The sequence below is a fragment of the Thiosocius teredinicola genome (assembly GCF_002009425.1).
In the GTDB taxonomy this organism is placed as follows: domain Bacteria; phylum Pseudomonadota; class Gammaproteobacteria; order Chromatiales; family Chromatiaceae; genus Thiosocius; species Thiosocius teredinicola.
This window is the reverse complement of sequence record NZ_CP019936.1, coordinates 1,172,332-1,228,837: the sequence shown is the minus strand read 5'-3', so window position 1 is coordinate 1,228,837 and position 56,506 is coordinate 1,172,332. Positions and strand designations below refer to the sequence as shown.

The 56,506-nt window shown below is 60.8% G+C and carries 57 protein-coding genes, 3 tRNA genes and 1 pseudogene; 20 read left to right on the top strand and 41 right to left on the bottom strand.

Features of this window, described 5'->3' with window-relative positions; all coding sequences use genetic code 11:
• Positions 1-85: 85 nt before the first annotated feature.
• The 3 genes from B1781_RS23400 to B1781_RS06005 all read right to left on the bottom strand — a co-directional run bounded on the left by B1781_RS23400 (position 86) and on the right by B1781_RS06005 (position 3,618).
• Positions 86-208 (bottom strand): hypothetical protein, encoded by a 123-nt coding sequence (locus tag B1781_RS23400; RefSeq protein ID WP_334223894.1) that lies wholly within the window; start codon positions 206-208, stop codon positions 86-88.
• Between the two features lie 561 nt (positions 209-769).
• Positions 770-2,599 (bottom strand): protein kinase domain-containing protein, encoded by a 1,830-nt coding sequence (locus B1781_RS06010; protein ID WP_164513273.1) that lies wholly within the window; start codon positions 2,597-2,599, stop codon positions 770-772.
• A 293-nt stretch (positions 2,600-2,892) separates the two neighbouring features.
• Complete coding sequence (locus B1781_RS06005) at positions 2,893-3,618, bottom strand: SDR family NAD(P)-dependent oxidoreductase (protein WP_334223893.1); 726 nt, start codon at positions 3,616-3,618, stop codon at positions 2,893-2,895.
• 221 nt (positions 3,619-3,839) lie between these two features.
• Between B1781_RS06005 and B1781_RS06000 the strand changes: the two genes are divergently transcribed.
• Entirely contained in the window at positions 3,840-4,076 is a 237-nt protein-coding gene (locus tag B1781_RS06000) for an acetyltransferase (protein WP_078118785.1), read from the top strand.
• Between the two features lie 83 nt (positions 4,077-4,159).
• Here B1781_RS06000 and B1781_RS05995 read toward each other — a convergent pair whose 3' ends face one another.
• From B1781_RS05995 to B1781_RS05975, 5 genes are all read right to left on the bottom strand, one after another.
• Positions 4,160-4,525 (bottom strand): EF-hand domain-containing protein, encoded by a 366-nt coding sequence (locus tag B1781_RS05995; protein WP_164513272.1) that lies wholly within the window; start codon positions 4,523-4,525, stop codon positions 4,160-4,162.
• A 159-nt stretch (positions 4,526-4,684) separates the two neighbouring features.
• Positions 4,685-6,010 (bottom strand): sensor histidine kinase, encoded by a 1,326-nt coding sequence (locus tag B1781_RS05990; protein WP_078118783.1) that lies wholly within the window; start codon positions 6,008-6,010, stop codon positions 4,685-4,687.
• On the bottom strand, positions 6,010-6,675 hold the full coding sequence (locus B1781_RS05985) for a response regulator transcription factor (RefSeq protein ID WP_078118782.1): 666 nt from the start codon (positions 6,673-6,675) through the stop codon (positions 6,010-6,012). The genes B1781_RS05990 and B1781_RS05985 overlap by 1 nt, the downstream gene beginning before the upstream one ends.
• A 1-nt stretch (position 6,676) precedes the next feature.
• Positions 6,677-7,009 carry a PepSY domain-containing protein gene (locus B1781_RS05980; protein ID WP_164513271.1) on the bottom strand — a complete coding sequence of 111 codons (333 nt, stop codon included), beginning with the start codon at positions 7,007-7,009 and terminating at the stop codon, positions 6,677-6,679.
• Positions 7,002-7,535, bottom strand: coding sequence for a cytochrome b/b6 domain-containing protein (locus tag B1781_RS05975; protein ID WP_078118780.1), 534 nt, complete (start codon positions 7,533-7,535; stop codon positions 7,002-7,004). Before B1781_RS05975 ends, B1781_RS05980 begins: the two co-directional genes overlap by 8 nt.
• 185 nt (positions 7,536-7,720) lie before the next feature.
• On the opposite strand from B1781_RS05975, the gene B1781_RS05970 reads away from it, so the two are divergent.
• Together B1781_RS05970 and B1781_RS05965 are read left to right on the top strand one after the other, a co-directional pair.
• Positions 7,721-8,596, top strand: a complete 876-nt coding sequence (locus tag B1781_RS05970) for an ABC transporter ATP-binding protein (protein ID WP_078121945.1) — start codon at positions 7,721-7,723, stop codon at positions 8,594-8,596.
• Positions 8,593-9,606: an ABC transporter permease gene (locus tag B1781_RS05965; protein ID WP_078118779.1), complete on the top strand. Its 1,014-nt coding sequence runs from the start codon at positions 8,593-8,595 to the stop codon at positions 9,604-9,606. Before B1781_RS05970 ends, B1781_RS05965 begins: the two co-directional genes overlap by 4 nt.
• Positions 9,607-9,620: 14 nt before the next feature.
• Here B1781_RS05965 and lepB read toward each other — a convergent pair whose 3' ends face one another.
• Genes lepB through parC form a run of 3 tightly spaced genes read right to left on the bottom strand, consistent with a single transcriptional unit; the run spans position 9,621 to position 13,251 of the window.
• Positions 9,621-10,424 (bottom strand): signal peptidase I, encoded by an 804-nt coding sequence (gene lepB, locus B1781_RS05960; protein ID WP_078118778.1) that lies wholly within the window; start codon positions 10,422-10,424, stop codon positions 9,621-9,623.
• A 36-nt stretch (positions 10,425-10,460) separates the two neighbouring features.
• Positions 10,461-10,949: a hypothetical protein gene (locus B1781_RS05955; RefSeq protein ID WP_078118777.1), complete on the bottom strand. Its 489-nt coding sequence runs from the start codon at positions 10,947-10,949 to the stop codon at positions 10,461-10,463.
• Positions 10,950-10,995: 46 nt separating this feature from the next.
• Positions 10,996-13,251 (bottom strand): DNA topoisomerase IV subunit A, encoded by a 2,256-nt coding sequence (gene parC / locus B1781_RS05950; protein ID WP_078118776.1) that lies wholly within the window; start codon positions 13,249-13,251, stop codon positions 10,996-10,998.
• Between the two features lie 403 nt (positions 13,252-13,654).
• Here parC and B1781_RS05945 point away from each other — a divergent pair.
• From B1781_RS05945 to B1781_RS05935, 3 genes and pseudogenes are all read left to right on the top strand, one after another.
• Positions 13,655-14,733, top strand: a pseudogene (locus tag B1781_RS05945) (IS5 family transposase).
• Between the two features lie 570 nt (positions 14,734-15,303).
• Positions 15,304-16,062, top strand: a complete 759-nt coding sequence (locus B1781_RS05940) for a PEP-CTERM sorting domain-containing protein (protein WP_164513270.1) — start codon at positions 15,304-15,306, stop codon at positions 16,060-16,062.
• Between the two features lie 472 nt (positions 16,063-16,534).
• Entirely contained in the window at positions 16,535-17,458 is a 924-nt protein-coding gene (locus B1781_RS05935) for an NAD-dependent protein deacetylase (protein WP_078118774.1), read from the top strand.
• Between the two features lie 18 nt (positions 17,459-17,476).
• Here the strand turns inward: B1781_RS05935 and B1781_RS05930 are convergent, their stop codons facing one another.
• The 4 genes from B1781_RS05930 to B1781_RS05915 form a co-directional block, all read right to left on the bottom strand.
• A complete protein-coding gene (locus B1781_RS05930; protein ID WP_078118773.1) occupies positions 17,477-17,809 on the bottom strand; it encodes a P-II family nitrogen regulator in 333 nt (110 codons plus the stop codon).
• A gap of 12 nt (positions 17,810-17,821) precedes the next feature.
• Positions 17,822-18,376, bottom strand: coding sequence for a hypothetical protein (locus B1781_RS05925; protein ID WP_078118772.1), 555 nt, complete (start codon positions 18,374-18,376; stop codon positions 17,822-17,824).
• Positions 18,377-18,478: 102 nt separating this feature from the next.
• Positions 18,479-19,228, bottom strand: coding sequence for a sulfite exporter TauE/SafE family protein (locus B1781_RS05920; RefSeq protein ID WP_334223892.1), 750 nt, complete (start codon positions 19,226-19,228; stop codon positions 18,479-18,481).
• 29 nt (positions 19,229-19,257) lie between these two features.
• Positions 19,258-19,899 (bottom strand): MBL fold metallo-hydrolase, encoded by a 642-nt coding sequence (locus B1781_RS05915; protein ID WP_078121944.1) that lies wholly within the window; start codon positions 19,897-19,899, stop codon positions 19,258-19,260.
• Between the two features lie 74 nt (positions 19,900-19,973).
• Here B1781_RS05915 and aac(6') point away from each other — a divergent pair, with 74 nt between their 5' ends.
• Positions 19,974-20,435: an aminoglycoside 6'-N-acetyltransferase gene (aac(6'), locus tag B1781_RS05910; RefSeq protein ID WP_078118770.1), complete on the top strand. Its 462-nt coding sequence runs from the start codon at positions 19,974-19,976 to the stop codon at positions 20,433-20,435.
• Positions 20,436-20,469: 34 nt separating this feature from the next.
• Here aac(6') and B1781_RS05905 read toward each other — a convergent pair whose 3' ends face one another.
• Both B1781_RS05905 and B1781_RS05900 read right to left on the bottom strand, forming a co-directional pair.
• Entirely contained in the window at positions 20,470-21,723 is a 1,254-nt protein-coding gene (locus B1781_RS05905) for an HDOD domain-containing protein (RefSeq protein WP_078118769.1), read from the bottom strand.
• Between the two features lie 73 nt (positions 21,724-21,796).
• A complete protein-coding gene (locus B1781_RS05900; protein ID WP_164513269.1) occupies positions 21,797-22,498 on the bottom strand; it encodes a hypothetical protein in 702 nt (233 codons plus the stop codon).
• 92 nt (positions 22,499-22,590) lie between these two features.
• Here B1781_RS05900 and B1781_RS05895 point away from each other — a divergent pair, with 92 nt between their 5' ends.
• Together B1781_RS05895 and B1781_RS05890 are read left to right on the top strand one after the other, a co-directional pair.
• Complete coding sequence (locus B1781_RS05895) at positions 22,591-23,457, top strand: amidohydrolase family protein (protein ID WP_164513268.1); 867 nt, start codon at positions 22,591-22,593, stop codon at positions 23,455-23,457.
• A 116-nt stretch (positions 23,458-23,573) separates the two neighbouring features.
• Positions 23,574-24,308, top strand: coding sequence for a ubiquinone/menaquinone biosynthesis methyltransferase (locus B1781_RS05890; RefSeq protein WP_125931941.1), 735 nt, complete (start codon positions 23,574-23,576; stop codon positions 24,306-24,308).
• 5 nt (positions 24,309-24,313) lie between these two features.
• Here the strand turns inward: B1781_RS05890 and selD are convergent, their stop codons facing one another.
• The 8 genes from selD to B1781_RS05850 form a co-directional block, all read right to left on the bottom strand.
• On the bottom strand, positions 24,314-26,575 hold the full coding sequence (selD, locus tag B1781_RS05885) for a selenide, water dikinase SelD (protein ID WP_078118765.1): 2,262 nt from the start codon (positions 26,573-26,575) through the stop codon (positions 24,314-24,316).
• A gap of 115 nt (positions 26,576-26,690) precedes the next feature.
• On the bottom strand, positions 26,691-29,135 hold the full coding sequence (locus B1781_RS05880; RefSeq protein ID WP_078118764.1) for a bifunctional diguanylate cyclase/phosphodiesterase: 2,445 nt from the start codon (positions 29,133-29,135) through the stop codon (positions 26,691-26,693).
• Between the two features lie 12 nt (positions 29,136-29,147).
• Positions 29,148-30,368: a hypothetical protein gene (locus B1781_RS05875; protein ID WP_334223891.1), complete on the bottom strand. Its 1,221-nt coding sequence runs from the start codon at positions 30,366-30,368 to the stop codon at positions 29,148-29,150.
• Positions 30,337-30,777 carry a hypothetical protein gene (locus B1781_RS05870; RefSeq protein WP_125931940.1) on the bottom strand — a complete coding sequence of 147 codons (441 nt, stop codon included), beginning with the start codon at positions 30,775-30,777 and terminating at the stop codon, positions 30,337-30,339. The genes B1781_RS05875 and B1781_RS05870 overlap by 32 nt, the downstream gene beginning before the upstream one ends.
• A 201-nt stretch (positions 30,778-30,978) precedes the next feature.
• Entirely contained in the window at positions 30,979-31,461 is a 483-nt protein-coding gene (locus tag B1781_RS05865) for a DUF302 domain-containing protein (RefSeq protein WP_078118763.1), read from the bottom strand.
• Positions 31,458-32,516: a c-type cytochrome gene (locus tag B1781_RS05860; RefSeq protein WP_078118762.1), complete on the bottom strand. Its 1,059-nt coding sequence runs from the start codon at positions 32,514-32,516 to the stop codon at positions 31,458-31,460. The genes B1781_RS05865 and B1781_RS05860 overlap by 4 nt, the downstream gene beginning before the upstream one ends.
• Before the next feature lie 114 nt (positions 32,517-32,630).
• Positions 32,631-34,517, bottom strand: a complete 1,887-nt coding sequence (gene parE / locus B1781_RS05855) for a DNA topoisomerase IV subunit B (protein ID WP_078118761.1) — start codon at positions 34,515-34,517, stop codon at positions 32,631-32,633.
• Between the two features lie 27 nt (positions 34,518-34,544).
• Complete coding sequence (locus tag B1781_RS05850; protein WP_164513267.1) at positions 34,545-35,153, bottom strand: CNP1-like family protein; 609 nt, start codon at positions 35,151-35,153, stop codon at positions 34,545-34,547.
• A gap of 97 nt (positions 35,154-35,250) precedes the next feature.
• Between B1781_RS05850 and B1781_RS05845 the strand changes: the two genes are divergently transcribed.
• The 3 genes from B1781_RS05845 to folE2 all read left to right on the top strand — a co-directional run bounded on the left by B1781_RS05845 (position 35,251) and on the right by folE2 (position 37,410).
• Entirely contained in the window at positions 35,251-35,490 is a 240-nt protein-coding gene (locus B1781_RS05845; protein ID WP_078118759.1) for an exodeoxyribonuclease VII small subunit, read from the top strand.
• Positions 35,480-36,382, top strand: coding sequence for a (2E,6E)-farnesyl diphosphate synthase (gene ispA / locus B1781_RS05840; RefSeq protein ID WP_078118758.1), 903 nt, complete (start codon positions 35,480-35,482; stop codon positions 36,380-36,382). The genes B1781_RS05845 and ispA overlap by 11 nt, the downstream gene beginning before the upstream one ends.
• A 194-nt stretch (positions 36,383-36,576) precedes the next feature.
• Positions 36,577-37,410 carry a GTP cyclohydrolase FolE2 gene (gene folE2 / locus B1781_RS05835; protein WP_078118757.1) on the top strand — a complete coding sequence of 278 codons (834 nt, stop codon included), beginning with the start codon at positions 36,577-36,579 and terminating at the stop codon, positions 37,408-37,410.
• A gap of 8 nt (positions 37,411-37,418) precedes the next feature.
• On the opposite strand, the gene B1781_RS05830 is transcribed toward folE2, so the two are convergent.
• Genes B1781_RS05830 through ribBA form a run of 6 tightly spaced genes read right to left on the bottom strand, consistent with a single transcriptional unit; the run spans position 37,419 to position 41,562 of the window.
• Positions 37,419-38,069 (bottom strand): retropepsin-like aspartic protease family protein, encoded by a 651-nt coding sequence (locus B1781_RS05830; protein ID WP_078118756.1) that lies wholly within the window; start codon positions 38,067-38,069, stop codon positions 37,419-37,421.
• Positions 38,066-38,560, bottom strand: a complete 495-nt coding sequence (locus tag B1781_RS05825; protein ID WP_078118755.1) for a phosphatidylglycerophosphatase A family protein — start codon at positions 38,558-38,560, stop codon at positions 38,066-38,068. The genes B1781_RS05830 and B1781_RS05825 overlap by 4 nt, the downstream gene beginning before the upstream one ends.
• Positions 38,535-39,494, bottom strand: coding sequence for a thiamine-phosphate kinase (gene thiL, locus B1781_RS05820; protein ID WP_078118754.1), 960 nt, complete (start codon positions 39,492-39,494; stop codon positions 38,535-38,537). Before thiL ends, B1781_RS05825 begins: the two co-directional genes overlap by 26 nt.
• Positions 39,495-39,503: 9 nt before the next feature.
• The gene (gene nusB, locus B1781_RS05815) at positions 39,504-39,932 is read right to left on the bottom strand and encodes a transcription antitermination factor NusB (RefSeq protein ID WP_078118753.1); all 429 of its coding nucleotides are present in this window, start codon (positions 39,930-39,932) and stop codon (positions 39,504-39,506) included.
• Between the two features lie 13 nt (positions 39,933-39,945).
• Positions 39,946-40,413: a 6,7-dimethyl-8-ribityllumazine synthase gene (gene ribH / locus B1781_RS05810; protein WP_078118752.1), complete on the bottom strand. Its 468-nt coding sequence runs from the start codon at positions 40,411-40,413 to the stop codon at positions 39,946-39,948.
• Positions 40,414-40,446: 33 nt separating this feature from the next.
• The gene (gene ribBA / locus B1781_RS05805) at positions 40,447-41,562 is read right to left on the bottom strand and encodes a bifunctional 3,4-dihydroxy-2-butanone-4-phosphate synthase/GTP cyclohydrolase II (protein ID WP_078118751.1); all 1,116 of its coding nucleotides are present in this window, start codon (positions 41,560-41,562) and stop codon (positions 40,447-40,449) included.
• Positions 41,563-41,615: 53 nt separating this feature from the next.
• Here ribBA and B1781_RS05800 point away from each other — a divergent pair, with 53 nt between their 5' ends.
• Entirely contained in the window at positions 41,616-42,230 is a 615-nt protein-coding gene (locus B1781_RS05800) for a class II aldolase/adducin family protein (protein ID WP_078118750.1), read from the top strand.
• 166 nt (positions 42,231-42,396) lie between these two features.
• Entirely contained in the window at positions 42,397-43,350 is a 954-nt protein-coding gene (locus B1781_RS05795) for a patatin-like phospholipase family protein (protein ID WP_078118749.1), read from the top strand.
• A 20-nt stretch (positions 43,351-43,370) separates the two neighbouring features.
• Here the strand turns inward: B1781_RS05795 and B1781_RS05790 are convergent, their stop codons facing one another.
• From B1781_RS05790 to B1781_RS05760, 7 genes are all read right to left on the bottom strand, one after another.
• Positions 43,371-44,033 (bottom strand): riboflavin synthase, encoded by a 663-nt coding sequence (locus B1781_RS05790; protein ID WP_078118748.1) that lies wholly within the window; start codon positions 44,031-44,033, stop codon positions 43,371-43,373.
• Positions 44,034-44,103: 70 nt separating this feature from the next.
• Positions 44,104-45,243 carry a bifunctional diaminohydroxyphosphoribosylaminopyrimidine deaminase/5-amino-6-(5-phosphoribosylamino)uracil reductase RibD gene (ribD, locus tag B1781_RS05785; protein ID WP_078118747.1) on the bottom strand — a complete coding sequence of 380 codons (1,140 nt, stop codon included), beginning with the start codon at positions 45,241-45,243 and terminating at the stop codon, positions 44,104-44,106.
• Positions 45,240-45,743, bottom strand: a complete 504-nt coding sequence (gene nrdR / locus B1781_RS05780; RefSeq protein ID WP_078118746.1) for a transcriptional regulator NrdR — start codon at positions 45,741-45,743, stop codon at positions 45,240-45,242. The genes ribD and nrdR overlap by 4 nt, the downstream gene beginning before the upstream one ends.
• 53 nt (positions 45,744-45,796) lie before the next feature.
• Positions 45,797-47,050: a serine hydroxymethyltransferase gene (glyA, locus tag B1781_RS05775; RefSeq protein WP_078118745.1), complete on the bottom strand. Its 1,254-nt coding sequence runs from the start codon at positions 47,048-47,050 to the stop codon at positions 45,797-45,799.
• A gap of 199 nt (positions 47,051-47,249) precedes the next feature.
• A tRNA-His gene (locus B1781_RS05770) sits at positions 47,250-47,325 on the bottom strand.
• A gap of 78 nt (positions 47,326-47,403) precedes the next feature.
• Positions 47,404-47,480: transfer RNA gene (locus B1781_RS05765), tRNA-Arg, on the bottom strand.
• A 332-nt stretch (positions 47,481-47,812) separates the two neighbouring features.
• Positions 47,813-47,889: transfer RNA gene (locus B1781_RS05760), tRNA-Pro, on the bottom strand.
• A 131-nt stretch (positions 47,890-48,020) separates the two neighbouring features.
• On the opposite strand from B1781_RS05760, the gene folD reads away from it, so the two are divergent.
• Together folD and B1781_RS05750 are read left to right on the top strand one after the other, a co-directional pair.
• The gene (folD, locus tag B1781_RS05755; protein WP_078121941.1) at positions 48,021-48,884 is read left to right on the top strand and encodes a bifunctional methylenetetrahydrofolate dehydrogenase/methenyltetrahydrofolate cyclohydrolase FolD; all 864 of its coding nucleotides are present in this window, start codon (positions 48,021-48,023) and stop codon (positions 48,882-48,884) included.
• Positions 48,885-49,009: 125 nt separating this feature from the next.
• On the top strand, positions 49,010-49,660 hold the full coding sequence (locus tag B1781_RS05750) for a class I SAM-dependent methyltransferase (RefSeq protein WP_078118744.1): 651 nt from the start codon (positions 49,010-49,012) through the stop codon (positions 49,658-49,660).
• Between the two features lie 9 nt (positions 49,661-49,669).
• Here the strand turns inward: B1781_RS05750 and B1781_RS05745 are convergent, their stop codons facing one another.
• The gene (locus tag B1781_RS05745) at positions 49,670-50,440 is read right to left on the bottom strand and encodes a GGDEF domain-containing protein (RefSeq protein ID WP_078118743.1); all 771 of its coding nucleotides are present in this window, start codon (positions 50,438-50,440) and stop codon (positions 49,670-49,672) included.
• A 123-nt stretch (positions 50,441-50,563) separates the two neighbouring features.
• Between B1781_RS05745 and ettA the strand changes: the two genes are divergently transcribed.
• Complete coding sequence (gene ettA, locus B1781_RS05740; protein ID WP_078118742.1) at positions 50,564-52,231, top strand: energy-dependent translational throttle protein EttA; 1,668 nt, start codon at positions 50,564-50,566, stop codon at positions 52,229-52,231.
• Positions 52,232-52,335: 104 nt separating this feature from the next.
• Here the strand turns inward: ettA and B1781_RS05735 are convergent, their stop codons facing one another.
• Complete coding sequence (locus B1781_RS05735) at positions 52,336-52,659, bottom strand: sulfur globule family protein (RefSeq protein WP_078118741.1); 324 nt, start codon at positions 52,657-52,659, stop codon at positions 52,336-52,338.
• 164 nt (positions 52,660-52,823) lie between these two features.
• Here B1781_RS05735 and B1781_RS05730 point away from each other — a divergent pair, with 164 nt between their 5' ends.
• Positions 52,824-53,681: an ATP-binding protein gene (locus tag B1781_RS05730; protein WP_078118740.1), complete on the top strand. Its 858-nt coding sequence runs from the start codon at positions 52,824-52,826 to the stop codon at positions 53,679-53,681.
• Positions 53,674-54,150, top strand: coding sequence for a GNAT family N-acetyltransferase (locus B1781_RS05725; protein ID WP_078118739.1), 477 nt, complete (start codon positions 53,674-53,676; stop codon positions 54,148-54,150). Before B1781_RS05730 ends, B1781_RS05725 begins: the two co-directional genes overlap by 8 nt.
• A 237-nt stretch (positions 54,151-54,387) precedes the next feature.
• On the opposite strand, the gene B1781_RS05720 is transcribed toward B1781_RS05725, so the two are convergent.
• On the bottom strand, positions 54,388-54,861 hold the full coding sequence (locus B1781_RS05720; RefSeq protein WP_078118738.1) for a hypothetical protein: 474 nt from the start codon (positions 54,859-54,861) through the stop codon (positions 54,388-54,390).
• Between the two features lie 582 nt (positions 54,862-55,443).
• Here B1781_RS05720 and B1781_RS05715 point away from each other — a divergent pair.
• Positions 55,444-56,472, top strand: coding sequence for an aminoglycoside phosphotransferase family protein (locus B1781_RS05715; RefSeq protein ID WP_164513266.1), 1,029 nt, complete (start codon positions 55,444-55,446; stop codon positions 56,470-56,472).
• The last annotated feature ends 34 nt before the right edge of the window (positions 56,473-56,506 follow it).

Here is a 56,506-nt window from a genome sequence, read left to right as displayed (position 1 = left end):
ACAAAAGCTGGCCGACTCGATCGAGTCGGCCAGCGAACGTGATATCCGATATTCGCTGACGAACGAATGCCGGATCAGCCAGCAACTAGGATGTGACGTCGTCAGGGCACGGCTGCCCAGCCTCCGCCAACATCTCTCGCACAACCGAGATCTCGTCGGGAAACTCCCGTTCGATCTCGGCCATTTCGTCACAATTGATTTCACACATGATGCTCTACCTCGTTTGAAATGACGTATGGAAAGAATTCGATTCGGCGCATTGCGGGGTCGGTCGGGGAGAGTTGCGTCGATGTGGCGAGGTCATAATTGCAAAGCGATGTAGCCTGCAACGCCTGGTGGCGGCGTTCCCGTCAACGCCTAAGGAAAGATCGCCACTCATAGAAGAAAAAATCTGTCTTCCCAAACAAGCTACTGCTCCTCGCAACCGGCGACATGCACGTGTTGCGCGCCAGGCTCTGTTGAACCGCGCATGCCTTTGCCGTTTACCGACATCGACCGAATCTGGAAAGAACCCGTACGACGTCGTTCTTGCTGTCGACCTGTATTTAGGCACAAGACAGCATCTGCAAAACGAGAAGCGAAGCCGGGTTTGCGGCAAGCTGCCTACTTGTCGCTACACGGAGGTGGGGAGTTGTGACTGAATGAACACGCAGACTGTGGAATGGCGCAATCAGAAGATGCTCAACAGGCCGATGAATACCGGCTTCAGCCGATTGCTTATGACCGGTCGGTGCCAATCGCAATACCGTTTCGGTCAGCGTGGCACCTGCTAGTCGAATACCGACTTGATGCCTTTGAGCATGCGATCGGGAATGTCTTTGCTGGCATCCGTCCGCTGCCGGAGCGCCAGCAGTCTCGCGTTATTCGGCTGTACCCTCAATCCTGCACGTACAAAGCGTTTGGCTTTTGTATAGTTGTACTTACCGAGTTGCCACTCGGCCAGGTTCGCGTAGCGGTCGGCGATCTTGCGAATGCCTTGCAGGGCCGTCGGGTGTTGAGGATCGAGTGCCAGTACCCGCCGATAGTAGGTATAGGCATTGTCGTCTTTCGGCACCGTCAGGTTGTTCGCTGCCATTGCCTTCTCGGCCTTTGACAGATTTTTCTCGATCTCTGCATTGCGCGATTCATTGAGTTCGCGCTGCAGGGTAAGCAGACGCGGATGGTCCGGCTGCACGCCAAGGCCTTTCTGCAGATAGTCGTCGGCCTTTTGATAGTGACGTCTTTCGAACTGTCGCGCCGCCATGTCGGCGTAGCGATCGGCGATGGCCGCTAACCCGTCCTCTGCCTGCGCATGCTGCGGGTCCGCCGCCAACACCTGCCGGAAATAGAAATGGGCGTTGTCGTCAGGCGGTACCGTGAGCCTGTCTTCGGCCATCGCGACGTGAGCAAGCTGCAGGTTCCGCTCGATGTCGGGATGCAGCTCTACAGGGGCGGCGACTGAAGGCGCCGGGACGGGATCGAGTGCAGGTGCGGATACAGACGCAGGCACAGGTTCGGATGTAGGTGCTGGTGCAGGTACAAGTTCAGATTCAGGTGTCGGCTGACTTTGCGGAATCGGATAGAACGCCCATATCAGACCGGTCAACACAACCAGCGACACCCCCGTCAGCCATAGGCGGCTGAACACAGACCGCGACCGCCGAGCTGCGTTCACCGCAGCGCCGGAGCTTTCATCAGGGGCCGCGCCCGCGGTTAGCGATGCTACGTCCAGCGACGAAAGTTGAACGGTCTTGGTCGGTTCGCTCTCGCTAACTTCGGTGCGGTGCTTTTCATCGGTCTTCGGCGACGCCGTTGACACGGTCGGCGAAGCAGCCGGATCGATATCCATTTCCTCGATAAAGGCGACGAGTTCGCGCGCCGATGCGAACCGATCGTTCGGATCTTTTGCGATCATTCGGTCGAGCAGACGCTGATACCCTTCCAGCGCGGTCGGCAATGCCGGGATCGGCGCAGTGATATGCGCCATAACGGCCTCAATGTAAGAGTCGCGCCGATAGGGTTTCTTACCGGTCAACATCTCATGCAGGACGACACCGAGGCTGTAGATGTCCGTCCTTCCATCGAGTTCCTTACACTGCGCCTGTTCCGGACTCAGGTAGTCCGGGCTTCCCATGGCGGTACCGTCCATGGTCAGGTTGCTGTCCTGATCGAGATGCTTGGCGATGCCGAAATCGGTGAGTATCGGATTACCGTCGCTGTCGAACAGGATGTTCGCCGGCTTGATGTCGCGGTGAACAACACCCTGGCTGTGGATGAACTCCAGGCACTGCGCGATCTTCGTGGTCAGCGCCATCGCCTCTGCTGCGCTCATGCCGGCCCTAATCCGGCCTTCGAGATCGCCACCCTCCAGGTACTCCATGGCGATGTAGTGCCAGGATTCGACGCGACCGATGTCGTGTATCGTAATAACGTTGGGATGCCGCAACGAAGCGATGATGCGGCCTTCGTTGATGAACCGCTCAGACTGGTCGGCTCTCTCGAACTTCTTGAGAACCTTCAACGCCACCTTGCGATTCAGCGATTCCTGAATCGCCAGGAATACCGTGGCCATGCCGCCTTCGGCGATCAGTCTTGTTATGCGAAAACCGGGAATATCCATTGTCGTCATCAGCGATCAATTACGGCGACGCATTGCATCGAAACAGTTGCGCGATAGCGAACGGCTGAGCCGCCCACCTGCTGCGCCGCCCCGGGGCTCACGGCACTCACTGCTATTTGTTCTAGGTACTTACCTTGTCGGCACTTCAGGAAAAAGGTTCATTGGCGCGAGATGCACGACCTCGCCCCCTCCGATTCGATAACGGCAATAGTGAGGAGAACTGAATGCTTACGTCGCCACCCTGCCGCGCACAAATGTAGTTCCGGCTTGGCACGAATCCGGCCCTCGTTCCGCTACAGCCGCCGATAGATCGCCTCGGGGACAAACTTCAGCAACCAGGCTATCAGGCGCCAACGCCGGCTCACGTAGACCACGGCTCTGCGCGCCTCGATAGCATCGGCAATCTGCGACGCAGCGCGATCGGCAGGCGTGACCCAGAACTGGTTCTCACCCTTGGCCATCGCTGTGTCGACGAAACCGGGCCTGACGTCGGTGACGGCAATCGCGTCCCCGAAGCGCGACACGCGCTGTCTCAGCCCCTCCAGGTAGTTCGACATGAAGGCTTTTGAGGCGCTGTAGGCCGGCGCGGATTTGCTGCCGCGCAGTGCCGCAATCGACGAAATGCCGACCAAGTGTCCCCTGCCGCTGTTCTCGAAATGGCGGATCGCGACGTTGGCCACGGCGGCGAATCCCGTCACGTTTGTTTGAATGCACAGCGCTTCGGTCGACCAGGACAGCGCCGGGTTGATATCGCCCACCCCGCTGGCAATCACCACCAGGTCGAGGCCTCCCATCTCTTCGATCAACGCCTCGCACACCTGCATCGCGCAGCCTGCGTCGTTGATATCCAACTCGCGGGCCAGGGTTTGACCGCCAAGCGCCTGCTGCAGGGTACGCAGACGGCCCAAGCGGCGTGCTGCGACGCAGCAGCGGTATCCGCGTGCGTGCAGCAACCTGGCCAGTTCCCAGCCGATCCCCGAACTGGCGCCGACGATGAGGGCATTGCGGTTTATCTCCACGCTAATCCACCTGGGGTTGTTTGATGTGACGGTGACGGCGGCACCGATCGCGGACACATTGCCGCGTCGCGGCCACCGTTGACATAAGAGACAGGCGAAGACGCAAAAACATGTCAGCAAATCCGCGTAGGCTGTCCTCCGTTCGATTGCATTGCCGCCACCGTGAACCATACTTTGAGCACACCGTGTGTCTCTCCTTACACGCAAACAGGAGGTGCAACATGTTTCTGAAAGAACGCAAAACCGGTGAATTGGTTGAAGTTTTGGACACCACGATGCTGTTCGATCCGTTTCAGCATGCGATCGTCGGCCGCTACAACGCGGGTGAAGAGATGCCCGACCCGCAGGCCTTCGACAAGGTCGACCTGGTGTTCTGTTCGAACGAGAGCCTGCCCCGTTGCTGGGTAGACCCTGCGTACCGACAAGACGAGATACTGCGAACCGGCACCCACGGTTGAACGACATCAGGCGGGAGCTGACCGCTTCCGCCTGACGCTTTTACGTGGCATGCACTCGGCAGACTACCTGCCACGTCGGGTGGTTACTGGGCCCAACGGCCTCCGCCACCCATCGGACGACGCTGCTGCTGACGTTGCAGCTGCCACTCCGACATTTCCCTGCGGTTCAACGCGCCATCACCGTCGCGGTCGATCTGCTCGAAACGCGGGGCGTTCGGTGCGTTGCGCATCGGATATCCCTGTTGCGCACGGGTCTCACGGCGCTGCGCCCGAACACGCTCGTGTTCCTGGGCCGTTACCTGGCCGTCGCCGTTCAAGTCATAGGCCTCGAACGGCAGTGGGCCCCGACGCGCATAGTCGTCGCTATCGTACGTACCCTCTGCTGCGACGGCTGCTCCGGCAGCCAGTGTCAGCCCAAGGGCGGTGACCAGAAGTTTTTTGCTTAACATGGCGGCATTCCTCATTCAGTGGCCGGCGGCTTTCGAACATCCCTGGTCGACACGGCCCGTCATGGATTCCCTTCCCTTCCTTGACTATCAAGATATGCCGGCAAGCTGAATCGACACTGAAAACGCGTAATCCATTGCGCGCCGGGGCTCAGTCGCCCTTCACCGCGAACCGGTCGGTAACGGCAGGGTAACGCTCACCTCCAAGCCGCCCAGCGCCGACTTGGCGAACGTCATCTCTCCGCCATAGTCGCTGACGAGATCCTTCACAATCGCCAGCCCGAGACCGTGCCCGGCCTCCTGTTCATCGAGTCGGCCACCACGGCGCATCAACTTGTCGTACTGATCGCTCGTCACCCCCGGTCCGTCGTCAGCGACACGCACCTGCAGATCAGCACCGCGCGTCAATTGAACCTCGACGCGCTGCTTGGCCCACTTGCAGGCGTTGTCCATCAGGTTGCCGAGCAGTTCCAGCATGTCTTCGTGATCGAACGGCAGGCGGCCTGCAGGCAGTTCGCCATGCACGATGTCGAGATCACGCTCGCGGTACATCTGCTGCAACGCCTCGATCAGTTCCGGAAGCTGTTCACGCGGGTTGAAAAACTGCCCGACACCCTCGCCGGCAAACCGCGCGCGCTTGAGCTCACGGTCGATCAAGGTCTGTACACGCGTCAATTGGGTGTTGAGCCGCCCACGCTCGGCGGCATCCACCGGCAATGCATCGATAGTGCGGGTCAGCACGCTCAGCGGACCTTTGAGTGCATGGGCAAGGTTTCCCAGGGCCTGACGCGACCGCTGCAGCCTCAGTTCAACCTGGGCGAGCAGCCGGTTCAGCTCACTGGTCAACGGTCGCACCTCGACCGGCCCCATGGCCTCGAGCCGTTGGCGCGCCCCGTCGGATATCTCATGCATCTGTGCACGCACCGCATCGAGGCTGCGAAAACCGCGACGCAAGGCGATGCGCTGCACACCGATGATCAACAAAAGTACGCCTGCCAGCGCCACCAGCGTGACAAGCTGAAAACGCCCGATCTCGGCTTTCATCGCGGTCAGGTCTTCGGCGACCGCAATCGAGAATCGCAGGCCGTTTTTTTCGTACCCGGCCACGCGCATCTGAAGCAACTGATCTGCCGGCCCTTGCCGGTGGACGACCACGACGTCGCCCGTCGAGACCTGCGGAATATCCAAAGACTCGTCCCACAATGAACGCGATCGGGACAAGCTGCCATCGGGCCAGGTGACCACGTAGTAGTGGCCGGACAAAGGTTGGCGATAGATGGGCGTGATCCGCCCCTCACGAAGCTTGACGACGCCCATCGGGTTCGGCCCAACGGCCGCCAGCAGGGCCTCGGCATCGTGTTCCAGGCGGGTCAGTATGTAGGCTTCGCTGATCGACCGAACAACGGTCACCGAACCCCAGAACAAACCGGCAAATACCAACACCAACGCCGCGACCAGCGCCAGCATCAGGCGGCGTTCGAGTGACATCAGCCGCGACTCCGCAGCACGTAGCCCTGTCCCCGCCGCGTTTCGATCACGTCGTGCCCAAGCTTGTCGCGCAGTCGACTGACATAGACCTCGATCACGTTACTGTCGCGGTCGGCATCGCCTTCGTAGACATGGTCGGTCAGTCGGCTCTTCGACAACAGGCGGTCCGGATGCATCATCAGATAGCGCAGCAGGCGAAACTCGGTGGCTGTGAGTACGACCTCGAGGCCGTCGGCACGTCGTACGCGCTGCCGTTCTTCATCCAGTACGAGCCCCGCCACTTCCAGCCCCGGTGCGGCCCTGCCCGTACTACGACGCAGCAGCGCATCCAATCGCGCCAGCAGCTCTTCGACGTGGAACGGTTTGCCCAGATAGTCATCGGCACCGGCACGCAATCCGGTTACCCGTTCGTTCCACGAGTCGCGCGCCGTCAGGATCAGTACCGGAGTGGCGATACCGTCTTTGCGCCACGCCGCCAACACGTCCAGGCCCGGTTTGCCCGGCAGGCCGAGGTCGAGCACGACCGCATCGAAGAGTTGCTCGCGCCCCAGGTACTCGGCGTCGACACCGTTGTCGGCGATATCGACGGCGAACCCTGCTTTGCGCAGGTCACCGGCAACACCTTCGGCCAGCTCGCGGTCATCCTCGACCAGCAGAATGTGCACCTCAGTCGTCCCTTTCCTGTTTCAGCAGTTCCCCACTGCGTGCGTCGTAGTGACGCTCGCTGACCCGGCCATCGTCGTCGAGCACCTCGAGCTCATAGACGAGCATGCTGTCCTCGCGTTCCAGCTCGGCCTCGAGTATGCGCAGTCCACGCAGGTCGTCGCGGGCCAACAGTGTCGACAGTGGCAGCACCTTGCCGTCGTCACGCAGCTGGCGGATGTCTTCGTGGTCGTCCGAAGCCGACGCGGGCAGTCCACCGGCGAACAGCGCTATGGCGATCGCCAACACGATGCCGACGAACAACCATGCGGTTTTGAAGTAAGCGTTCTCAGACATCGACATTCTCCCGCACCTTGTTGCCACTGATCATCGCCTTCACCAGGTTCTCACCATGCAGGCGGCTCGAGACCACGACACCCGTAACATGCACCAGAACCAACAACAGGCTCAGATTGGCCATGCCTTCGTGAACATCTTCCCACACTTCGTGGTCACCACCTTGCATCATCCAGCCGGTTACACCGGTGGCCAGCAGGCTTGCGATCAGCAACAACACCATCAAACCGCCCGCCGGGTTATGTCCAAGGTAGTGTTTTGCCCTTCCTGCGCGCAGCGAACGAAGATAGTCGACCAGGCGCGACGGCCCGGCAACGAAATCCGTGAAGCGCGCATGTTTGGAACCGATCAAACCCCACACGATGCGCAGTCCGACGAGCGCCAGTATGTAATAGCCGACGCGCTCGTGCAGCAGGTTCCATTCTTCGGCGCTTGCCCAGGCGACGGCATAGGCCAGCACCAGCGACCAGTGGAAGACGCGAATAAACGGATCCCATACCCGGATCTTTTGCGAAGTTGTCTGCATAATCTCGTTGCCTCACTACCCATGCCGAATCAAAAGGAGGTCGCGCAGCTGCGCTCCTCTACCACGGTTGTCAGGCTAGCCCCGCGAGCTGAAACAAAACTGAACGACCGCGGGTCTTTCTGCCGGGCTCTGGGGTTAACATGTTCGTCCCGGGCTGAAATCCCAGCGATGGAGTTAGACGCGTGTTGTTGGAAGTAGAGAATCTGGTCAAGGACTACCCGGGCGTACGCGCGGTCGACGGCGTGAGCTTCTGCGTCGACGAGGGTCGCTGTTTCGGCCTGCTGGGCCCGAACGGTGCCGGCAAGACAACGACGCTGGAGATCCTCGAAGGTATCACCGACGCCGATGCAGGCACCATCCGCTATCGCGGCGCACCGCGCGACAGCAACTACCGCGAGGTCGTCGGCATCCAGTTTCAGAACACCGCGTTGCAGGACTTTCAGACCGTTCGCGAGGCGTTGCAGCTGTTTGACAGTTTCTATACACGTCACCGACCGCTGGATGAATTGGTCAAGCTGTGCAACCTCGGCGAGTTGCTCGATCGCGATACCCGCAAATTGTCCGGCGGCCAGCGCCAGCGCCTGCTGCTGGCGATCGCCCTGGTCAACGATCCCGAGCTGGTGTTTCTCGATGAGCCGACGACGGGCCTCGACCCGCAGTCGCGGCGCAACTTCTGGTACCTGGTCGAAGGCATCAAGGCCGAAGGCAAAACCGTTTTGATGACAACGCACTACATGGAAGAAGCCAGCGTGCTGTGCGACGAGATCGCCGTGATCGACCGCGGCAAGATCATCGAACAAGGCGTACCGGACCGGCTCCTCGCGAAACATTTTCCAAGAGCCCTCGTGCGTGTGCCGCTGCATGCCCTGCCGAGCCCGCAGGCGATGCCGGAGGGCTTCGAGACGCGCGGTGAGTTCGCCGTTGCGCCGACCAACGATATCGATGCCACCATCCAGCGGCTCGGCAACCAATCGATTCCGCTCGACGAGCTGCATGTGAGCACGCCGACGCTGGACGATCTGTTTCTCAAACTCACCGGCCATGGATTGCGCGAATCATGAATCTGCATCGGGTACTCGCCGTCGTCGTCGCCCGCAACCGCGAGTTCTATCGCGACACCGCCGGCCTGGGCTGGAATGTGTTCATGCCGGTTGTCATGGTGCTCGGCTTCGCCTTCATCTTCAGCAACCCCAACGAGGCGTTTTACAAGGTCGGTGTGCTCGGTATGTCGTCGAACGCCGAGGCCGCCTTCCTGCAGACGAAACATATCGATTTCATCGCACAGGACGATGAAGACGCCGCCGTGGACAAGGTGCGTTATCACCGCATCGATCTGTTGATCGACCTGCGTGACAACCCCCGTTATTGGGTCAACGATGAATCGCCGCGCGGCAGCATTGCCGAGCGCCTGTTTCTGCAGAGCCACAGTCAGCCGATGCCGGGTATCGAACGGCAAACCGTCAGCGGGCGTGCCGTGCGCTACGTCGACTGGGTGCTGCCGGGCGTGTTGGGTATCAACGTGATGTTCAGCAGCCTGTGGGGGGTCGGCTGGGTCATCGTGCGCTACCGCAAGAACGGCGTACTGCGTCGCCTGCGTGCCACACCGCTGACCGCGAGCGAGTTCCTGTTGGCGCAGATCATCTCGCGCCTGTTGGTCGTCATGGCGGTAACCGTCATCGTGTTTCTCGGGACCGACCTGCTGCTCGACTTTCCCATGCGCGGCTCTTACCTTGCTTTGGCATTGGTTTTCCTGTCTGGGTCGATCGCCTTGATCAGCATGGGACTGACGGTATCGGCGCGCGTGCGCAGCGAAGAGTTGGCCGACGGCGTGTTGAACCTGATGTCGTGGCCGATGATCATCCTGTCCGGCGTGTGGTTCTCGCTCGAAGGCACCAACATCTGGGCGCAGCGCTTCGCCGAGTTCCTGCCGCTGACACACGTCGTGGAGGCGGCGCGGCGGATCATGCTCGATGGCGCAGGCGTCGCGGATGTGGCGTTCGAGATCGGCCTGCTGTTGACCATCGGCGTGGTACTGCTCAGCGTGTCGTCCCGCGCATTCCGCTGGCAATAGACTCGCCGCAATCGTCAGCGCGGCGATTGACCGATTCGGCTCCAGTCGCGCGCGTACCAGATATAACTGACCTCGCCGATGATGTTTTGCACCGGCACCGTACCCCAGAACCGGCTGTCCTTGCTGTTGTCGCGTGCGTCGCCGAGCATGAAGGCATGATGTGCGGGCACATGTGTTTCGGACATAGCCAGTGAGAAATCGAGCTGACGGTATTGCGGCTGCACGGCGAGCCGGTCGGCGACAACGCCGTCAAGCAATACCTGGCCGTCGCTTATCGATACCTGATCGCCGCCGAGCGCCGCAATACGCTTCACATACTGTATCGATCCGTTCTCCGGTGAGCGGAACACAACGATGTCACCAACCTGCGGATCGGCGTAGTCGGTATCGACGGCGATCAGGTCGCCGGTCTGCAATGTAGGGTGCATCGAGCCGGCCGGGATGCGAAATGACTCAAAGCCGAACCACTCGCCGCGTGCTGCCGCCATCACCGCGAGCACTGCGTACATCGGCACGAAGAACAATGGATACCAATACCAGCGGTTGTATCGTCTGCGCACAAACGGCTTGCGTTGCGCAGCGCTTCTGACCGCGCTGACAACGGCGTAAACCATGAGCACGCCGACAGCGCCCCAAAGCACCAAGAATCCTTGAAAGCTCGCCTGCAGCCTTGCCAGTCCGAAAACCAGCTGGATACCGACGAGCAGCGAGAAGATCAGCAGACCCTTGCGCGCCTCGCCTACGTAGACATGCCCCAGACCGGGCATCAACAAGGACAGCAGGGCGGCGATGAAAGGATTGCGTGCGCGGTCAGCCATATTCCCTCACGGCAAACGAGGCTTGATCAATCGCGATCAGCCACCGCTGCCGCGTACCTTGTCCATGGCATCCTTGGCGCCTTTCTGCAGCGTGTCGATCGCTTTGCGACCCAATCGCTTCTGCTCCGTGTTGACCATGTTCAGCAGCTCACGATCGCTGAACGCCTTGCCGTTCAACGTCATCTTGAAAGGCAGATTGGCGTAGGCAGACAACGGATCGGCCAGGGTAACCGCGGTATCGTCCAACGCCTCGTAGGCGTAGTGGCAGGCCGACGTCTTCGACGCGGCATTGCCGTCGCTGTCGACGACGTCGAAGGTCAAGCCGGTGACGGCATAGCGCGGACGATAAAAGCTGTTCTCACCGCCGGTCCACTCGATCGATTGAGCTTCCGGGTGCAGGGCCGTGGTCAGGTTCTTACACAGGGTGATACGCGGATCTTCGCGATCCGAACAACCGGCCAGCAACGCCATGCCACTCAATGCAACGGCGCTGCCGAGCATGCGAACTGCCTGCTTAAGCTTCATGCCTGGACTCCTGTATAAGTATTGCTCGCACTGCGAACGACGATAATCATTCGTCTGGTTCGATGCTGTCGACCTTCTGGAAACCGCGCGGCAGCTTGTTGCCGCGGCGGCCACGCTCGCCTTCGTAGGCATTCAGATCGGCACCGCGCAGGTTCAGGTAGCGCTTGCCGGAGTTGAGCTTGACCTTGCCGCCCTCGGGTACCGCGAGAATGTCGACCACATATTCGCTCCGGTCGGCCACCGACTTGGGCGGCACGCCGATGATCTTGTTGCCTTTGCCGCGCGACAGCTCCGGCAGGTCGTTTGCCGGGATCACCAACATGCGCCCTTCGGTCGTGACTGCAACCAGCCGATCGGTCGCCGCATCGTTGACGATTGACGGCTTTAACACCTTGGCGCCGGCCGGCAGGGTCAACACCGCCTTGCCCGCCTTCTTGTTCGCCAGCAGGTCTTTCGCCTGCACACGGAAACCGTAGCCCGCATCCGAGGCCAACAACCACCATTGCTCGGGATCACCGCCCAGCACCGCGACGAACGAATGCCCGGCCGGCGGATTGAACCGACCCGTGAGCGGTTCGCCCTGGCCGCGCGCCGACGGCAAGGTGTGCGCAGCCAACGAATAGCTGCGGCCCGCAGAATCGACGAAGATCACCTGCTGATTACTGCGTAGCCGTACTGCCTGACAGAAACCATCGCCGGCCTTGTAGCTGAGTTCGGCCGGGTTGATGTCGTGACCCTTGGCGGCCCGCACCCAGCCCTTTTGCGACAACACGACCGTTACCGGCTCGCTCGGGGCGAGTTCGGCTTCGTCCATCGCTTCGGCCGCATCGCGCTCGACGATCGGTGAACGTCGCTCATCGCCGTACTTTTCGGCATCGGCCGCGAGTTCCTTCTTGACCAGCGTTTTCATGCGCTGCTTCGAGCCGAGCGTCTTTTCCAGGTCGTCGCGCTCTTCGATCAACGCCTGCTGCTCGTCACGGATCTTCATCTCTTCCAGGCGCGCCAACTGGCGCAACTTGGTGTCGAGGATGTAGTCGGCCTGACGCTCGCTCAGCTCGAAGCGCGCCATCAACACCTGCTTGGGTTCGTCTTCGGTGCGGATGATGCGGATCACTTCGTCGAGATTCAGGAAGGCAATCAGCAGACCGTCCAACAGGTGCAGACGATCAAGCACCCTATCGAGCTTGTATTGCAGTCGCCGGCGGACCGTCTCGAACCGGAACTCCAGCCACTCGACCAACATGTCGCGCAGATCTTTGACGGCCGGCTTGCCGTCCAGACCGATCATATTCAGATTGATACGATAGGTGCGCTCCAGATCGGTCGTCGCGAACAGGTGCAACATCACACGCTCGATGTCGACACGGTTGGAACGCGGCAACAGCACCAGGCGTGTCGGATTCTCGTGATCCGATTCATCGCGGACGTCTTCGATCCACGGCAGCTTCTTCGCGTTCATCAGCGCAGCGACCTGCTCCTGCACGCGCGTTCCCGAAACCTGGAACGGCAAGGCGGTGATGACGATGGCGCCCTGGTCTTTCTGCCAACGCGCACGCATGCGTACCGAGCCGTTGCCGCTTTCATACACCTTCTTGAGATCGGCCCGCGGCGTAATGATCTCTGCCTCGGTCGGAAAATCCGGACCCTGGATGTGTTCGCAGATGTCGGCCAGCGTGGCCTTCGGTTCCTCGATCAATCGAATGCAGGCAGTGGCGACCTCGCGCAGGTTGTGCGGCGGGATATCGGTCGCCATGCCAACCGCGATACCGGTGCCGCCATTGAGCAACACGTTCGGCAGACGCGCCGGCAACATGGCCGGTTCTTTCAAGGAATCGTCGAAATTGGGCACCCAGTCGACCGTGCCCTGACCGAGTTCCGACAACAGTACCTGCGCATAAGGCGCCAATCTTGCCTCGGTATAACGCATGGCCGCGAACGACTTCGGGTCGTCCTGCGAACCCCAGTTGCCTTGCCCGTCGACCAGGGGATAGCGGTAACTGAAGTCCTGCGCCATCAGCACCATGGCCTCGTAACAGGCCGAATCACCGTGCGGGTGGAACTTACCCAGCACATCACCCACCGTACGCGCCGACTTCTTGTGTTTCGACACGGCCGAGAGACCTAGCTCCGACATCGCATACACGATGCGGCGTTGCACGGGTTTGAGTCCGTCGCCGATGAACGGCAGGGCACGATCGAGAATGACGTACATCGAATAGTCGAGGTAGGCCTTCTCGGTGAATTGACGAAGCGGTAGCTGTTCGATGCCGTCGGCGTTGTACTGCGGGGGTTCCTGATCCATCACTCTGTAGACTGATTATCTGTTGGCTGGCGTAGGCGAAGCGGCGATTCTACACCGATGCTGCGGTCAGGCTGTAAGTGCTTGATCGCAGTAATTCAAACCGTCCTACCGGTGCTCCGGCGCACGCCTGTGCAGCGTCTGCCGCCAGTTCGGGTTCGGCGCGCCGTCGCCGAGCCGTAGATTGCGCCTGACCTCGCCGCAACTGCGAGTACTGCAACGATGGAAATCGATTAAAACGTTGAAAAAAAGTTATTTGACAGCAGCACTAATGTCCACGGTAGCTGCTTCTGCCAAACGCTGATCTTTACCTAGTTCGGTCAAACCTTTGCCGAGCCCAGAACTAGCAGGCTGTTGAAACTCCCTGCCTGACGGCGAAGAGAGCGGCCATTCAGTAAGTACGACAATTGACACGACGCGCGGCCCCGATATTCAGCAAGATTCCCTGTTCAGCACGGTCAGCCCGGAATCGCGAGTGCCGAAGGATCATCCGTTGCGCCCGATTCGGGCGATGACCGATGCGGCGCTGCGGGAACTGGATCAGGACTTCAACGCACTGTACGCCGATTCAGGTCGGGACTCGATTCCGCCCGAGAGGCTGCTGCGGGCACAGTTACTGGTGGCGTTTTACACGATCCACAGCGAGCGGCAGTCGATGGGGCAGATCGACTACAACCGGCTGTTCCGCTGGTTCGTTGGCTTCTCGATGGACGACGCGGTCTGGAACCAATCGACCTTCACCAAAAACCGCGACCGACTGCTCGATGGCAAGGTCGCGCGCCGCTTCTTCGCCCTGGTTCTGGGTCAAGCAGATCAGGCTGGTCTGCTGTCGAAGGAGCACTTCAGCGTCGACGGCACGCTGATCGAGGCGCTGGCCTCGCTGAAGAGCTATCGCTCGAAAGACGAAGACGGCCCGCCGAGTGGCAGTGGTCGCATTTCCACGGCAAAAAACGCCGCCGTGACACGCATAAATCGAAGACCGACAAGAATGCCCTGCTGTTCAAGAAGACCAAGGGTTCAGAATCGAAGCTGGCCTATCTGGGGTATCTGCTGATGGAGAACCGCCACGGCCCGGTGGTTGATGCCCAAGTGACCCAAGCCACCGGCACCGCCGAACGTGAGGCCGCTGTCGATATGGTTCAAGCGCTTGGTGGCACGCACCGCGTGACACTGGGCGCGGACAAAAACTACGACACCCGCGGCTGGATCGACGAGTTGCGTTGCGTCAACGTGACGCCGCATGTCGCACAGAACACCAGCAACTGTCCGACGGCGATCGATGGGCGCACCACCCGCCACCCCGGCTACGCCGCCAGCCAGTGCTTCCGCAAACGCATCGAGGAATGCTTTGGCTGGGCCAAGACCGTCGGTGGCCTGCGCAAGAGCCGGTTCGTCGGCCGCGAGAAGCTGGACTTCCAATTTGTCCTGACGATGGCGACGTACAACCTGGTTCGGATGCGCTATCTCGGGGTGGTGTCGTGCTGATGATCCGGGTGTCAAGGGAGCAGTCCGTCTGTTGGTCGGTTTTTTCAGCGCATCGAGTACCGGAGGTCAACTCCGTCCTCGAAAACAGCCACCGATTTCACTCGGCCAGCGATGCAACAGCGAAATCGGGGTCAATTTCAACGGCCTGCTAACTGCTCTTTAGATATGAAATAGTGGTTCCATGATGACACCCCTCCCTTCGCGCGCATCTCAATCTGTAGCGCGTTTACATTTGAAGGTTTATTGGACCACCCGGGAACTGTCAACGCTTTTTACATTACACGTATGACCGTATCGACAAGTTTTTTTCAACGCTCGTCGGCGTCAGAAGGCGTGACCTATCCAAGAAGACTCTATCTACCCCCATACAACTTCCTTACCTACGCGTATTTCGTCGTCAGATACCGTACGGACTATTGGAATCCGAATTGCATTGCAAAGCGTATTGTCATGGGTAAGCGGACGAATAAAGCCAACTTATGATGTACGCTCAACACCATTTCACGCGTGTCAACTTCCAACTGCAAAGGGACGGTAGCGATGAACGCTAGATTTCTTCGGAGACTCGTTGTGGCAATCGTAGGCCTACTCTCATCTGTTTCGTTGCGAGCCGCGACGATCACCAATGGCGACTTCGAGAACGGGACTTTGGAAGGCTGGAATTGGTCTGGCTACACCGACGTCGTGGGGTCACCCGGGCAGCATCAAGCGTACATCGTCAACGGCGTACCCGGTGGGAGCTATCTCGCTTCCGACGGTGGGAGTGGTACCGTCCCGGGGGATCCAGCTCCTGTCTGGGGCGTCTCATACCCCGAACCGCCAGACCTGCTCTTCCCAGACGGCATCTACGCTGCTTGGTACGAAGCCGGTCTATTTTGGCGGCCTATCTCGGTCCGCGCCGGCGACGTCCTAACGTTCGAGTACACCGTCGGAGGGGAATGGGGCTGTCCGGACGGCATCTCGAACGACTACGCTTTTGTCAGCTTGAATGCCGAGCTCTTTTTCCCCTTGTGCGGCGCCGGCGCACCGCTCACCGGCCCCGCGTTGGATCTGCCACTGTACGAATCGAGCTTCGCCGACCCGATGTATGAGTTCGGTCCGCAGTACTGGCGATTCTCTTACCAGTTCCCAACGAGTGGCGACTTCCTGCTCACGTTCTCTATCGTTGACGCTCTGGACTTCGACCCAACGGTCAACTCAGGTTTGCTGCTCGACAACATCCAAATTACACATGTGCCCGAACCGGCCCCCCTTGTGTTACTTGCTCTTGGTGTGGCCGGGCTGGCGAGGCTGCGTTCGGAGTGTCGAAGGCAACGGGGCCAGCCCTAAGCACCACGAGCGCAACGCCTCGCTTACGCCGTAGGAAGAAGTGCTTTACTCAAGGACTGGTAGAGCTTCCACACAGTTCGCATGCACATCAATCAGGGAAAGGCGCTGTGCCGTCACCCGGTTCCTTGCGCAGCCAATTCTGTAGAAGCGCTCGGCAACTCCAGCGTTTGCAGGCAGGAACACCTGTCCAACAACTTTACATCCCCCAGCATGTCGGTTCGACGCTTCGACAATGCAACCTATATGTGTTGTTTGCGCCTCCTTCGAGGTCATCCCTTATCTGGGGGAGGCCGTAGACTTTACATTTTCGTCGCTGCGACGTTACCCCATGTTGAGTAGCGGTTCGGTTTAGAGTCCAGGGTCAAATGTAGCTGTCCCTGCAGCGAGCTACTTGCCATATTGGGCGATCCAACGCACCCAGGCAGGCATCTGCGCAAAGGGCGGTACGCGATCATCGTTTTCGGTAGAAGACATGGCTGTTCTGAACGTCGCTACCGACGGAGTGTCCGGTCTACCTTATCATCGTCGACAATACCTGCTGGCGACCGACGGACGATCCTTGGACAAGACTGCTGCCATCGACGAGTTGAGAGCGTTCCTCGAACGTCATCCCCGCCTCTTCGCACTCACCGGCGCCGGGGTGAGCACCGGCTCGGGCATACCCGAGTACCGCGACGAGCGCGGCGAATGGAAACGACCGGCGCCGGTGCAATACCAGGACTTCGTCAAGCGCGAACACACACGACAGCGCTACTGGGCACGCAGCCTGGTGGGTTGGCGCTGGTTCACTCGCGCCGAGCCCAACAGCTGCCACTACACGCTGGCCGATTGGGAGCACTCGGGCAGGATCGAACAACTGGTCACGCAGAATGTCGATCGCCTGCACCAGCGCGCCGGATCACAGGCCGTCATTGACCTGCATGGTCGCCTCGACCGGATTACCTGTCTCGACTGCGGCACGCGGATTGAGCGCGACGGCTTTCAACAGCAACTGATCGACGATAACCCCGAGTTTGCCGAGCGTACCGCCGACATCGCGCCGGACGGCGACGCCTACCTGGAGAATGTCGACTTCAGTCGATTTCGCGTTCCGCCCTGTCCCGCCTGTGGCGGCATGTTGAAACCGGACGTGGTGTTCTTCGGAGAAACGATCCCGAAGGCCAGGGTCGATGCGGCCGTCGCCGCCCTGCATCGAGCAGATGCCTTGCTGGTGATCGGATCGTCGTTGATGGTGTATTCGGGGTTTCGCTTCTGCCGTATCGCAGCCGAGAACGACATCCCGATCGCGGCGATCAATCCGGGCAGGACGCGCGCCGACGACCTCATCAGCGTGAAAGTCGAACGCCGATTCGAAGACGCCCTGCCCTACCTCCAGGATGCGCCGACCGGCACCTGACGCACTGCTGAGTTCAGGTCAGTCGCTGACCGCTTCGCCGGTTCGGATGCGCACATAGTTGTCGAACGGCACTGCCCACATGATGCCGTCGCCGATCCGCCCGGTTTGCGTCGCGCGCGCGATGGCCTCTTTCGTCCTGTCCAAATCGCTGTCGCCGACCAGCACCGTCAACTGCACCTTGGGCAGCAAGTCACACGCATATTCCGATCCGCGATAGACCTCGCCATGGCCTCGCTGCTGGCCGAAGCCTTTGACCTCCTGCACGGTCACCCCCCTCGCACCGACTTCTTGTAGCTCTTGTATGGCGTCGTCGACACGGAACGGCTGAATGATGGCCATCAGCATGTACATTGCTCATTTCTCCTATTGTGTACCGTTGCGGCTTCCGAGGAGCTTCACCTGTTCATTCTTTATCGCCTGGTAACTCTGCTCGGCATATTGATGGAGGTCTTTCGGAAATTCGATCGGTGACAGAAACTCACTGAAATCGCCGGCATCCCACTTGCTGACGATGGCGCGATAACTCGACATATGCGACATGAATGTCAGCAGGCAACGCGGCATCTCCGATTCGCGGATCAGGTGCGCGTTGTTGACGATGACCGTCTCGATCTTTTCATTGATCGGCATCAGCACCGCTTTGACCCAGACACGCCATTCGTCGAGCTCGGCATCGGTCGGCTGTTTGGCGTCCTTGAACACCTGCACACCACCGAGCCGTTGGCGCAAGGTGACCAACGACGCCCGACTCGATTGCGTCAGGATATATAAAGGCCCGTAGAAGTCGTTGAGTTGTCGATTGAGCAGGTTCAGGCGCTCTTTGCGCCGCTCAGAGAGCAGGTTCTGGCTGTAGTTGTACAGATAACCGGTGATCGCCAACAGAATCGTTACAACTACGGCTATGACTTTGATATCCACCGGGTGCGCCCCAATCGCTGACTCGTTGCGACACACTTTCGCACAGCGCTGCGAAGTTCGCACTGCACGGCACGCTGCAGCCGGCAATCGCTTGACGACCGCCTACCAGAAATCCGGCAACATCCGGTAGATCAACGAACCGCCACTGACGAGCAGCAAGAGGGCGACAACGATCGTCATCTGGCGCTGGCTGAGACCGACATGGATGTGATGACCTACATACAAACCGGCGGCCATCAACGGTAGACCGGCGAGCAGAAACCAGCCCAGTTGCGGCTGCAGCAGCAACCCGGCGATCAACAGGCCGACGATACGGATGCTGCCATCGAGCAGGAATATGGCCGACATGGTCGCCCGCAGTTCGCCTTTGTCGGCAAGCCGGTGGCTCAGGTAGATCACGTACGGCGGACCGCCGGTCGAAAACACTGCGCCGATACCGCCGCCTACCAGGCCAGCCGGGATGGACCACCAGGGCGACACGATCTTGTGCGCCTGCAGGCCAAGCAGATTGCGCAGACCGAACGCCACAACGAAGATGCCGAGGGCAAGTTGCAGTGCCTGCCCATCCATACCCACCAGCAACAGCAGGCCGATCGCGATACCTGCAACCGTGGTCGGAATCAGCCAGCCGACCTCACGCCAGCGCACCCGTCTGTCGCGCAGCCCGGCGCCGGTCAGAAACACCGCCGCTATCACATCCATCACGGCCATGAACGGCACGACGAACGTCAGCGGAAACACATGCACCAGCAGCGGCACCGCGATCAGTGCCGAACCAAAACCCGATACCCCTCGCACCAGGTAGGCAGCGAACACCGCTGCAGCGGCAGCCAGCATCTCCAGCCCACTCATCGACGCGCTCTATATCCGCTTGCAGGCTGTCAGCCGTAGCCGCCTTGAACAAAGGGGTTGTGGCGGCGCTCGTCGCCAATCGTGGTCGTCGGCCCGTGACCGGGCAACAGCGTGACGTCGTCACCCAGCGGCCAGATACGCTCGCGAATGGATGCCAGCAAGGTCGGATGATCGCCCCTTGGGAAATCGGTGCGACCGATCGATCCTTTGAAGATCACGTCGCCAACGATCGCGATCCTGGTCGGTCGATGGTGAAAGATCACGTGCCCGGGGGTGTGGCCGGGGCAATGGTGCACATCGAGCGTCTGGTCACCGAAGGCAATCTGGTCACCTTGCTTCAACCAGCGGTCGGGCACGAAACTCTCGCCCGGTGGAAACCCGAACTGGCTGCACCACTGCGGCAGGGTTTCGAGCAGAAAGAGATCGTCTTCCTGCGGACCTTCTATCGGCACCTGAAGTTCGCGCGCCAGTACCTTCACCGCGCCCACATGGTCGAAGTGCCCGTGGGTCACGAAGATCTTCTCGACCGTGAAACCGCTCTCTTCAATCGCGGCCTTGATGCGCTCCGGGTCGCCCCCGGGGTCTACCAGGGCGGCCTTGCCGCTCGACTCACAACACAACAGGGAGCAATTCTGCTCGAACGACGTGACCGGGATGATGCGAACTTCCATCGCGCAAGCGTAACGCGTGTCTGTCATGATGTCATGCATCTGCACACTCCAACGCAAGCGCGTTTCGCCACGCCATGAACCATGTAGAAATCACCGTCAGACGTTGCTATTCACACGATGAACCGGGCTGGTTATCGCTGCGCAAAATGCTCTGGCCAAGCTGCCCGGAAGCCACCCATCTGGACGAGATGCGGGCATGGTGTGCCAACCCGGAACGCTTCGCGGCGTTTGTCGCCGAATCGCCGTCGGGCGACACCTTCGGCTTTGCCGAGGCGTCGATTCGCTACGACTTCGTCAACGGCACCGAGACCTTGCCCGTCGGTTTTCTCGAGGGGATCTACGTCAGCGAAGATGCCAGACAAGCAGGGGTGGCAAGGCGCCTGGTGGCGCGTGTCGAAGACTGGGTGAAATCGCTGGGGTGTACCGAGATGGCCTCGGATGCGCTGTTGGACAACGCCGTCAGCCAGGCCGCGCACCGCGCATTGGGTTTCGAGGAAACCGAGCGCGTCGTGTTCTTTCGCAAACCGCTGGATTGAAGGATCGCGCGCCCCTTGGTTGCGCGACGCCGTCTCAACTGCTCAGCACGCTCTGCATCTCATCGATGTGTTCGCGCGCAGCGCGCAACAACTCGTGACTCTTCTCGACCGACGCCTCGTCACCGAGCACGCGATGGATCGCCGAGATCTCCTGCATCGGCGGCAATTCGTCCACCTTGTCGTACCGCAGGCGTTCATGAAACTGCGCAACGATCAACAGATCGCTGAGGTCTGCCTCGCGATGGTGGCGTCGCGACCAGTTCTCGGCATCGCGCGCGGCCGACACGGCAGACGGTGAGAATCGCCAATCACGCAGGATCATTGCACCGAGTTCGCCGCGCAGACGCTTGATCGTCTGCTGCACGAGGTGCGGATCGTTCATCAGCTGCGGATACTGTTGCGCGTAGTTCAGGATCGCGATGATGCCGACGTCGTGCACCAGCCCCGCCAGCAACGCCTCTTCCGGTTGCACCAGACCGCTCTCGCGGGCGATGACGAAACACAGCGCGGCGATCTCGGCGCTGTGTTTCCATAGGGCCTGCATCTGCCGGCGGCTCGATTCGTCGCGGCTCTTGAAAACGTCTTTGAGCGCGAACGTCAGTACCAGTTGCTTGGTCGTATCCATACCCAGGCGCACGACCGCCGCCGAACAGGTCTTGGCATTGCCCGATCCCGCATACATGGCGCTGTTCGCGGCCTTTACCAATTTCGCAGCCATCGCCGGGTCGGTCTCGACCAGGCGGGCGATCTTGCGCGCGTCGCTCTCTTCAGCGTCGATCGCCTTGCGTACCGCCAACGCCAGGTCGGGCAGTGTCGGCAGCACGCGGTTGTTGGCACGCAGGTCCTGGTAGAGTCGAAAACCCAGCTTGCTGTCGATCTCATCGCGTTGTTGCTTGCCGGCGTCGTCGGCCGTCGCGGCTTCCCCATCCTCTTGCGACGGATGGTCGAAACCGGCGGCGGCGAGTACCAGGTCGGGGATGCGCACCGCTTGTACCCGACTCAGCGCAGTCACACCGAACATCCGCGGTCTCAGGTTGGCGACGGGTTGGATGCGCGTTTCCGGCGTCACCTCGATCTGGCGCACCACACCGTCGGCAGAGTCGAGCGATATATCACCGTGCGTGAGAAAGTAGGTAAAGCCGTCGTCTGTGCCGCGGGTGATCAATGTCGCGCCTTCCTGTGCCTCGACCGGCTGGGCGGCCTCGACCACCAGATCGAACTGCCAATCGGGCAGCGTGGCCAGCAGCGGGATGCGGCGCAGAAATTCAGTGGCTGTGGTTGCGTTCATGCCAGCATAGCGGCACGCGCAAATAGGAGTTTAATTTGTAAGCGCTCGGGCCAGTAGCGGCGTGATCGCCGCGTTAGTCCGCAAAGAAGCGCAGCCGGGTTCGCAATTGGCCTTCGAACAAGGCCTCGACATCTACCCGCCCCGGACGTTGCACGACGCTGAAGCCCGGCTGGGCTTCCGGTGTGAAATCCGCCAGCGCCAGCGACACCGGATAATCGACCCGCATCGACAGATGCAGTGGGTAGTAGCCATCGAGAAAGCGTCGCATGAACGGACCGTTGCGCAGCTCGAACACCCCGTCTCCAACGATGTGCAGGGCCTGGGTCTCGGCGCGCACGCACACCTGTGAATCACCTTTCACACCGCGCAACTGCACGGTATTGCCCTCGACATAGGCCGCATCGATATTGCGCGAGCTGATGACGTCGAGTGCCCGCAGTCGCTTGGGGTTGAACATGATCTCCGCCATCGGTACCCGATCCAGGTTGTCATGGCACTGCTCCAACACCACCCAACCATCCCGCAGCGACTGTTCGCTGATCGCCACCCGGTTGACGTGGTGATGCACACCATTCGCCGGCTTACCACGCAGGAAAGCCAGCTCGCCTTCGTTGACCTGGGCAATGCGGGCCCGCATACGCTCCTGTTCGTCCACCCAATCCGGCCAATCGTCGGCATCCTGCCCGGCCGCGATCGCGCCGCCGGCCGCGACCGACAATGCGAGCAGCACAGCACCAAGCCGGTTGGGTATCCCATGTTGCTGTGGCAATCTCATGGCCTAACCTTAGCCAATATTCCGATCCACGAGGAAGTCACGATATGTCGAACCGTCGAAGACGCCGCTGGATACTTGGCGCGCTGTTATGTTTGTCTCCCGTTGCACTATTGGCGGCCCCACCGCTGGCTGATATACACCTGCACTGGAAGTGGAATCAGAAAGAAGTCACTTCTCCGCAAGCGGCGATCGGCATTCTGCGACAGGAGAACGTCGGGCTGGCAGTGGTTACCGGCACACCGCCTGAACTCGCGCTCGAACTGCATGAACTCGCCCCGGAAACGGTGGTGCCGATCTACGGCCTGTACCGTATCCCGGGCGAATGGTCGACTTGGCACCACGACGACGGACTGTTGCGCCGCGTGCGCAAAGCGCTGGCGTCGGGCGAGTATCGCGGCATCGGCGAGGTGCACATGATCGGTGGCTTTATCAGCCACTGGAAGAACCCGGTGATTGCCGGTCTGTTCGAACTCGCCGCCGAGTTCGATGTGCCGGTGCTGATTCACACCGAATTCTCACGCGCCAACTACACGCTGGCGATGTGCCAGGCGTTCCCGAACACACGCTTTCTGTGGGCGCATGCCGGTTCCATGCTGAGCCCGGCAGAAGTCGAACGTGTCCTCGACGGTTGTCCGAACGTGCAGGCCGAGCTTTCGGCCCGTGACCCCTGGAGACATCGCGGCAATCCGATCGTCGATGAACAAGGCGAGTTGAAAGCGGAATGGCGTGCCTTGATTGTGCAACACGCCGATCGATTCATGGTAGGTTCCGATCCGGTCTGGCCGGTCGAACAACTCAACCCCTGGGATGAACCGGACACGGGTTGGCAGGAACTGCACAGATTCCTGTCGTTTCATCGCAACTGGCTCGACACATTACCCGCCGATAAGGCGAAGGCGATCCGTTGGGACAATGCTCAGCGATTCTTTCGACAAACCACGGCGCTGGGTCGCCGGTAGTGAACGGGCAGGTCTCGCAGGATCACGCGACAAGCCACGGATAGATCGGCACAGGTGACCCGTTTCGGGTACTGCCCGGCCGCAGGGGAACAAGGCGCACACAGGAGGTGCAGAGCATGACCGACAACTCCAAGAACGCCGCGTCGTTCGATGCCGCCGACGATATCTTCGGCCGCATGGCGGAATCCTACGATCTGCTATGCGACCTGTTCAGCCTGTACGCCCATCGTTACTGGAAATCATCACTCGCCAAGGTGATCGCCGCCACGCCCGGCGAAAATCTTCTCGACGTGGCAGCGGGTACGGGCGACATCGGACTTCGCGTCGCCAAACTGCTCGACGCTTCCGCCCGCACAAGGCCCAACAAGCACATCGTGCTCGGTGATCTGTGTAGCAAGATGCTCGCAGTGGCCGAGCGCAAAGCCCTGCGCAACGGCGTTGAGTGCGAGTATCGCGAGCTCAATGCCCACGACCTCGACGGAGTCGCCGACGAATCGGTCGACATCCTGTCGATCTCTTTCGCAATGAAGATCTGCAACCGCGACGATGTCCTCGCCGCCGCCCATCGCGTTCTCAAACCCGGCGGCCGATTCTTCTGTCTTGAAGCCGCCCGCATACCCAACCGCCTGGTACACAGCGCCTACCTGGCGTACATGCGCCTGTGCGTGCCGCTCATTGCCCTCTGGGTCACGAAGGGAGATCGCAGCGCCTACGACTACCTGCTACGAGGGGTGCACGACTTCCCCGATCAGACGCAGTTTGCACGCGAGATCGAAAACGCCGGTTTTCGCGACGTAACGTTCGACAATCTCACCTTCGGCATCGTCGCATTGCACAGCGCAAGCAAGTAGCCTGGTCAATCGATCTCTATCGTCTGGCATCCAGCAACCATCGGCTTGACCTCGCCAATGACGCAGGCCGACGCATAGCCCAGCTCGTGTAACGCGGCAACGCAGTCGTCGGCCTTGTCTGCCGGTACACCCGCGAGCAGACCGCCGGCGGTTTGCGGATCGAACAGCAAAGGGTATTTCGGATTGCGCGAGGCTTGCTCGACATCCGCGACCGCCCTGCGCAGCCGGATATTCTGCGGCTGCAGCGAAGAAAAGATCCCGGCCGCAACCGTTTCTGCCGCGCCGCCCAACACCGGCAGGCGATCGATATGCAGTCGCGCTGCTACGTTGGACGCAGTCAGCATCTCGACCAGGTGACCGGCAACGCCGAAGCCGGTCACGTCGGTGCAGGCCGTGACGGCGTAGCGCCGCAGACATTGTGCTGCCGCCTGGTTTGACAGCAGCATGTTGTCGATCGCCGCCTGAATCCAGCGCCCCTTGGCGCGCCCTCGCATATCGGCCGCCAACAGGGTGCCGGTACCAACTGGTTTGGTCAGTATCAGGGCGTTTCCCGGCTGCAGCCCGCCCTTGCGCAATACCGCGTCGGGATCGACCAGGCCGTTGACCGCCAAGCCGAATGCCAGCTCGCTGCCCTCGCCCGAATGGCCGCCGGCCAGCACCGCCCCGGTATGTGCCAGCATCTCGAGCGTACCGGCGAGCAGGTTGGCCAAGGTATCTTCCACCACCGCCTCCGCCGCATAGGGCACGGTCGCGATCGCCAATACCGAGTGCGGCTCGGCCCCCATCGCGAACACATCCCCCAAGGCATGGTTGGTCGCGATCTGGCCGAACACGAAGGCGTCGTCGATGAATGCGCGAAAATAGTCGACGCTCTGCACCAACGCCTTGCCCTCGGGCACGCGGAACACGACTGCATCGTCCGGGGCATCCAGGCCGATCTCGACCGCAGCGGTCGGCTGTGGTGGAAGCTGTTCGATCACCCGCGCCAGGGTGTCGCTGCCGACCTTGGCCCCACAACCGCCGCAACGCATCGCTGCGGCCGATAACGTTTCGATGGCCTGCTGATCGGCGACGCCGCCCAACTTCACAGAGACATCCAATGCAGGCATGGCCGGCAGTTCGGTGAACCGCTGCATGAAGCGACGGTCGATACCATCCTTGAGCGTCCACAACCACTTGCCTTCGAGTGACCAGCGACCGCGCGACGCGACGGCGTAGCGGTCTCCGGTACTGATCAGGCCGAGGAAGTCGCGTTGCGGGTGATACACCTTCAGCGGATCGCCTGCGATGTAGCGTCGCAGGTTCTCCGTCAGCACCGGGCCCTGGCGTACCGCGAACACGCCTGATTTAGGCCGCGGATCGATCATCGCCGCGATATCGCCGGCGGCAAAGACTTCGGGATGGCTGAGCGACTGCAGATGCGAATTCAGTCGGATGAATCCGTGTTCATCGGTTGCCAAGCCGGCCTCACCGGGCCAGGCGGCCGCCGCCGCGTCGGTGACCCACATCACGGCATCGGCCGGATACTCGGTGCCGCTGTCGTCCGCCAGACAAGTGTCGCTGACCCGGCTGACACGCCGTCCCGTGTACACACCGACGCCGCGCTGCTCGAGCACTCGCCGGAAGCGTCGCCGCACCCCGGCGCTGTGGGTATCGAGCACCTCGTCGGCCGCAGTGATCAACATGAACTGCAGCCGGCCCGGGTCGTCGCCTTGACGTTCGAGCATGCGCGTCAATCGATATTGTGTCGCCAGCGCCAGTTCGACGCCGCCGGCACCGCCACCAACGATGGCGATACGAAACGGCCCATCGCTCGTTGCCACCCTCTCCTGCAATCGCGTCCAGGCCGCAAGCCAGCGGTCGATCGGCTTGACCGGCAGGGTGTGGTCTTGCGCACTTTCGACACCGATCGTCTGCGGCCGCGAACCGATATTGATCGACAGCACGTCGTAGCGAATGCCCGGCCGATCACCGGCAAACACCAGCTTGCGTTCGAGGTCGAGGCGATCGACCGTCGCATGAATCAAGCGTGCACCGGCGAACCTGGCCAACGGTGCGAGATCGATGTGGCAATCGTCGTAGTCGTAGTGTCCGGCGATATAGCCGGGCAGCATGCCCGAGTAGGGGGTATGGATATCGCGCGTAATCAAGGTAAGACGAATGCCCGGCATCGGTTGCATGCCGAAGCGCCTCAAGACCGCGACGTGCGCATGACCTCCGCCAACCAACACAAGGTCGTGAACGATGGGTGTTGCGGGAGACTGCATGGCGTTTACTGTGATCGTGGCATTAAACGTGATGGTCGGACATCAGGCAGGCAGTCGCTGTACGGCAACGGTGCCGCGACATGTGCACCAGCGCGCGCACGCCGGTAAGCAAATTTCACAGCACGACAGCCATCTCAGGCGACGGCCGGCCTATGTGGTAACCCTGGGCGAAATCGACACCGAATGCCTCGAGCAGGATCAAGGTATCGAGATCTTCGACAAACTCGGCCACCGTCACCTTGCCCAGCCCCTTCGCCACATCGGTCAACGCCTTGACGAACAGCTGGTCTTCTTCACTGCTCTTGAGGTTCTGAATGAAGGCGCCATCGATCTTGACGATGTCGACCGGCAGCTGCTTCAGATAGGCAAACGAGGAGAAACCGCTGCCGAAATCATCGAGCGCGAAACGGCAGCCCAATGCCTTGATCTCGCGCATGAACGAAATCGCATCCTGCACATTGGCCACCGCTGCGGTTTCGGTGATTTCGACGATCAGGTTGGATGGATCGATGCGGCTTTCCTGAAGCTGTCGCTGGAACCAGACCAGCAGCGAAGGATCATCGAGCACGCGGCCCGACAGGTTGACCGCCAGCGACAGCTTGGTGTTCTCGGTGATGCGGTCGATGGCTTTGCGAATAACCCAACGGTCGATCTCGTGGATCTGGCCGGACTGCTCGGCGACCGGAATGAAGTTGTCGGGGAAGACCAGATCGCCCTTGGTGTCGCGCATGCGCACCAGCGTTTCATAGCGCGTGACCCGATGTTCACGAATATCGTAGATCGGCTGGTAATGCAGTTCGAATGCATCCTCGATCAAAGCTTGGTTGATGCGTTCACGCCACTTCGCCCGCGACGCCAGCAGTTCCTTGGCGAGCTCATCGGGCGAGTACATATGCCAGCGACCGCCGCCGGCCTCCTTGGCCTGATACATCGCCATGTCGGCGTTGGCCAGCAGATCGTTCAGGTTCTTGCCGTGATCGGGAAACAAGGTGATACCGATACTGCAGCTCACTTTGTGCATCCGGCCGCTGGACGAAAAATCGAGCAGCTTCATCTCATGCTGCAACTTGTTCGCCATGTAGATCGCTTCTTCGGCGCCGCTTTCCGGCAGCACCAGGGCGAATTCATCACCGCCGAGGCGGGCCAGGATGTCGGAGTGGCGTACCGTATCGCGCAGGGCGCTCGACACCAGCAACAACAAGGCATCACCGGCTTGGTGGCCACTCAGGTCGTTGACGAACTTGAACTGGTCGAGGTCGAGAAACAGCAAGGCGCCGGTGCGCTGATAGCGCACGCCGAGCGCCAGGATACGATCGAAGATCTCCTGGAACCGCCGGCGGTTGAACAGGTTGGTCAGCGGATCGTGATCCGCCAGCCACACGAGGTTCTGCTCGGCCTCGGTACGCGCCTCGAGCGCGGTTTCCAGATCGTCGGCAAGATGCTGTACCGAGTCCACCACCACATCGATCTCGTCGGCGACGATGTTGCCGCTGCGCACCGGCAAGGCATCGCGCAACGCTTCGAACTTGCTTCGTCCGAGTGCAGGCAATGCGGTAACCAGCTGGCGGATGCGGTTCATCGGCTTCCACAGGAACAGCATCAGGATCGCACCGGTCGCGATCAGACCAAACACACCGGCAATCACGATGATGCGATTGGCCTGATCGAGTTGCGCCAGGTCGTTGCTGATCGGACTGACCACCAGAAACGCCGTGCCCTCGCCGGCCGCCCGGTCATGGCCGAGCAGACAGGCAAACCACTGGTTGCGGAGCTGGACAAACACCGTCTCGTCGGTCAGTTCGTCGAAGGTATAACGTTGCTGGAGCAACTGCAGCACATCGTAGGTGATGGCCGGGTGCGACAGTGCCGGCACCGCGACCTGCCAGCGTGCAAGATAACGCTGCCGATTCTGCCCGGCAGAGTCGGCCTGCCTTGGCTGCTGTACCAGCACGGCGACCTCGGAACCCGACAGTCGCTGAAAGTGCAGGATGCCGTCGGCGATCGAACGGCTCAACACCAACACACCGCCGCGCAATGCGCCTTCGAGTTGCGGTACGGCAAGTGTCAGCACGCAATTTTGTGTGCAGTCGATACGCCCGGCCGGTGCGTCTGTTTCGGCGGCCTGCCGGGCGAGCCGCGCATGCCCTTCGCGATCATAGTTGCTCGCCCAGGCATAACGCAGCCGCGTGCTGCTATCGAAGAAAGACAGCGAAGTGATGCCCCACTCCAGACCCAACAAAGCGCTATGGCGGTCGAGAACGGCACGCAAGCGTTCGTCTTCGCTGGCCGCCTGCGAATGATCGCCGAGCAGTGGAATAAAGCTGGCGAAGCTGGTCAGCAAATCATAGTCACGCTGTAGCAAACCGGAGATGGTTCGCTGCTGCTGATGCAGCAGGTCACGCTTCTGCTGAAAGAACTGTTCGTTCGACTGACGGTAGGCGACGTAGATGATCAGCGAATTGACGACGATGAGCACCACGCTGACAACGATGCCCACTTTCCACTTCAGGCTGACAAAACGTGGCGTCTTCTGCGGACGCTCCTCGCGTTGTTCGTCCATCAGCGATCCCGTTCAAAAGCGATACGAGGCGAGGAACGAAAACATCTCCCAATCGCGGTCTCTGGCCAGCGGGTCGGGATTCTCTCTGGTCGATAATGTCCAGGTACCGTCACTCCATTGATACTCGGCACGCAGCATGAAGCTGGGTGTGACATCCCAGCGCAATCCAACCATCCAATCCTTTTGAAAGAAGTTGGACGGCGGCAACAAGCCTCCGGAAAGTGCTGACTGTTCGCGGCCACGGTGATCGTCCTTTGCACTGTATCCTTCACTGTAGCGGACCACCCACTCCAGATCATCACGTATCAGATAGCTCCCTTGCAGATAGTACCCCTGGACGGTACTGTCTTTGAGATCCAGCGGTGGACCGAAATTATCGAAATCCACCGGCTCTTCCATGTATTCGGCCGTCAGGCTCCAGCGCTCGGCGTTGTATTGAGCGGAAACCACCCAATACAGGAAATCCAGATCACCCGACCCGATCGGATCGAATCGGTCGCGATCGAACTCCATCTTGCTCTTGGCGGCACTCACGCCAAACCGCCAGCTGCCGCTGGCCGACTCGAACATCGCACTGGCCAGGTACGATGCGCCGCGCGGTTCCAGTTCTCCCCCGAAGTCGGTGCCCAGATAGGAGATCTCGACGTTCTTGTCGACCGACCCCTGGCCCACACCGACGTTTACGTGCAACTGCCCGAGGTCGGTATGCCACTTGCCGTACAGGTGCACACTGTCCGACGACAGGAACAAGTTACGCACCGCGTCGAAATAGACCTGCTGCGGTAGAAAGATGCTCGGCCGCGTAAACGCCACATCGCGGGTCTCATTGTACAGGCCGAGGGTGTTCTTGACCCGACCGACCAACACGCCGTACGAGTGGTCTTCGGTATTCTCGAAATTCCAGTCGATCAACGCGTAGTCAACCGTTGGCGAACCATCATACATGTCACCGGCACGACGCGACAGCAATTGGCCGGACAGCAGCAGCGATGGCGTGACCTTGTACGATGCATTGATCCCTATCTCGGTGAATTCGAAACTGCCGTCCTCGCTGTCGCCGAAGAAACTGTTGTCGCTGGTATCGACGTAGCCTTGCGTAATGAAACCGTGTACCTGGATGTCGTCCTTGGCCGTACTGCCTTCCGCCCACGCCGCGGGCACGCCGGCCAACACCGAGGCGATGGTGAGCCCGAGCACAGCCCTAGCGAACAGAAAGTTTGTGTACCGTTTCATCGATCATCTCGCTCGACAGGTACCCGACGGCACCTGGCGTTGTGGCAATCCTGTATAACATCTCTTGCTCATTGGCGACCGTTTCCGGCGCCTGTCCGGTACCCGTGTACACCTGGCGATCCCAAACCCGCCGGAGCTGTCGTGGATACAGACTCAGGGTGTGTTTGGCGAACGTCCGGTGAACATTATGATTATCGGGCAGCACAAAAACGCGTACCTCGGTACCGTTTGGCCATTGTGCGAGCTGGTGACTGAACACCAGGCGCGCGGTATTCAGCGACACGGCATCCAAACCAACAGACGAATTGGCGATGGCGACGGGTTCAGCGACCACGCAGGATGAACAGCCTATCGTCAGGAACAGGCCGAGGATGGCAGGCAGTCGGGCGTTGATTGAAGGTATAAACACGATGACTGCGCGGTGGCCGTCAGCTCGACCGGCACACCCGTGTGCCTGTTGGTAACCGTCGCGCGCCCACGCTTGTCGCTCCCCTCTCGCCAGACTTGTTAACGAAATCCCTCAGAAATATTAGGACAAAGCGTCAAAACAGCAACCAAGGCGGCTGCGGGCGCTCATTGCGAGCGCCGGGGGATGGCGTACGGCAGAGGTCTATTGGCCGATCGGTTTGTGCTGGGCGGTCTCGCGACGGACTTCGTCGAAGATACTGACGAGATCGCTGTGCCAACGACCCAATTGGATCTGCATCTCCTGACCGGGGAAGTAAGGCGCGAGCGCCTCCGGGTTCATGATCGCCAGCAGTGTTTCATCTTTTTCGGCGATCACCGCCATCTTCAACGGCAGGTACGACACGATTTCCGGGTATTTCTCAGTGAGGTGTCGCACCTCATCGGCCTTACCGAAAAACACGACGCGATAGAAGTCCGACTTGTAGCCGAAATCTTTCATGCCGCCGTCGCACAGTTGCAGATGCGCGATCGTGTAGCCGTGTTCCTCGATACTCTCTTTGAGGTATTCAAGAACGATCTCGGCACGTAGCGGCATCCGACCCATCAGCATATTGTCCGCCTGCGCAATCGCAGGAATGAACAATGCGCCAAGCAATAAGCAAACGAAACTCAGGCGACGGATCATAGGGTCACCTCGTCGACGATCTCAGTGAATGTCTCTTCCATGCGGTCCCACAGGCCGACCAGTTCATCGTTGTTGAACCAGCGCGAGACGACACGCAGATTCGGCACGACGAGCAGAACGCTGCCGTCCTTGCGCTCCAGAATGCTGATTCGACAGGGCAACACGGTGCCGAGCCGCGGCTCGATCTTCAACATGCCGTACATCACGTTGAAGTTGCAGAAGCGCACGCCAACCTGGCGCGTGTTCATGCTGAACTCATCGACCAGGCCCTGCTCGATGTAGCGGTCGGGGAAGATGCGGAAGTTGGCACCGGTCAATGCAGCCTTGACGTTGCTCACGGTGGTATCGAAGTCGTACGGCGACTCGTAGACATGGGTCGGACGTTCATCTTCGTCGAGCGCCTCGACCTGACGTTCCTGTTCTTCGAACGAGCGCACATAGGCGACCAGGTCGTTGATCTCGGATTCCTGCAATCGATCATGGCCGAACGACGGCATGCCGGAGAGCCGGCGACCATTGATGATCACCTGCTTGATCATCTGATCCGACGCCGAAGCCAGGAATCCGCTGTTGGAGATAGAGGCAGGCATGACGAGGAACGTGCGCTCGCGCGACAGCGTCACACCGGTACCCTCGCCTTCACCGCTGCCATCTTCGCCATGACATTTCACGCAGTTCTCGGTGTAGAGCTTTTCGCCATTGGCTGCGTCACCGACGACCGGTTCGTCGGTGAAGGTGCGCGCCACCGTACCGGAGCTGTCACGCAGGAATTTCACGATCGCATCGACCTGTGCGTCGCTCATCTTCTGAAAGGCCGGCATCACGCGGCCGGGGCGCCCCAGACGGATGGTTTTGCGCAGGTACAGGTCGGAAACATCCGAGAGCTTGGCATTCATCAGCGGCAGACCGATACCGCCCTGGCCTTCCATCTGATGACAGGCGCTGCAGTGTTCTTCATACAACGCTTGGCCGTTGGGCGCGGCCAGCAGCAACGCGGGGCTGCCGATCCCCGACAACAGGGCGCCCGCAAGGACCAGGTAACGTCGCAAACTCATCCTTCAAACCCGCAAGTCAGCATTTATTGCATCGCAATATTAGCGGCTACTGATGGAAAAGTTTAGACCTAATAGCTTGAGGCGGGTCAGAAAGCGCCGATTTGGCGCCCGCCATCACGATACGTCGGCCAGATCGCCGCGCTCCTGCAGCCAGGCCTTGCGGTCGGAGGCGCGCTTCTTGGCGAGCAGCATGTCCATGATCTGATTGGTGTCGTCACCCGACTCCACGATCAACTGGACCAAACGACGCGTGTCCGGATGAATGGTGGTCTCACGCAGCTGCGCCGGGTCCATCTCGCCCAGCCCCTTGAAACGCGACACGCTGATCTTGCCTTTGACCTTTTCGGCGGCGATGCGATCGAGCACGCCCTGGCGCTCGTGGTCGTCGAGCGCGTAGAACTTCTGCTTGCCGACATCGATGCGGAACAGCGGCGGCATCGCAACGTACACGTGCCCTTCTTGAACGAGCTTTTTGAAGTGGCGCACGAACAGTGCGCACAGCAGGGTCGCGATATGCGCACCGTCGGAATCGGCGTCGGCCAGGATGCAGACCTTGCCGAAACGCAGCTTGGAAAGATCATCGCTGCCCGGCTCGACACCGATCGCCACCGAGATGTCGTGCACCTCCTGCGACGCCAATACCTCGGCCGAGTCGACCTCCCAGGTATTCAGGATCTTGCCGCGCAACGGCATGATCGCCTGGAAGTTGCGATCGCGCGCCTGCTTGGCCGAACCGCCGGCCGAATCGCCCTCGACCAGAAACAGTTCGGTGCGCGATGCGTCGTCCGACAGGCAGTCCGCCAGCTTGCCCGGCAGCGCAGGCCCCTGCGTCACCTTCTTGCGCACCACCTTGCGCCCGGCGCGCTGACGCGCCTGCGCGGCGTTGATCGCCATGTCCGCAATCCGCTCGCCGATCTCGGTATGCTGGTTGAGCCACAGGCCAAACGCATCCTTGACCACCCCGGTAACGAACGGCGCGCATTCACGCGACGACAACCGCTCCTTGGTCTGACCGGAGAACTGCGGGTCGACCAGCTTCACCGACAACACATAGCTGACGTTGGCCCACACATCGTCGGGGGCGAGCTTCACGCCGCGCGGCAGCAGGTTGCGAAACTCGCAAAACTCGCGCACCGCCTCGGTCAGCCCGGTGCGCAAGCCGTTGACGTGCGTCCCTCCCTGCGCTGTAGGAATCAGGTTGACGTAACTCTCGGCGACACCTTCGCCGCCTTCCGGCAGCCAGGCAAGCGCCCAATCGGCGGCCTCATCATTGCCGCTGCTGCTGCCGACGAAGGCCTCTTCAGGCAGCATCGGCAAACCACTGAGCGCATCACACAGATAGTCTTTCAGTCCGTCTTCGTAACACCATTCGTCGGCCTCGGCCTCGCCTTCCTGCTGAAAACGGATCAGCAAGCCGGGGCACAGCACCGCCTTGGCGCGCAGCAGGTGGCACAACTGGCGCACGCTGAATTTGGGTGAGTCGAAATACTTCGGATTAGGCCAGAAGTGTATGCGTGTGCCGGTATTGTTCTTACCGACCTTGCCGACCTCTTCGAGGTCCGACTTTTTATCGCCGTCGGCGAACGCGATGTTGTATTCCTTGCCGTCGCGTTTGACCCACACTTCGAGGTGCTTCGACAGTGCGTTGACGACGGACACGCCTACCCCGTGCAGACCGCCCGAGAACTGGTAGTTCTTGTTCGAGAACTTGCCGCCCGCATGCAGCTTGGTCAGGATGACCTCGACCCCGGGAATACCTTGTTGCGGATGGATGTCGACCGGCATGCCGCGACCGTCGTCGCTAACCTCGATCGAGCCGTCTTTGTAGAGTGTTACCTCGATCTTCTTGGCGTGACCGGCGATCGCCTCATCCACGCTGTTGTCGATCACTTCCTGCGCCAGATGGTTGGGGCGTGTAGTGTCGGTATACATACCGGGACGCTTGCGTACCGGCTCAAGTCCGCTCAATACCTCGATGGCCGAGGCGTCATAGGCGCTCATCGTTCTAGGGATACCCGTGGGCGTGGATTACTGGGACATGAAATATTCGCGGCGGAACTCGCCGGTCAGGTAATCGCGAATCTCACCTGCCGTACGTGTTCCGCGGATACCGCAGAAATAGTCTTTCATCAGTTCGAAGCGGTAGTTGCCGTTGCGGTTGGCGTTGACGAACTGCCAACGCGGCCGCTTGGCCTTGGTGACCGGCGGATCGCGCTGCGGATTGGCGTAGGCGTAGACCTTGTTCTCACCGGTCGCACAGCGAAAACCTTCGAAGGTTCCGCTTTCCGAACCGGACTGGCTACGGATCCACAACCAGACACGGATCACATCGTCGTTCTCGTTGACATCGATCCGCGATTTGTCGATGAACAGGGTGAAGCCTTCCGGCAGCTGGTCGAGCTTTATCTGGCTCAGATTGTCCGGCTGCGGCACCGCCAGCACTTCCGTCTCATTCTCGATCCACGGGATGTCCTGGCTGTCGTCGTATTCGAACTCGCCTTTGCTGACTTCGTCGCGGTATTCGTAATAAGGATCGATGATGAGATCCTTCGCCGCGGCGTTCATAGGCATTAAACAGGTGAAGCCGGCGACGGTAATAACGGCGGCCAGCCATCGAAATCCGAGTGTATTTGTCATGGCGGCGATTTTACCGCGCGAAGGCGCCTTCTTGCATCCGTCGGGTTTACGCCGGACGCTCCGTTGCGTTAGCTTAGTCACATTGACAGGAAACGGCATGAGCAAGAAGAAAACCGAACCGGCATCGTTCGAAGAATCGCTCGCAGAGCTCGAAGCCCTGGTCGAAAAAATGGAGGGCGGCGAGATGACGCTCGACGAGTCGCTCGGCGCCTTTGAGCGCGGAATAGCGCTGACAAAACATTGCCAGCAGGCACTGCAGGCGGCCGAGCAGAAGGTCGAGATCCTCACTGCCAATACCCCCGACGCGCCCACCGAGCCGTTCGACAATGACGCTTGATCCGGCTTTCCAGGTCTTTCTCGGCGATTGCCGGGTGCGTGTGGAACGCGCACTGGATAGCTGGCTGCCCCCCGATTCGACACAGCCCACTAAGCTGCACAGCGCGATGCGCTACGCGACACTCGGTGACGGCAAGCGGGTGCGCCCGGTGCTGGTGTATGCCGCGGGTCAGGCGTTCGGCGCGCAGCCCGAATGCCTCGACGGCGCGGCCTGCGCGGTCGAACTGATCCACGCCTATTCGCTGGTGCACGACGACCTGCCGGCGATGGATGACGACGACCTGCGGCGCGGCCGGGCCACTTGCCACAAAGCCTTCGACGAGGCGACCGCAATCCTGACCGGCGACGCACTGCAGACCCTGGCGTTCAGGGTGTTGTGCAACGACGACAGCCTGTGCGTCGATCATCACGACCGGCTGCGCATGCTGGCCGAACTGTCTCATGCCAGCGGTTCGCGCGGCATGGCCGGTGGCCAGGCGCTCGACATGGAGGCGACCGGCAAGGAGATCGATCTGGCCCAGCTGGAAGCGCTGCACATCCACAAAACGGGCGCTTTGATCGTTGCCAGCGTGCGCCTCGGCGCCTATGCGGCCGGTGCCTCGCACGACGACCGGCTTGCCGGCCTCGAACATTTCGCCCGCTGCATCGGCCTGGCGTTCCAGGTGCATGACGACGTGCTGGATATCGAGGGCGAGACCTCTGTCCTGGGCAAAACCCGCGGCAAAGACGCCGCGACAGACAAAGCCACCTACCCGGCGCTGATCGGCCTCGACGGCGCACGCGACATGGCGGCCCGGCTGATCGACGAAGCGCTCGACAACATCGCCGGGTTCGACAAAACGGCCGATCCGCTGCGCCAATTGGCGCGCTACATCATCGGCCGCAAGCGCTAGCGGACGTCGGCAGGGCCTGCCCCCGATCCACTAATCCGCCCCCAAAACATAGCGATGGCGTCTTTTCCATTAGCGGGCGATAATACGCGGCTCCGCCACACCTTTTGCGGTGTTTTGTTGTGACGCCGGCGGCAGATATAATTCTGAGAAAATCACTCAACTATTGAGGTGGGACCGGGTCCCGCGAACTCGACATGACCGTAGCCAATCCGAAACCGACAATCGGTGCCGAGATCGAAGATGTGCAGAGCAGCGCGGATACCCGCCGTATTGCCATCAACAAGGTCGGCATCAAAGACATTCGCCATCCGGTACGCGTGAAAGACCGCACCGAAGGTGAACAGCACACGGTCGCCACGTTCAGCATGTATGTGTTTCTGCCGCACAATTTCAAAGGCACACACATGTCGCGCTTCGTCCAGATCCTCAATAGTCACGAGCGCGAGATCTCGGTCGAATCGTTCAAGGAGATGCTCAGCGAAATGGTCGATCGCCTCGAGTCCGAGCGCGGCCATATCGAGATGACCTTCCCCTTCTTCGTCAACAAGAAGGCACCGATCTCCGGTGTACAGAGCCTGCTCGACTACGAAGTGACCCTGATCGGCGAGATCCGCAACGGCAAGCCCGAGATGTACATCCGGGTGATCGTACCGACGACCAGCCTGTGCCCGTGCTCCAAATCCATTTCCGATCGCGGCGCACACAACCAGCGTTCACACGTCACGCTGACTGTGCGCACCTGTGATTTCGTCTGGATCGAAGAACTGATCGACCTGGTCGAGAAAGAGGCCTCGTGTGAACTGTACGGCCTGCTGAAGCGTCCGGACGAGAAGTACGTGACCGAACGTGCCTACGACAACCCCAAGTTCGTCGAAGACACGGTGCGCGACGTGGCCGCCCGCCTGAACGCCGACGACCGCATCTGCGCGTACACCGTCGAGGCGGAAAACTTCGAGTCGATCCACAATCACTCTGCCTACGCCCTGATCGAGCGCGACAAGGAAGCGGAACAAAAAGCCGCCGAGTAAATCGCCGCTCAGTACTTGGTGCGCAGGATCAGCAGATTCTCGCGCTGATCGATGTCGAAGCGTTTGAGTACATTCATGCCCAGCAACACGTTGCGCGGGCTATCGCCGCTGATCACAACGGCGCGCACATTGTCGAAACGCACACCGTTGACCGATAGCGAACGCAACGTCACCTCGTGACCCTCGGCGAAGCCGGACGCGGTAGACACGCCGATACGCCGACCGTCGACCCGGTGCTGTAAACCCAGGCGCTCGGCCTGCGGCTCACTCATCGCGATGCTGGTGGCGCCGGTATCGACCAGAAAGTTCACCGGCTGACCATTGATCAAACCGTCGACGAAGTAGCCTTCTCGCGGGTCTTTCAGAATACGGATCTCACGCCGCTCGCGCTTCTGGTAGTTCGCACTGATGCGAGAACCCAGCTTCAGTTCCTGGCGTTCGCCATCGATCTCAACCACCGCCTTGGCCGGCGAGGCACTGATCAGACGCACCCCGGCAGGCCCGGTCTGACCCGCTGCCAGCACCTTACGCTTGCCATCGATGTCCAGCATCGCCTTGTCGGGGAACAGGGCCAAAACCTGAACCGAAGGGCCGGCCAAGGCCGAACCCGCCAGCAACGCGACGGCGGCCAGTGCCAACAGGTGAAGCCGCACCGTCATAGCCACAACGCCAACAGTTGCAGGCAGGCAGCCGCGAAGACCCCCGCCACCAGATCGTCGAGCATGATACCCAGCCCACCGCCGACCTGACGGTCGAGCCAACCGATCGGCCAGGGCTTCCAGATATCGAACAGCCGAAAAAACACGAAACCCAGCACGATCCACAACCAGCCGGCCGGCGCGGCAAACATCGTCACCAGGTAACCGGCGATCTCGTCCCACACGATGCCGGGGTGATCGTGTACGCCCAGGTCGCGGGTGGTCTTGTCACACAACCAGATGCCGACGCCGATCACCACGGCCAACACCGCGCCGTAGGTAACCAGCGACAGATGCGACAGCGGCAGATAGAACGCCACGGCCAGAATCGTACCCATGGTGCCCGGCGCCTTGGGCGTGCAGCCCGCACCCAGGCCGAACGCCAGCATATGCACCGGGTTTCCCGGGGTCGGTTTCGGCAGCGTTTCAGGATCGGAAATGGTCGAACCCATCGGGGGTCTCCAAGCTTTCGTGGCCATCCGGGTAGACCAGCACAATGCCTTGTTCATCGACCAGCACGCCGATTTCTTGTATCGCGTGCCCGGCCTTGCGGCAGTCCGCCAGCAGATCGGCGACCTTGGCTTTGGCGACACTGAACAGCAGTTCGTAATCATCCCCCCCGGCCAGGGGATGGCGCCAGTCGCCATTATCGCAGGCTTGGCGAACAGCATCCGACAGCGGCAGTCGCGCCAGGTCAATGCGCGCACCCACCCCGCTCGCCGCGCAGATGTGTCGCAGATCGCCGATCAGGCCGTCGGAGATGTCGATTGCCGCACTCGCCCGGCCTGCCAATAACCGCCCCAGCGTCACGCGCGGCGCGGGCCTGTCGAGTTGCTGCTGCAGCGCGGGATCAGGGGCGCTACTGCCCGATTGAAGCTGCGCGAGGGCCAGCGAGGCGTCGCCCAGCGTACCGCTGACCAGCAGGCGATCGCCGGGGCGCGCACCCGCACGCCGCAGCGCACTGCCGGGCGCGACAAAACCGTGAACCTGCACGGTAATACTCAGCGGCCCGCGAGTGGTGTCGCCGCCGACCAGGTCGACGTCGTATTCAGCAGCGAGCCGACTGAATCCGCGCATGAAGGCGGCCAGCCAACCGGTGTCGGCATTCGGCAGGGTCAGCGCCAGGGTCACCCAGGCAGGTTCGGCACCCATCGCGGCCAGATCGCTGAGGTTGACCGCCAGCGCCTTGTGGCCGAGCGCCTCGGGGTCGGCACCGGCGACGAAATGCCGACCTTCGACCAGGGTATCCATGCTGACGGCGAGTTCCTTGCCGACCGGCACCTGCAGCAGCGCGCAGTCGTCGCCGATGCCGAGGGACACGTCATCACGTGCCGGCGTGGCGTCGGCGAAGAATTGTCGGATCAGGTCGAACTCGGATTCGGCCAAGCCCGGCTGTCAGCGCCGCGACGCTGCCTCCATCGGGCGCAGCGAGCGTGCGGCCTTGTCGAGCACACCGTTGACATAGCGATGGCCTTTTTCGGCGCCGAAGGTCTTGGCCAGTTCCACCGCCTCGTTGATCACCACGCGATAAGGAATCTCGGGATGTTCGAGCAGTTCATAGGCACCCAGGCGCAGAATCGCCCGCTCGACCGGATCGACTGCTTCGAGCGAGCGGTCGACACACGGCGCCAGCGCCGCGTCCAACTCGGCCAGACGGGTCGGCACCGAGCGCACCAGTTCGGCAAAATAATCGGTGTCGAACTTCTTGGCGTCCTGTTCGATCATGAAATGGTTGATGATGGCGGAGATGTCCTGGCCGGCCATCTGCCATTGGTACAGCGCCTGGATGGCCAGACTGCGTGCGCGGCTGCGCTGCCGGCTCACTTCCCGCTACCCCTTACAGTTCGCGCAGCAGGTTGACCATCTCGATGGCCGATGCCGCTGCCTCACCGCCTTTATTGCCGGCCTTGGTACCGGCGCGCTCGATGGCCTGCTCGATCGTGTCGACCGTGAGCACACCGAACGCGATCGGCACACCGTGCTTGAGCGTGACCTGCGCCATGCCCTTCACGCATTCGCCGGCAACGTATTCGAAGTGCGGCGTGCCGCCGCGGATGACGGCGCCGAGGGCGACGATGGCATCGAACTCGCCCTTCGCCGCGATCTTTTCCAGCACCAAAGGCATCTCGAAGGCACCGGGCAGACGCACCACGGTGATATCTTCCTCGGCCGTACCGTGGCGCTTGAGGGTGTCGATCGCGCCGGCTTCCAGGCTGTCGACCACAAAGCTGTTCCAGCGCGCGACTACCACGCAAAAACGCGCATTGGTGACGGTCAGGCCGCCCTCGATCGTCTTGATACTCATGCAGATTTCCTCTTCGACGCCTGTCGCGCCGAGCTACTCGGTACTAACAAACTCGACCACTTCCAACTCGAAGCCGGCCAAGGCATGCAGGTGTTTGGGCGCGCTCATCACGCGCATCTTGCGCACCCCCAGATCGACCAGGATCTGTGCGCCGACGCCGATGGTACGCAGATCATCGTCGTCGCCTTTTCTGCGATCAGGGATCTGATCGTCCACACCGTGCCATTTGTAATCCTGGATACGATGCACGATATCGCGCGCCGTATCGTAATTGCGCAGCACCACGATAACGCCTTCGCCCTCTTCCGACACCTGGTCCATGACCCGGCGCAGCGGCCAGCCGCAGTCGCGGGTGCTCTCGAACAGATCGCACAGGCTGTTCTGCACGTGCACGCGCACCAGCGTCGGTCGGTCCGGGCTGATCTCGCCTTTGACCAGGGCCAGGTGGATGTCGTTGCCGATCACGTCCTGGTAGGCCAGCAACTGGAAATCGCCACGCTTGGTCGGCAGATTGCACGAGGTCACCCGCTCGACGGTCTTCTCGTTCTTGATCCGGTACTGGATCAGGTCGGCGATGGTGCCGATCTTAAGATCGTGCTCGGCGGCGAACTTCTCCAGGTCGGGACGGCGCGCCATGCTGCCGTCTTCGTTGAGGATCTCGACGATCACCGAGCTCGGCGAAAGCCCCGCAAGGCGCGCCAGATCGCAGCCCGCCTCAGTATGGCCGGCACGCACCAGCACCCCGCCGGGCTGGGCCATCAGCGGAAAGATGTGGCCCGGCTGGACCAGGTCCTGCGGTTGGGCATCGGCCTTGACCGCGGCGAGCACCGTGGTGGCGCGGTCGGCGGCCGAGATGCCGGTGGTCACGCCCTCGGCGGCCTCGATCGACACGGTGAAGTTGGTCGATGCGAGCTGATCGTCGCTGTTGACCATCAGCGGCAGACGCAGTTGGCGGCAGCGCTCCTTGGTCAGCGTCATGCAGATCAGGCCGCGGCCGTACTTGGCCATGAAATTGATCGCTTCGGGCGTGGTCTTTTCCGACGCGAGGATCAGATCGCCCTCGTTTTCGCGGTTCTCATCATCCATGATGATGACCATGCGGCCCTGGCGCATGTCTTCGATGATTTCTTCAGTAGTATTCAGAGCCATGATAATGCGACGAATTCGGCAAACGGTGCAGTTTAACAGTAGAGCCACCCCCAATGACAGAATCTGAGGGCGTCATCCAGTACAAACTCGACTACCGGCCCGGCCCGCTACCGGCCGACGCCGACCTCAAACCGTTGTTCGACTGGTTTGGCCGCTGCCGCGCACGCGAGCTGATCGGCCAGTCGCGGGGTCGCTACGGCGGCTACGCCTACGGCAACATCAGCCTGCGCATCGCGCACGGCTTCATCATCACCGGCACCCAGACCGGCGGAAAGAACCGGCTGAGCGATCAGGACCTTGCGTGGGTGCACGATTTCGACATCGACGCCAACGCCCTGTCGGCAAGCGGCCCCACCCCGCCCTCGTCCGAGGCGATGACGCATGGCCAGATCTACCGGGCATTGCCGCATGCCAATGCCGTGATCCACGTCCACACCCCTGTGATCTGGACGAATGCACAGCGACTCGGGCTGGCACAGACCGACCCCACGGCCGGCTACGGCACACCCGCGATGGCAGCCGAAGTCGACCGCCTGGTGCGCGCCGATGGCGCACCCGCCAAGGGCATCTTCTCGATGGGCGGACACGAAGACGGCATCGTGGCCTACGGCAAAGACCTCGACGAGGCCGGCGAACTACTGCTCGCCACCTACCAACGCGTTGCTTGAAACGCGGCGTGCGGCGTCGATAACGGCAAGAGACGAGCCGTTACATAGCCGCGAAACCGCTGCCCGGCTGCATGCAGCCCATGAGACAATAAGACTTGCCTGGCAACGGCGTGCAATACCGATCGTGCCAGCGCAATGATCACCCCAGGTAGACACCGGAACGGCTGTGAACACATCCGACAAGAAAACAATTTCGCTGGTCCTCGGCAGCGGCGGCGCGCGCGGCCTGGCGCACATCGGCGTTATCCGGGCGCTGGAGCGCAACGGCTGGAAGATTGGTGCCATTGCCGGCAGCTCGATCGGCGCACTCATCGGCGGCTTCTATGCCGCCGGCAAGCTCGATGAGTATGCCGAATGGGTCGAAGAACTGACCGAATTCAACGTGCTGCGCTATCTCGACATCGCCTGGCGCGGCGCCGGTATGCTCAAGGGCCAGATGATCATGGAGACGCTGCAGGATTTCGTCGGCCGTCACAAGATCGAAGACCTGCCGACCCCGCTGACGATCGTTGCGACCGACGTACTCGCACGCAAAGAGGTCTGGTTGACCAAGGGCGACCTGTTCGACGCCATCCGCGCGTCGATTGCCGTTCCCACGGTTATGACACCACACATGATCAACGGCCGCCCCCTGCTCGATGGCGGCATCCTGAATCCGGTGCCGATCGCCCCAACGCTGCAGGATCCGACCGACGCGGTGATCGCGGTGAGCCTGTCCGGCGTACCGAAGCACATGGGCGGCAGCAACCGGCTGCAAAGACGGGAAATGAAAACGCCGCAGAAACCCGCCAGGGAGAAACACCGCTACCAGAAGAAGATCGAGGAGTTCATCGACCAGTTGCAGGAACGCCTCGGTTTCGACAACGACGAGACAGAGCAAGGGCCGAACCTGTCGATCACCGATACGGCGCTGTTATCGCTCGACGCCATGCAGGCCAGCATCGCGCGCTGCATGCTCGCCGCCTACCCGCCGGACCTGTTGATCGAGATCCCGATCGACACCTGTGGGGCACACGAGTTCTACCGTGCCGCAGAGGTGATCGCGGCCGGTGAATACTGGGCCCAGGTCGCGCTCGATCGCTTCTCGGCCGACAACGGCCAACTTCCGAATCACGATTAGACGGGCTGGCAGGCTGCGCGTCAGCCCTTAAGAAAGCCCGTTCGCGCCAGCAGGTCCATGTCGATCGATCCAGCACCTGGTTCGGCCGCCTTGTCGCCGAGCAACAGGCGTTCGAGATAGCGTGCCACCAGGTCCACCTCGAGATTGACCTTACTGCCGACGCCATAGCCACCCATGATGGTTTCCTGCAGGGTGTGCGGCACGATATTCAGTTCGAAACGGCAACCGTCGACGGCGTTGACAGTCAGGCTGGTGCCGTCGACCGTGATCGAACCCTTGTGTGCGATGTAGCGCGCCAACTCCGTCGGCGCCTCGATCGAAAACCGCACCGAACGCGCATCGTCGTGGCGCTCGACGACCTTGCCCAGACCGTCGACATGCCCGCTAACCAAATGACCACCGAGGCGCGTCGCCAGGGTCAACGCCTTTTCCAGATTGACCTTGCTGCCTGAGCCGAGCTGGCCGAGGCTGGTCAATGACAATGTTTCGCGCGACACGTCGGCCACGAAACCGTCGCCGGGCAGATCGACCGCCGTCAGGCACACGCCATTGACCGCGATGCTGTCGCCCAGCTCGACATCCGACAGATCCAGCTTGCCGGTCAGAACGCGCAGACGCACGTCGCCGCCGCGCTGCTGCAGATCGGCGACCTCGCCAATGGCCTGGATGATTCCCGTGAACATAGACTGCCTCCGGCGTTACTGCTCGAGATAAAAGAATGTTACGCGTTCGACGCGGCGCAGACGATCTCGATCAATCGCGCGCCAGTGGGCGCAGTGTCAGACGCAGGTCGGCACCGACCCGGCGCACATCGGCAAACTCAAGCGCCACCCGTTGCGCCATGCGTTCGATACCCGGCAGGTGCACCAGGCCACGCGCGGCATCCCCCATCAGGTGCGGCGCCATGTACACGATCAACTCGTCCACGATGCCTGCCGACAGGGCACTGCCGGCGAGCGTGGCGCCGCTCTCGATCAACAACTCGTTGATACCGCGCTGCGCCAGCGCCTTGAGCAACGCCGTCAGATCGATACGTCCGCCCAGTTGCGGCAGACGCAACACGTCGGCACCGGCGGCACGCAGTTCGTCTTCGCTGTCTTGCGACGCGCCCTGACCGCAGACGATCAGTACGTCGCCCGCCAGTTGCAGCAGGCGGGCACGCGGCAAGGTGCGCAGCCGGGTATCGAGCACGACGCGCAGCGGCTGACGCAGATAGGCTTCAGACTCGACGCCCGGCAGATCAGCCACCGGCAGGCGAACGTTCATCGACGGATCGTCTGCCATGACGGTCAATACGCCGGTCAGCACCGCGCTGCTGCGCGCGCGCAGCAATTGCACATCGCGACGCGCATCCTCGCCGGTGATCCATTTGCTCTCGCCGCTGGCCATCGCGGTGCGCCCGTCGAGGCTCATCGCCAACTTGCAGCGCACCAGCGGCACGCCGCTTGTCATGCGCTTGACGAAACCGGGGTTGAGCGCCATGGCATCCGCTTTGAGCAGGCCCACATCTACCGAGATGCCGGCATCGCGCAGGCGTTGCAGACCGTCACCGGCGACTTGGGGATTGGGGTCGGTCATGGCCGCGACAACGCGCGCCACGCCCGCTTCGATCAGGCCATCGGCACACGGCGGTGTGCGACCGTGGTGTGAGCACGGTTCGAGCGTGACATAGGCCGTGGCGCCGCGTGCGGCATCGCCGGCGGCAGCCAGCGCGATGCGTTCGGCATGCGGCTCACCGGTCTTGCGGTGCCAGCCCTCGCCGACCACCCGCCCGTCTCTCACCAGCACGCAGCCGACGCGCGGATTGGGATCGGTGGTGTACAGGCCGCGTTCGGCCAGGCGCAGTGCGCGCGCCATGTAACGATGATCGTCGTCGTTAAATACGGCGGTCATTTTTCCGGATCGAGCAGGTCGAGCTGGTGACGCCGCGCCTCGGGCGACAGCTGCTTCTCCAGCTTCTCGATCTCTTCGCGAAACGCGTTGACGTCTTCGAACTGGCGGTAGACCGAGGCAAAGCGCACGAAGGCGACCTGGTCCAAGCCCTTGAGCTCATCCATGACCAGCTCGCCGATCTTGCGCGAAGACACCTCGGCCTCACCGCCGGCCATCAGTTTACGCATGATGTGATTGATGGCGGCATCGGTGGCCTCGGTCGAAACGGGACGCTTTTCGAGTGCGCGTTCGATGCCGGCGCGCAGCTTGCGCCCATCGAAGATAACCCGCCGCCCGTCGCTCTTGACCACCCGCGGCAGGTTCAACTCGGCGCCTTCGTAGGTCGTGAAGCGTTCCTTGCAAACGGTGCATTCACGGCGACGCCGCACCTGGTCGCCGTCGCCGTGCAGGCGCGAGTCGACGACCTTGGTGTCCTGGGCGCCGCAGAAGGGGCAACGCATCGTTCAGTTCCCGACCTGTCTCGTCATCCGGTCGCAGCTTGTGCCGCTGAGGCTCAGCGATAGACCGGGTAGTTGCTGCAGATGGTCAACACCTTGTCTTTGACCTTGGCGATGACCTCATCACTGCCGCGCGCGTCGATCACATCGCACATCCAGCCCGCCAGGTCGCGGCACTCGTTTTCGCCGAAGCCACGCGTGGTGACGGCCGGCGTGCCGACACGGATACCCGACGTGACGAACGGCGATTGCGGATCGTTGGGCACGGCGTTTTTGTTGACCGTGATGTTGGCCGCGCCCAGCCAGGCGTCGACGTCTTTACCGGTCAGGCCGGCCTCGATGAAGCTGACCAGGAACAGGTGATCGTCGGTACCCTTGGATACGACATCGTAGCCGCGATCCATGAACACCTGCGCCATGACCTGCGCGTTCTTGACGACCTGCTTCTGATATTCGACGAACGCCGGCTCCATCGCCTCTTTGAACGCTACCGCCTTGGCCGCGATGGCATGCATCAGCGGGCCGCCCTGCCCACCGGGGAAGACCGCCGAGTTGAGCTTCTTCTCGACCTCTTCATTGGCTTTGGCCAGGATCAGGCCGGCACGCGGGCCGCGCAGGGTCTTGTGCGTCGTCGTCGTGGTGACGTCGGCGATTTGAACCGGGCTCGGGTAGATGCCGGCAGCGACCAGACCGGCGATGTGTGCCATGTCGACGAACAGGTAGGCTCCGACCTCGTCGGCGATGGCGCGGAAGCGCTGCCAATCGACGATGCGCGAGTAGGCCGAGAAACCGGCGATGATCATCTTCGGCTTGTGCTCACGCGCGAGTCGCTCGACCTCGTCGTAATCGATCTCGCCGGTCTCCGGATTCAGGCCATACTGCACGGCGTTATAGATCTTGCCGGAAAAGTTCGGCTTGGCGCCATGCGTCAGGTGGCCGCCATGCGCCAGGCTCATACCGAGGATGGTGTCGCCCGGCTGACACAGCGCCATGAACACCGCCGAGTTGGCCTGCGAGCCGGAGTGCGGCTGCACGTTGGCATAGTCGGCGCCAAACAGCTTCTTGGCACGATCGATAGCGAGTTGCTCGGCCTTATCGACGTATTCACAGCCGCCGTAATAACGCTTGGCCGGATAACCTTCGGCGTACTTGTTGGTCAGCACCGAACCCTGGGCCTCCATCACGCGCGGGCTGGTGTAGTTCTCGGAGGCGATCAGTTCGATGTGTTCTTCCTGCCGACGCTCCTCGGCTTTGATGGCTGCAAAAAGCTCGTCATCGTAGCCTTCAATCTTCATGTCTTTGCTGAACATCGACCACCTCGTCTCGCGTGTATTCAAAATGCAAACGGCCCCTGTACGGGGCCGCTCGGCCGGAGCAGCCAAAAGGCCCCGGGGAAACGGAAAGTCTGATGGAGAACAGGGATACCGTCAACCCGGCCGGAATGGGGTGTCGGCGGCCCCGAAAACGAAAAAAGCGGCGCCTGACGGCCGCCGCTTGTCTCGCGATGTATGGGGTGGACGATGGGGCTCGAACCCACGACCACTGGTGCCACAAACCAGGGCTCTACCAACTGAGCTACGCCCACCATTGAACCGGTTTTGCTCGATGCGTGCATCGAACCAGGCCCGTTCAGCCTGTTTTTGCGATCACCCCGCGGGATGAATGGCGCCCCGAGGAGGATTCGAACCCCCGACCTACGGATTAGAAGTCCGTTGCTCTATCCAACTGAGCTATCGGGGCCGTATTCAGGAATGTACCCGAAAATTGGTCCGTGCTGTCAGCCGGGCATTGCACATGGCCCGCTGGCACCACTTAAATCTGGTCGGGGTAGAGAGATTGCAAAATGCTGTCCTGCATTTTGCCCTGCGGGCCGGCCTGCGGCCGTCAAAAACGACGTCCTGTCGTTTTTTCTACGAAATACTTCCTGCATTTCGCCCTATGGGCCGGCCTGCGGCCGTTAAAAACGACGTCCTGTCGTTTTTTATCAAACTCCCTTCGGGAGTTCTCATCTCTCTCGCCCTACCGTGCTGCCAGCCGGGCATTGCACATGGCCCGCCAGCAACACTCAAATCTGGTCGGGGTAGAGAGATTCGAACTCCCGACATCCTGCTCCCAAAGCAGGCGCGCTACCAGACTGCGCTATACCCCGAATAGGTCTTCGCCAATTTGCGAAGGCGCCATATGATACGGGCGGCCCACAATGGCGTCAATCGAGGCGAGGCACTCTGGTATCATGCCGGTTTGCCCCTCGAATTGCCGGACAGCACAGCAGGAAACCCGATGAGCGCACAGATTCTCGACGGCAAGGCCATCGCCGCCGACCTCCGCGAAAAGATCAAGCACCGCGTCGCCGAGCGGCTCGCCTCCGGGCAGAGCGCTCCGGGTCTTGTGGTGGTGCTGGTCGGCGAAAACCCGGCATCCCAGGTCTATGTGCGCAACAAACAGAAGGCCTGCGAACAAGTCGGCTTCCATTCCGAACTGATCGAACTCCCCAAGGAGACCAGCCAGGACGAACTCCTCCGACTGATCGACGAGCTGAACGGCCGCAACGAGGTCGACGGCATCCTGGTGCAGCTTCCGCTGCCTGAGCAGATCGACGAAGATGCGGTGACCGAGCGCATCCTGCCGACCAAGGACGTCGATGGGTTTCATCCGTACAACATCGGCCGCCTGGTGCTGCGCCAGCCGATCCTGCGCCCGTGCACGCCGAGAGGCGTGATGACGATGCTCGAACGCACCGGTATCGATCTGGTGGGTAAGGACGCGGTCATCATCGGGCAATCCAATATTGTCGGCCGACCGATGTTTCTCGAGCTGTTGATGGCACGTTGCACCGTCACCGTGTGCCACAGCAAGACCAAGGATCTGGCCGGCAAGGTCGGCGCGGCGGATATCGTCGTCGCCGCCGTCGGTGTTCCGAAGTTCGTCAAAGCGGATTGGGTAAAACCGGGCGCGATTGTGATCGATGTCGGCATCAACCGGCTGGATGACGGCACGCTGTGCGGCGACGTCGACACCGGCCCGGTCAGCGAGGTCGCCTCGTGGATCACACCGGTGCCCGGCGGCGTCGGACCGATGACCATCGCCACCTTGCTGGAAAACACGCTGCAAGCCGCGGAGCTTCACGCCGAGCAAAACGCCTGAGTCTGGCGAGCCGAATAGCACAGCCACCGGCTGCAGTGCCGGTTTTAAGCTTGGTTTAAGTCATTGCGTTCATCGTGTCGTTAGGGCCGGTTTAAAGCCCCAAAACGGCGGAACGAAACGACACAATGCACGCAAGCTCTCACGATCACCCGTCCTACGCGCCACGCGTCAAGCATAGCCTTGAAAAAGCCGAGGCCTACCTCGAGCGTCGCCCTGAAAAACATCGCAAGGAGATGCGGCTGATCGAAGCGGCGTTCGATTCGCTCGCGCCGATCCACACGGTACTCGATGCACCGTGCGGTGTTGGGCGCGCATCGATCTGGTTGGCACAACAGGGTTATGACGTCACCGGCGTCGATCTCGGTGAGGCTGCCCTGAGAGTCGCGGCTGAGCAGGTCAAAGCAGCCGGTGTTCACGTCAGAATCGAGGCACAGAATGTCTTCGACATGGCCTATGCAGACCGTACTTTCGACGCGGTCCTGTGTTTTCGTCTGCTGCATCACTTTGCCGACCCGGCCCAGCGTCGCGAGATGATCAAAGAGATGTGCCGCGTTGCCGACCGTTACGTGGTGATGTCGTACCACTCACCCTGGTCGATCGCCACCGTGAGACGCCGTATCCGCAACCGCATCAGCGGCAAACCAATACGGCAGCATCCGGCGTCGCGCGACGAGATGGTGTCGGCGTTCGCCGCAGAAGGTTTCACCCTTCACCATCACAGCGAATGGTCGCCGTTTCTGCACTCGCTGCAACTGGCGGTGTTCGAGCGTCGCTGAGGTCGAAGGTCAGGCGACAATGCGGCGGTGATCGCCGTTAGTTCGCGCTTCCGCCAACTTGGCCCCGGCGCGCTCGCGCAGATCGGTCAGCGGCTCACCCGGCTCACGCAACACCACGCCCATGCTGGCCGTGATCTTGACGATATCGCCGCGGAACTCCAGCTGCTCGCGCGACAACATCATCGCCAGACGCCGGCAGAATGCCTCGGCCTGCGTCAGCTCCTCGCACTGCAGATACACGGTGAAATCGCCGCCATCGTGCTCGCGCACCGGCAGGTCGCCTTCGCGCGTCTGGCCACGCAGTTGGCGACCGGCGAACTCGATCAGCGTCTCTACCGCCTGTTCGCCGTAGCGACGCTCAACATCGTCGAGATAATCGATCTGGATGCGCACTACCGCGAGCTGGCTGCGCCCGCTGCGATCGTCGCGCGCCATCTGGTTGGAAACCGCCTCATCGACGTACGACTGGCGATACAGGCCGGTGGCCGGATCGCGCGTGCCATTGTCCGCCTTCAAACGGCGAACCTGCCATAGCAGCGCCAACGAAGCGACGATCATCAGGACCGCAGCGAGCAGCAGTGCGACCGAAACGAGCGAGACGCCAGTAACCGCAACGGTTTCGGTCTGCGGTGCAGGTGGCTGCCCTTGTGCGCTCAGGTCGAACCCCGGTGTGAACCACCCACCGAGCAACAGACCGAACAAGCCGACCGCGACCAAGGCAAACAAAAACGCTGTGCGTTTCATCGGCTTATCGTCTGCAGCATCCGCAGCGCCTCTCATCACACTTTTCCTGATCGAATGCCCATTTGCACGCTAGCGGCAGGCCGACCTTTTTTTAAAACCGGTCGGCCTGTGTACAATCGCCTACCTTCGCACCCGAGCAGTTTGAGGCAGCCAATCGCTATGGCCCAATACATTTACACCATGAATCGCGTCAGCAAGATCGTGCCGCCGAAACGGCAGATTCTGCGAGACATCTCTTTGTCGTTTTTCCCCGGCGCCAAGATCGGCGTGCTCGGCCTGAACGGCGCGGGTAAATCGACATTGTTGCGCATCATGGCAGGAGTCGATACCGATATCGATGGCGAGGCCCGCCCTCAGCCCGGAATCAAGGTCGGGTATCTGCCGCAAGAGCCGCAGCTCGATCCGAACAAAGATGTACGCGGCAATATTGAAGAGGCCCTAAGTCACATTACCGATGCGCAGGCCGAGCTCGACAAGGTATACGCCGCCTATGCTGAGCCGGATGCCGATTTCGACGCACTGGCCAAACGCCAGGGCGAACTGGAGAACATCCTGCAGGCATCGGACGGTCATAACCTCGAGCGTCAACTCGACGTTGCGGCTGATGCATTGCGCCTGCCCCCTTGGGACGCCGATGTCACCAAGCTTTCGGGTGGCGAGCGTCGTCGTGTGGCGCTGTGCAAACTGCTGCTGTCGCAACCCGACATGCTGCTGCTCGACGAACCGACCAACCACCTGGATGCCGAGTCCGTCGCCTGGCTCGAGCGTTTCCTGCACGATTACTCCGGCACTGTGGTTGCGGTTACCCACGACCGCTACTTCCTCGACAACGTTGCCGGTTGGATTCTGGAACTCGACCGCGGCCACGGTATTCCGTGGGAAGGCAACTATTCATCCTGGCTGGAACAGAAAGAGAACCGCCTCGAACTGGAAGAAAAGCAGGAACAAGGCCGCATCAAGGCCATGAAAGAAGAACTGGAGTGGGTTCGCTCGAATCCGAAAGGGCGTCAGGCAAAAAGCAAGGCCCGCCTCGCCCGATTCGAAGAACTCCAGAACCAGGACTTCCAGAAGCGCAATGAAACCAACGAAATCTACATTCCGCCCGGCGAACGCCTCGGCGACCTGGTGATCGAAGCCAACGGCCTGCAAAAATCGTTTGGCGACAAACTGCTGTACAAGGATCTGACCTTCAACCTGCCGAAAGGCGGCATCGTCGGGATCATCGGCCCGAATGGCGCGGGTAAAACGACACTGTTCCGCATGTTGACCGGTGACGAGAAGCCTGACTCGGGCGAATTGCGCATCGGCGACACCGTCAAAATCGCTGCAGTCGACCAGAGCCGCGATTCACTGGATGACAAAAAGACCGTCTGGCAGGAGATCTCAGACGATCAGGAAATCATCACGGTCGGCAACTTCCAGATGCCGTCACGCGCATACTGCTCGCGTTTCAACTTCCGTGGTTCGGATCAGCAGAAGAAGGTCGGTGACCTGTCCGGCGGTGAACGCAACCGCGTACATCTGGCAAAGCTGCTGAAATCCGGCGGCAACGTGTTGCTGCTCGACGAACCGACCAACGACCTCGACGTCGAAACCCTGCGCGCGCTTGAAGAGGCCTTGCTGGCCTTTCCCGGCTGCGCAGTGGTGATCTCGCACGATCGCTGGTTCCTCGACCGCATCGCGACCCACATCCTGGCATTCGAAGGCGATTCGGAAGTGGTCTGGTACGAAGGCAACTTTGCCGACTATGAAGAAGACAAGAAACGCCGGCTTGGCGACGAGGCGATCAACCCGCATCGCATCAAGTACAAGCGCATCGACGCCTGAGCTCCCCCCAAGAGCACAGTCGACGCAAACAAAAAGGCCCCGATCAGTATCGGGGCCTTTCTGCATCACCGGCCGCTACGCCGGTAACCACACTGCTTTTCGATCTATTGCGCTTCTGCCTGCGGTGCCGCCGGAGCACCCGGCTGCGGCATCGGGGGTAGATAACCGTAAGGCGCGCCATAGTAAGGGACATAGCGGTTGTAGCCGTGTCCCGAGCCGTATCCGTGGCCGTTGCCGTTACCCGATCCATACCCGTTGCCACGCATCGAGGCCGAGAACGTCATATCGAACGTGAAATCGGCGTCGCCAATACCGTCAGCGAAGCCGTTGTTGTAACCGCTGCCGAAACCACTCGCGTCGTTCCAGCCCCAGAAGGACCACGCATGTGCCGTAGCCAGCATGGCAACCATTGCGATGATCAGTTTCATGTTTAAATCCTTTGTACTGCTTAGCGCGCATCGACGACCTTTCTGTCGCCAGTGCCACACTTGTGAAGTATATAAGTATATTCTGAAGTATCAAGTCTTTTTATCGGCCGAAAGTTTTTTTCTTGAGGACTGCTGTTCCTGAATCGCCGTATGCGGAGCTCAACATGACCGATGCCGACCAATTCTTCGCCCGGGCCAACCGTCTGCTGGAACGCTGGGAGGCCCAGATAGACGGCCGCGCGCAGCCGCCTGATTGGACCTACGATGCCTACCGCTGGCGCCACGACCGGCGCGGCGTACGGCTGGTGCCCGTCCGCCATCCACATCGGGTCGACCTCAAAGACCTGCTGTGCATGGAGCGACAAAAAGCCGAGGTGGTGCGCAACACGGCACAGTTCGTCGCGCGCAAGCCGGCCAACAACGTGCTGCTGTGGGGTGCACGCGGCACCGGCAAGTCGACCCTGATCAAGGCGGTGTTCAATAACTTCGTCGATCAAGGCCTGCGCCTGATCGAAGTCGAAAAGGAGCATCTGGTCGACCTGGTGGAGATCGTCGAAACACTCGAAGGCCGCCAGGAGCGCTTCCTGCTGTACTGCGACGACCTGTCGTTCGAGGCCGATGACGCCGGCTACAAATCCCTTAAAGCGGTCCTCGAAGGTTCGATCGCTGCACCGGCCGACAACGTGCTGATCTACGCCAGTTCAAATCGTCGTCACCTGTTGCCCGAGATGAAGGCCGAGAACCTAGACGTGCACCAGGTCGACGGCGAAATCCACCCCGGCGAGGCAATCGAGGAGAAGGTGTCCTTATCAGAACGCTTCGGCCTGTGGTTGTCGTTCTATCCGTTCACCCAGGACGAGTACCTGCAGATCGTCGAGCACTGGCTGGCCCAGCTGGATGCAGGAAGCTGCGACGATGAAGCGACACGATTGGCCGCAGTGCAGTGGGCCGGCCAACGCGGTTCGCGCAGCGGACGGGTCGCTCGTCAGTTTGCCGTCGATCAGGCAGGTCGACATGACTGAAGAAGTGACCGTACGACGCATCCGCTTCGACGACCCAGCCGATGCTCGACAGTATGTCGATTTACTCGATGCCTATGCGCGCGATCCGATGGGTGGCGGCACTGCGCTGCCGGATGAAGTCCGCGAGCGCCTGCCCGGCGACCTGGCGAGCCATCCAACCGCGCATGGTCTGTTTGCCGAAATCGACGCCGCACCGGTTGGCTTCGCGACCTGTTTTCTCGGCTACTCCACGTTTCGCGCGCAGCCGTTGCTGAATATCCACGACATCGCCGTACTGCCGACGTGGCGCGGCAGATCGGTCGCCAAGATACTGCTGGAAGGGATCGTCGATCTCGCACGTTCACTCGATTGTTGTCGGGTCACCCTCGAAGTGCGCGAAGACAACCCGCGCGCGCAGTCGGTCTATCGCGCAGCGGGATTCAGTCCGGCCGACTGCAGCTTGTTCATGACCAAGTCGATCGATCGATAAATGGCCCGCTATCCCTTGCTGCCAGAATGCAGAGCAAAAAAAACGCCCCAAGCAGGGGCGTTCCTCCATCCACCTTGTGAACTCTTTCTGTGTCTGTGAGTCCTCGGTTTGCGCGGGAGTATACAGACCAAGTTAAGTTAAGAAAAATAAGCGGTTGTTAATACGCTTCAACCTCTTACCGACGGTCAGATAACGCGCTTGGTGGCCGACTGGCCGCCACGAAGTCACAGCGAAACATCAGCCGCTGGCGGCCAAGTTTTGCTGCAACGCAGCAACACCCGCGGCGCCTAGCACGACGGCGCTGGCAAACAACCCAACCTCATCAAGCGACAAGGCGGACAACGGCAGCAAAGTGTCCGGCAGGTCGGCGACCTGAGTCGCAAGGTCGGACAACCGTTGTCGCAGGCGAGTCAGCCAATAGGCGGCAGCCACCGCCGACATCACGCCGAGCACCAACAGCAATCCGACGTGCCGCGCAATCGATGACCGCCCGCCAAACCACGCACCGAAGCCAACGGCGACCCCTGCAAGTCCAAGCGATAGCCCAGCAAACAATGGGGACCGAAAAGACTCCGCCACCGATGTGGCAAAGAACTTTAGCTGCAGGCTATCGACCACGTATCGAATCGCCCAATCGTGACCAACCCAACCGATGGCGAAGTAAATTGCGGCCATGGCAAAGGTGATGATCAGCGTCGCCTTCGTCGTCATATTGATGACTCAGGCAGCGGGCGTGACGTGGGACGGGTGGTCGTGGCGGCTTGCCGCCAAGCTCGAAAAACATTCATGCGGATTGCACTGCGTCGATTCGCGTGGAGTTGGCCGTCGACCTTACACCAACGGGCGTTCTCAGTCGTCGCTCGGAATGCCGCCGAGCCTGAGGGTCAAGGGGTCCAATTACCTCAACAATCGCCTTCGAAAAGGCACCAGCGGACGTAAGCAGGACGCGGCGCGCCCGCTCGGCTGCGGCCACCACACGCAGACCTCAAGATCAAACAACCGCTACCCGAGGGCGAGCGCTGCGAGTCGGTTTACAACGACACTTCGCACGACGACGGACGAGAAAGTCCCTTTCCAATCAATCCATTGAAATCATCGCCCCTTACCACCGCGGGCGGGACGAGCGACCCCATTCATCATCCACGAGGTCGCAGCCGTCGGACCAATCCAACTCTGTTTGTCAAAAAAATGAAATAAATTTATAGTTTATCTGTCACAAATCTCAAAAGGACACGAGATGCTTCCTCGCGGAGTGCCAGCCATCATGCTGGCAACAATCGCCAGGCAGTACCGGTGAGAATTCCATTTACCGATCCAGCTGCAGGAAGAATTGCGGCCGGACTCGCGGCGTGGACAAAACCGAAAGGCACATCTAGCGCCGACAGCGAGGTATTGTCGCTCGTCGCCCGCCACTTCGACCTGCGTCAGCCAACGGGCATATCTGTAAAGCCCTTGGCCATCACCAACAATTCCAGCCTCTTCCGCGTCAGCGGCGAAACGCTTCCATCCGACATCCTGGTCAAGCGCGTCAATACGCACGACGCCGACCGTCAATACCGATCACTCGTCGAGATTGGTGAGTCATTTCGCGACCCGTATTTCTGTGTGCCACGTGCGATCGGTTACGACCTTCCCGAACAAACGATTTTCATGGAGCACGTCGATGGACCGGATCTGCGAAGACTACTGCTCGCCGGTGACGATCCGAAGTACGACAAAGACCGCTCGGTCGAAATGGCTGGTCAGTGGCTCCGGGCTTTTCACAGCATCAATGTGGCGACGCCTTCCCCCATCGACGTAGATAAGAAGCTAAGAAATGTCCGCCGAGCCCTTGATCGCGTACGAGTACATTATGAGAACGACCCCCGGTTGAATGCCGTTATCCGCCAGTTCTTCGCTGATGCTGAACAGCTGCAGGAGCTACCAGTTCCCACGGGGATCATTCATGGCGATTGCAAACCAGCGAACCTTCTGTTCGGGGCGGAGCGTGTAGCAGGCATCGACTTCCGTGACGGCGCCCGCGGCCCCCAAGTCATGGATGTGGCGCAGTTCGTCAACAACCTACGTCTGCTCGGCATTCATCCGCTTGGCATCCGACACATGCGGCGAACGGAGAATTGGGTACGGATTTTTCTTCAAGCCTACCGCCAGCCGCCATATGACTTTCCCGAAGAGGCTTTGCGCTGGCTGCGGTTGCATCATTACCTTCGTCACTGGAGCGAAGAGCGACTGCGCGGTTCGTGGAAAGGCAGGCTTCAGGCCTCTTGGCTGAGGAAACAGATTATCGCTCTGACACACCAGATTGACCGCGACGCACACTGATGTCGGCGCCTTTTTGAAGTACCCGGCCCAGATA

Bases quoted from the DNA above. Each gene is read 5' to 3' on its own strand.
- B1781_RS23400 (WP_334223894.1), bottom strand. From the start codon at position 208: ATGTGTGAAATCAATTGTGACGAAATGGCCGAGATCGAACGGGAGTTT.
- B1781_RS06010 (WP_164513273.1), bottom strand. From the start codon at position 2,599: ATGGATATTCCCGGTTTTCGCATAACAAGACTGATCGCCGAAGGCGGC.
- B1781_RS06000 (WP_078118785.1), top strand. From the start codon at position 3,840: ATGTTTCTGAAAGAACGCAAAACCGGTGAATTGGTTGAAGTTTTGGAC.
- B1781_RS05995 (WP_164513272.1), bottom strand. From the start codon at position 4,525: ATGTTAAGCAAAAAACTTCTGGTCACCGCCCTTGGGCTGACACTGGCT.
- B1781_RS05990 (WP_078118783.1), bottom strand. From the start codon at position 6,010: ATGTCACTCGAACGCCGCCTGATGCTGGCGCTGGTCGCGGCGTTGGTG.
- B1781_RS05980 (WP_164513271.1), bottom strand. From the start codon at position 7,009: ATGTCTGAGAACGCTTACTTCAAAACCGCATGGTTGTTCGTCGGCATC.
- B1781_RS05975 (WP_078118780.1), bottom strand. From the start codon at position 7,535: ATGCAGACAACTTCGCAAAAGATCCGGGTATGGGATCCGTTTATTCGC.
- B1781_RS05965 (WP_078118779.1), top strand. From the start codon at position 8,593: ATGAATCTGCATCGGGTACTCGCCGTCGTCGTCGCCCGCAACCGCGAG.
- lepB (WP_078118778.1), bottom strand. From the start codon at position 10,424: ATGGCTGACCGCGCACGCAATCCTTTCATCGCCGCCCTGCTGTCCTTG.
- B1781_RS05955 (WP_078118777.1), bottom strand. From the start codon at position 10,949: ATGAAGCTTAAGCAGGCAGTTCGCATGCTCGGCAGCGCCGTTGCATTG.
- parC (WP_078118776.1), bottom strand. From the start codon at position 13,251: ATGGATCAGGAACCCCCGCAGTACAACGCCGACGGCATCGAACAGCTA.
- B1781_RS05935 (WP_078118774.1), top strand. From the start codon at position 16,535: ATGGCTGTTCTGAACGTCGCTACCGACGGAGTGTCCGGTCTACCTTAT.
- B1781_RS05930 (WP_078118773.1), bottom strand. From the start codon at position 17,809: ATGTACATGCTGATGGCCATCATTCAGCCGTTCCGTGTCGACGACGCC.
- B1781_RS05920 (WP_334223892.1), bottom strand. From the start codon at position 19,228: ATGAGTGGGCTGGAGATGCTGGCTGCCGCTGCAGCGGTGTTCGCTGCC.
- B1781_RS05915 (WP_078121944.1), bottom strand. From the start codon at position 19,899: ATGGAAGTTCGCATCATCCCGGTCACGTCGTTCGAGCAGAATTGCTCC.
- B1781_RS05905 (WP_078118769.1), bottom strand. From the start codon at position 21,723: ATGAACGCAACCACAGCCACTGAATTTCTGCGCCGCATCCCGCTGCTG.
- B1781_RS05900 (WP_164513269.1), bottom strand. From the start codon at position 22,498: ATGAGATTGCCACAGCAACATGGGATACCCAACCGGCTTGGTGCTGTG.
- B1781_RS05890 (WP_125931941.1), top strand. From the start codon at position 23,574: ATGACCGACAACTCCAAGAACGCCGCGTCGTTCGATGCCGCCGACGAT.
- selD (WP_078118765.1), bottom strand. From the start codon at position 26,575: ATGCAGTCTCCCGCAACACCCATCGTTCACGACCTTGTGTTGGTTGGC.
- B1781_RS05880 (WP_078118764.1), bottom strand. From the start codon at position 29,135: ATGGACGAACAACGCGAGGAGCGTCCGCAGAAGACGCCACGTTTTGTC.
- B1781_RS05875 (WP_334223891.1), bottom strand. From the start codon at position 30,368: ATGAAACGGTACACAAACTTTCTGTTCGCTAGGGCTGTGCTCGGGCTC.
- B1781_RS05865 (WP_078118763.1), bottom strand. From the start codon at position 31,461: ATGATCCGTCGCCTGAGTTTCGTTTGCTTATTGCTTGGCGCATTGTTC.
- B1781_RS05860 (WP_078118762.1), bottom strand. From the start codon at position 32,516: ATGAGTTTGCGACGTTACCTGGTCCTTGCGGGCGCCCTGTTGTCGGGG.
- parE (WP_078118761.1), bottom strand. From the start codon at position 34,517: ATGAGCGCCTATGACGCCTCGGCCATCGAGGTATTGAGCGGACTTGAG.
- B1781_RS05850 (WP_164513267.1), bottom strand. From the start codon at position 35,153: ATGACAAATACACTCGGATTTCGATGGCTGGCCGCCGTTATTACCGTC.
- B1781_RS05845 (WP_078118759.1), top strand. From the start codon at position 35,251: ATGAGCAAGAAGAAAACCGAACCGGCATCGTTCGAAGAATCGCTCGCA.
- ispA (WP_078118758.1), top strand. From the start codon at position 35,480: ATGACGCTTGATCCGGCTTTCCAGGTCTTTCTCGGCGATTGCCGGGTG.
- folE2 (WP_078118757.1), top strand. From the start codon at position 36,577: ATGACCGTAGCCAATCCGAAACCGACAATCGGTGCCGAGATCGAAGAT.
- B1781_RS05830 (WP_078118756.1), bottom strand. From the start codon at position 38,069: ATGACGGTGCGGCTTCACCTGTTGGCACTGGCCGCCGTCGCGTTGCTG.
- B1781_RS05825 (WP_078118755.1), bottom strand. From the start codon at position 38,560: ATGGGTTCGACCATTTCCGATCCTGAAACGCTGCCGAAACCGACCCCG.
- ribH (WP_078118752.1), bottom strand. From the start codon at position 40,413: ATGAGTATCAAGACGATCGAGGGCGGCCTGACCGTCACCAATGCGCGT.
- ribBA (WP_078118751.1), bottom strand. From the start codon at position 41,562: ATGGCTCTGAATACTACTGAAGAAATCATCGAAGACATGCGCCAGGGC.
- B1781_RS05800 (WP_078118750.1), top strand. From the start codon at position 41,616: ATGACAGAATCTGAGGGCGTCATCCAGTACAAACTCGACTACCGGCCC.
- B1781_RS05790 (WP_078118748.1), bottom strand. From the start codon at position 44,033: ATGTTCACGGGAATCATCCAGGCCATTGGCGAGGTCGCCGATCTGCAG.
- ribD (WP_078118747.1), bottom strand. From the start codon at position 45,243: ATGACCGCCGTATTTAACGACGACGATCATCGTTACATGGCGCGCGCA.
- nrdR (WP_078118746.1), bottom strand. From the start codon at position 45,743: ATGCGTTGCCCCTTCTGCGGCGCCCAGGACACCAAGGTCGTCGACTCG.
- glyA (WP_078118745.1), bottom strand. From the start codon at position 47,050: ATGTTCAGCAAAGACATGAAGATTGAAGGCTACGATGACGAGCTTTTT.
- folD (WP_078121941.1), top strand. From the start codon at position 48,021: ATGAGCGCACAGATTCTCGACGGCAAGGCCATCGCCGCCGACCTCCGC.
- B1781_RS05750 (WP_078118744.1), top strand. From the start codon at position 49,010: ATGCACGCAAGCTCTCACGATCACCCGTCCTACGCGCCACGCGTCAAG.
- B1781_RS05745 (WP_078118743.1), bottom strand. From the start codon at position 50,440: ATGAGAGGCGCTGCGGATGCTGCAGACGATAAGCCGATGAAACGCACA.
- ettA (WP_078118742.1), top strand. From the start codon at position 50,564: ATGGCCCAATACATTTACACCATGAATCGCGTCAGCAAGATCGTGCCG.
- B1781_RS05735 (WP_078118741.1), bottom strand. From the start codon at position 52,659: ATGAAACTGATCATCGCAATGGTTGCCATGCTGGCTACGGCACATGCG.
- B1781_RS05730 (WP_078118740.1), top strand. From the start codon at position 52,824: ATGACCGATGCCGACCAATTCTTCGCCCGGGCCAACCGTCTGCTGGAA.
- B1781_RS05725 (WP_078118739.1), top strand. From the start codon at position 53,674: ATGACTGAAGAAGTGACCGTACGACGCATCCGCTTCGACGACCCAGCC.
- B1781_RS05720 (WP_078118738.1), bottom strand. From the start codon at position 54,861: ATGACGACGAAGGCGACGCTGATCATCACCTTTGCCATGGCCGCAATT.